Below are 57,671 nucleotides of genomic sequence, written 5' to 3' on the forward strand. Positions count from 1 at the left end.
AAGCGAACTTCTATATCTTAGCATTTCTACTAAGTTTTTGTCAATAACTTTTTTAAAATAAATATTGGAGCGGGTGATGAGAATCGAACTCACGACATCAGTTTGGAAGACTGAGGTTTTACCATTAAACTACACCCGCGATATGGCGCGCCCGGCAGGAGTCGAACCCACAACCTTCTGATCCGTAGTCAGACGCTCTATCCAATTGAGCTACGGGCGCATATTTTAATTTCATAAAAAATTTGGTGCGGCCGAGAGGACTTGAACCTCCACGGTGTTAACCACCACTAGGCCCTCAACCTAGCGCGTCTGCCATTCCGCCACGACCGCAATTCAATTTACGTGACAATACAAAAAAGAAATGGTGTGCCATGAAGGACTCGAACCTTCGACCCTCTGATTAAAAGTCAGATGCTCTACCAACTGAGCTAATAGCACGAAAATGGCTGGGGTACCTGGATTCGAACCAGGGCATGACGGAATCAAAATCCGTTGCCTTACCGCTTGGCTATACCCCAATAAATGGCGGTCCCGACCGGGATCGAACCGGCGATCTCCTGCGTGACAGGCAGGCATGTTAACCGCTACACCACGGGACCAGACAAAAATTATTTATTTCATTATAAAAATAAGTGGTGACCCGTACGGGATTCGAACCCGTGTTACCGCCGTGAAAGGGCGGTGTCTTAACCACTTGACCAACGGGCCAGTATGGCTCCGAAAGCAGGACTCGAACCTGCGACCTGCCGGTTAACAGCCGGATGCTCTACCAACTGAGCTATTTCGGAAAAATACGATCTATTGCGCAACATTATGTCGTCGACTTTTATTAGTATATAGAGCGTAATATGAATCGTCAACACTTTTTTCAGAAAAACGATATTAAAGTTTAAAAACGTGATAACATCAATGTTTTTACTCATTGTATAAATGATAATTGTTCGTTGCATTTTCCACAAACGTACTTTAAGATGACGTTCCTACAAAGAAGGCTCTTCACCATAACTCTGGGTTACTTTGCACGTTTTTTTCGTTTGACTGATTGTTTGACAATGACGAGGTGCACCAACGCCGTTCAGCAGTGATATGAACTACCCCCACTTAAACACTGACGTATTTTAAAGTGGGGGCTTCTTTCATAGTTTATTTTAACGCAAAAAGGAGGTCCGATTTTCAAACGATTCTCTATCGTTTAATTGTTTACCGGTGCGATCATCGTTAATGCGATGCGCCCTTTTTTCACATCGACACTATCGATCCATACTGTGACGATATCTCCTAATGAAATGACATCGAGCGGATGCTTTACATGTCCTTTTTTCAGCTTTGAAATGTGGACAAGCCCATCTTGCTTTACACCAATGTCGACAAAAGCGCCAAAATCTACAACGTTACGCACAGTGCCTTGCAGTTCCATACCAACTTTTAAATCTTCCATCTTAAGTACATCCGTTTTTAGTAGCGGCTGCGGGAACGCATCACGTGGGTCACGAGATGGTTTTTGTAACGTTGTCACGACATCAGCAATCGTCACTTCACCAATTTGTAACTTATCGCTTAGCACCTTTACGTCGAGCGCACCAATTTTCTCTTCCGCTTCAGCTGTACCTAGTTGCTTTTTATCTACTTGTGCATGCTGTAAAATTTGCTCAGCTAACGCGTAGCTTTCTGGATGAATCCCTGTGCTATCGAATGGATTTTTCGCTTCGGGTACGCGCAAGAAGCCAATTGCCTGCTCGTATGTTTTCGCACCGAGACGTGGAATTTTTTTCAGCTGCGCACGCGATGTGAACTTGCCGTTTTCGCTACGAGCAGCGACGATGTTTTCGGCAACTGTTTTCGATAAACCAGACACGTATTGTAACAATGACGCAGATGCCGTGTTAACGTCAACGCCGACTTGGTTTACAGCTGTTTCAACGATGAACGTTAATGACTCTGCTAGCTTCTTTTGTGATACGTCGTGCTGATATTGCCCAACGCCGACTGCTTTTGGCTCGATTTTCACAAGCTCTGATAGCGGATCTTGCAAACGACGGGCAATTGATACGGCGCTACGCTGCTCGACTTGTAAATTAGGAAACTCTGCGCGTGCAACATCTGAGGCTGAATAAACGGATGCGCCTGCCTCGTTAACAATGACGTACGCTACGTTTTTAATATCTCGTAAGCATTCGGCGATAAACTGCTCCGTTTCGCGTGATGCTGTACCGTTACCAATAGCAATAATTTCGATCGGATAGCGCTTTAACGTATGTAATACTGCTTCGACTGCCTCTTGCTGCTTGCCTTTTGATAAATGCGGATAAATAGTCGACACTTCAAGCATTTTTCCTGTTTCGTCAACGACTGCGAGCTTACAGCCAGTGCGGTATGCCGGGTCGACGCCGAGCACCATTTTGCCGCGCATCGGAGGCTGAAGTAGAAGGCTGCGCAAGTTTTCAGCAAAAATGTGAATCGCCTGTGTTTCTGCCTTTTCTGTTAGCTCGTTGCGAATTTCGCGCTCGATTGCTGGCTGAATGAGACGTTTATAGCTATCTTCAATCGCAAGTTGGATTTGCTGTGACGCTTCATTTTGTTCAGTTTTTAACCATTTTCTAACCATTGCATTCGTCGCGAGCTCAATCGGTAGGCGGATTGACACTTTTAAAATATCTTCCTTCTCACCACGGTTAATCGCGAGCGTACGATGTGGCACGATGCGGCTTACAGGTTCTTCGTATTCATAGTACATCTCAAATACTTGCTTTTCATCGAGCTCTTTATTTTTTACTGCCGTTACGATAATGCCTTGCTTGCGCGTTAATGTACGCAGTTGCTCACGAACGGACGGCTCATCAGCAAATCGCTCTGCTAAAATGTCACGTGTGCCTGCCAATGCATCGTCTATTGTTGGCACAAGCTCGTCGTTTACAAATGACTGTGCGAGCTTGTCGACCGAACCATTTGGCAGTTTGCTTAGCACATCAGCAAGTGGCTCAAGTCCTTTTTCCTTCGCAATGGTTGCTTTCGTGCGGCGCTTTTGCTTGTATGGACGATATAAATCCTCAACGCGTTGTAGCACAGTTGCTTGTGTAATTGCTGCTTCAAGCTCTGGTGTTAGCTTTTGTTGCTCACCTACAAGACGCAGCACTTCTGTTTTACGTTGCTCCAGCTGCTTGACATATTCGTAACGATCCTCGATTGCTTTAATTTGTACTTCGTCGAGTGAGCCCGTTGCTTCCTTACGATAACGCGCAATAAATGGTACGGTGTTGCTGTCGTTTAACAGTTCAATTACAGTAGCAACTTGCTTTTCACTACAATCAACTGTTTGTGCAATAAGCTGTACAATTTTTCGTTCTTCCATCCTACTTCATCCTCTCTTCTTTTCTATTAGTTTACCATGAACAAAAAAAGATAAAGCCGTGAACTGCACGACTTTATCTATAAACTGACGCCACTATCACTAGCAGCAATTGCATCTTGTAATTTTTTAATTGCTTTACGCTGAATACGCGATACATGCATTTGTGAAATACCTAGCCGCTCGCCCGCTTCTTTTTGACTCATTTGCTCTAAATATGTAAGTTGAATAATATTTTTTTCTCTTTCTGACAACACATTCATCGCATCTGCTACAATCATGCGGCGATTTGTCATTTCAAAACCGTCGTCTTCTCTGCCGATTACGTCAAATAACGTCACCGTACTACCGTCAGAGTCAGATTCAATTGAATGATCCATCGATAACGCTTGATAGCTGCGTCCCATTTCCATCGCCTCTAGCACTTCCTCGTCTTCCACTTCTAAATGACGAGCAATTTCACTAATCGATGGCGAGCGCTGTAATTCGGTCGTTAATAGCTCTACCGTTGCTTTAATGCGTGGACCGAGTTCCTTAATACGACGTGGCACATGCACATCCCACGTTTTGTCGCGTAAAAAACGCTTAATTTCACCGACGATTGTCGGTACAGCAAACGCCTCGAAGCTTCGACCAAAATCGGGATCAAAGCGACGAATCGCTCCAAGTAACCCTAGCATGCCAACTTGTACAATATCGTCGTAGTATGATTTACCACTTGAATATTTACGTGCAATCGACTCTACTAAATATTTATAATGTACAACTAAATTCGTTTGCGCTATATCACTTTGCGTCGCCTGGTAGTCTGCAATCCATTGCAATACTTCCTCCTTGGAAGAGTTTCTATGTGGTGATTCTTTCGACATTCTCTTCCACCTGCTCTCGCGTGACATACTTTGTCATGAAAACAGTAACTCCGCCCTCGTTGTTCACCTTCACTTCATCCATGAGCGTTTCCATTAAATATAAGCCTAAACCGCCTTCACGCAGAAAATCAATTTCTTCCTCTTCATGATACGGCCCAACTTTTTCTTTAATTTCCTCGAAGCTAAAGCTATTTCCATAATCCGCCACCATAATTTCCATGCGTGATTCATAAAGAGCGCAGCCGATGACAACATCGCCTTCATCCTTTTCATCATATGCATGCTGTACAACATTTGTTACTGCTTCACTTGATGCAATTTTTAAATCTTCAATATCATCATAAGAAAAACCAACACGTGCTGCTAAGCCAGAAATCGCTAAGCGGGCCACACTTACATATTGAGGTTTTGCTGGAATGCGTATTTCAATGTAGTCAAATGCCTTCATTGCTAAGTTCCACCCTCTTCTCATTCTCGATTTCCATTAAGTCACTTAAACCAGTAATTTCAAATAAACGACGTAAACGAGAAGATAGACCAACTAGTTTCACGCTCGCTTGCTCACGCTTTGCACGTTTATAAAAGCCGACGAATACTCCAAGCCCTGTACTGTCCATGTAATTTAATTTTGACAAATCAATTTCAACATATACGCCTTCTGCTAATTCCATGGCCTCTAGCTCTTCTTTTAACTGTGGAGCTGTAAATGTATCTAGCTCTCCCTCGATCATTCCTCGAATCACTTGCTCAGACTCTTGTACTTGAAAAATAATATTCATCGTAATTAGCCACCTCCATATTCAGTACATTATTCCCACTTTTATCTTACTTAAACGTACTAAACTAATTTTTTTTCAAAATGACAAGTGTGAAGTCATCACTTAGCTCAAAGTTTTGCATTTTCTCAAGCTGCTTAAATACTTCATCAACGATTTGCTGCGCACGCTCATGCTTATGTTCAGAAATGATCGATGTAATAATTGCCATCGCGTCCATTTCTAAATTTGTACGAATTTCGGTTACACCATCCGTCATCATAATAACTAAATCATTTTGCTGTAGCTGAACCTCGTGCTGCTCGTAGTTGCCATCTGGTAAAATGCCAAGCAATAACCCTTTCGCCACGAGCTCCTCATACGTTTGAGATGCAGCTTTGTAATGCAACGCCGGCTCATGCCCAGCGGAACCATAAGCGAATGTGGATGTCTCAACATCATAACGGCCGTAAAACATCGACACGAACATGCTGTCGTCTACGCTTTTTTCGACGATTCGGTTAATAACTTCTAACACGCGTTCTGGCTCGCTCTCTGAATAATCTAAGCTGTCCATGCCGTATTTTACCATCGACATGCAAAGCGCAGCTGGAATGCCCTTTCCGACAACGTCCGCTACCGCAATGCCAATATAACGATTTTTGTCGTCAATAAAATGAACATAGTCGCCGCTCATTTTGCGTGCGGGCACAGATATCATGCCAACGTCGACACCGTCAATTTTTGGCACATGCGATTTTAAAATCATATTTTGAATGTTTGTTGCGACTTGTAACTCTAGCTGCATTTCCTCCTGCTGCTGCAATAAGCTTTTATGCTCACTCAACGCTAAGCCATAATGAACCATCACCTCGATCAAAAAATCATACGCATGACGTAAAGATATTGGGAAATCATCAATAATTTCTTCTACTGCCGATTTATGAATGTGAATAACTTCTTCTGGCGCAATATTTTTTTGAAGCAGCTGGCGAATAAAATTTTGACCAATATATAAATTTCGTTCTGTTTGCTCTTCAATGTAATCTGCCAAAATTTTTGTATATTGCTTTTGAAGCTCATTCAAATGAAATATCACCCTTTCTTAAGTATTCAACCACTTTTCTGCACGAATAATTGTGCCTCTTCCAACGACCGAATCAACGTGAATCGTGTCCATTAGCCGCTTTACCCCTGGAAGTCCTGCACCTAAACCTCCTGACGTAGAGTATCCATCCTCCATTACTTGTCGAATATCTTGAATGCCCGGACCTTGATCTTTCGCAACGATAGCAATTCCTTTACGATCTCCGTCTCGTAAGCGCTCAATTTCGATTTCTCCAAGCTTTGCATATAAGTATATATTACGAGCGAGTTCACTTATTGCAGTCGTAATACGCGCTTGGTCTACTGTACCAAATCCTATTTCCTTCGCTTCATTACGCCCAAATTGTCGAACTGCAACAATATCCCACTCAGTAACAATTTCTACTGAGGATTTTTCGCTCATTATTTTCGCCCCATTCTATGTCGTAGTAATAATAAATCGTTCATCATTATAGATGCTGCCAAATAGCATTTTCACTAAAAGATAATACTTAATGATACCATATTTCCCTAATATGCTGTTCAATGTATTCTTTTCACTTGTATTTGTATTCATTGCCACAGTTATATCTATTTGATTAATTCCTATATTTAAGGTTATTTTACTACACTTTGTTAGTGAATGGAATTTAATAGAAAAGGAAATAGTTCTACTCTATTACTTTAACTTGTATTTAAAAACAAGCATGTTGATTAGCCGGCGAACTTACCGGAGCGTGTTGCGGCTCACTTTCCTGCCACTAAAATAAAGCGTTCATTTCCGTTTTGCTACTGAAAACGACCAATTCAGCTGTACAAAAATGGCGTATTAATAAACCTGACTATTTTATAACTGCTTGGAAGTCGTTCGTCACCACAAATTGCGATTGTTGCTTGAAACGACAGGCGGACTCTTGCGGGAACAGCAAATGTTTTAACTGCGTCGAATAATCGCCTTGAGACTACATGCCCGCGGAAAGCCCGTCTCGATATGGAAAGCAACCTCATGTTATGACAAAAAAACGCTATTTCATTTCTCGCCATCATGTATACTGAATTTTGGCGTTTTTAGGCACATCTTAGTTAATGAGATGATTGTAAAAAAAGCACCTGGGAGTGTTTCGTTCCACTGCCGGTGCCTTTATTTACAACATATATGTATTATAGTTTTACTAGCCCTACACTAATCTTTAGTGCTTCATCAACACGCTTCATCATTGTATCGTCTAAATGTGTGATGCGATCTGTTAATCGCGCCTTATCTACTGTACGCAATTGCTCAAGCAAAATTACCGAGTCTCGTTCTAACCCATACTTTTTCGCATCGATTTCGACGTGCGTTGGTAATTTCGCTTTTTGAATTTGCGCTGTGATGGCCGCGATAATAACAGTGGGACTAAAACGATTTCCGATATCATTTTGAATGATTAATACTGGTCTTGTACCACCTTGTTCGGAACCTACTACTGGTGATAAATCCGCAAAGAAAACGTCCCCACGTTTTACGTTATTAGCGTTCAATTTGTCATCCCCCGATTAAGAGACGCTCCACTACATGTTGTGCCTCGTGCTCTGCATAGCTGAACTCCTCTGCGATTTGCAAATTTAACTCGGCCATTTCAACATAGCCTTTCATCATTGCTTCGCGCAGTTCAAGACGTTCATCATCATGCAATTCACGCTCTGCTGGTAAGCCACTTAAGCGATAACGTTTCAAACGATTGTCATATTCCTTCGTTGCTTCTTCTAGTAGCATTTGCGATAAATCATCATATTGCAATTGTTTTGCATACATAAATAGCACCTCCAACAAGCCCATTTCTTAATCACTTCTTTCATTCATCATACCATCATGAAAACTAAATGAAAAGACTCGAATTATATTTTACAGATAATTCATGCAATTAAAGAACGTTCTTAAGAGAGTATTTATTTGTAGAAGCGAGGAATTCTATTCGTGAAATTACACGGTACTTCGTAATTAATCGTCTGTAATCGCGCCGCCCACTCATCAAGTGTTACTGCTTCATTTCCTTGCTTACCAATGAGCTGTACTGGTTCGCCTACTGGATATTTTTTTCGTAATAACACCATGCATTGATCCATGCAAATGCGTCCAACAATTGGCATTCGCTGCCCGTCAATTAATACTTCCTGACCACCTAACTTGCGAATCATTCCATCCGCATAACCAATCGGCAATGTGCCAATCCAACAGCTTTCTTCTGCAACGAATGTCGCGCCGTAGCCTACTGAATCACCTGCTTGAATTTCCTTTACGTGCACGAGCTCTGTTTGTAATGATAATGCCGGCTGTAATGCAAACGGCTCAATCGATGAAACGTAGCTTGAAGGCGTTAAACCGTAAAGTGAAATGCCATAGCGTACTGCATCAAACTGCACCGATTGATCCTTAATAAGTGCTGCCGCTGTGTTGGATGCGTGCACATATGGTGGTCGTGTCGTAAGCGCATTGACAAGTTCTATAAACAATTGCACTTGCTTCGTAAATAATGACGCATTTTCCTCGTCAGCTGTTGCAAAATGTGTGAAAATACCGTCAATCGTCATTGTCGGCTCGTTCACGATTGCTTGCTCAAGCGCCTTTAACTCATCTACCGTTCGAACACCGATGCGTCCCATTCCGCTATCGACTTTAATATGTAGCTTTAATGGCTGCATCATAGTATCGACGTAGCGCGCTGCTTGCTCTACCCACTCAGGAGAAAAAACCGTTAATGTAATGCGTTGCTCCGCTGCGTAAGGCGCAAAATGAACCGGTGTTGCACCTAGCACTAAAATGTCTGTATGCGGATAATGTTTACGTATATGTAATGCTTCATCTGCTGTTGCAACTGCGAGCATCGTCGCACCTGCTTCAAGCGCCGCACCCGCGACTGCTACATCTCCATGACCGTACGCATTTGCTTTTACTACTGCAATAATGCGTGTTGTCGGCTGAATATGCGCCTTTAAGTTACGGACATTTTGACGAATTGCCTCTAAATCAATGATTGCCTTTGTTGGTCGAAAGTACTGTTCTACTGTCATCAATATAACCTCTTTTTCACATACTTAAACGTGTAAGTAGTTTTTAATTTTAACGTTGCACCACCGATTCCTGCACAGCGTTTTCATTATTTTACCTCACTCTACACAATGATGCATTAAAATAACTTGCGCAGCGGCGTACTGCTCACTATGTGTAATCGATACGAAGCCGCTGCTACGCTCACCTTTAAAATAAAGCATCGGTGCCCCTAAATCATCTGGCAACACCTCGATGTCCGTAAATTCGCAGCCCGCGCGAATGCCTGTGCCGTTTGCTTTTGCATATGCTTCCTTTGCCGCAAATCGCCCTGCTAAAAACTCGATTTTGCGATGTGCCGATAACGTATCGTACAGCGCTTGCTCACGCGCCGTTAAAATACGAGCGATAAACTTCGGTGTGCGCGCTGCAATTTTTTCGATGCGGGCAAGCTCAGTAATATCTAAGCCAATTCCTTTAATCATATAGCTCCTCCTTTCCAAGCGCATCTCGAAAACGTTATACTATAAGAAAGAAATCGAGGTGGACATTTTGTTTAATCGTAGAGAAAATTTAAAGCAATATATAAAGCTATATCCTGTCGTTGCAACGCTGCTGTTTTTAAATATTGTCGTGCATGCATTGACGTATGTGCCAAATGTCGGCAACACTATTTTTAACTTCGGTGCCGGCGCAAACTTTTTAATTGCAGACGGTGAATATTGGCGGCTCATTACATCAATTTTTTTACACGGTGGCTTTTTGCACTTATTGTTTAACTGCTTTTCGCTGTACGTATTCGCCCCTGAGATGGAGCGTATTTTAGGTAAAGCGCGCTTCATTACATTGTATGCGATCGCCGGTCTTTTCGGAAACGTCGCAACGTATGTCTTTTTAGATTTACGTACGGTCAGTGTCGGTGCATCTGGTGCAATTTTTGGCGTATTCGGCGCATATGCAGCACTTGTATATTACACGCGTAAAACGATGCCAGCACTTCGCCAAATTATTTTACCGATCATCGTCATTAGTATTGTCATGACATTTTTACAACCAGGCGTAAACGTAGCAGCACATATTGGCGGTATCATTGTCGGCTTCTTGATCGGCTTAGCATACTTGCATCCAAAGCGCATACTCGCATGGCGTCAAAAAAAATAGTAAAAGAGGTGAGCGACATTTTCGCTCACCTCTTTTTTATTGCTCTATTTCATCACGTCGCTCGCGTTCAAACCAGCTCAATAATTCGTCGGCATGTTGCGATTCAATATGCATCGCTGTCGAACTAGAGCCACCAAATCCTGACATGACTGTGACACCGACTGACGCAACGTCGCGACGCTGTTCAAAATAGCTTTGGCGCGCTTCCATCGATTGAATGCGATTTTTGTGCACAATAAATGTCGTTCTACTTAAAAAGCGAGAGCGAATCGTCAGCTGCGAATCATCAATCGCAAACGCCGCGCTACGCCATTGCCAACGACCGAGCAGCATAAATGCCACAATAAGCAAGATCGAAAATAGCCCGTATGGATAAAAGAAATAGCTAAGTGCCGCAATAATTGGCACGACGTACACTAAATCGAAGCGGTAAAAAAATGGAATCGCGCGCTTCGGTGAACTTGTCATCGGCGTGTCGATCGTATACTGCGGCAGCACATGCGCTAGCTTTCCAGCAATTTCGTTACGCTTAATGAGCGGAAATAAATTCATTTTCGATGCAATTTTATTGTCGTCGTCACCGCCTGATGCACTTTCAACTAAAACGGTCGCATAGCCAAACGGTTGACGCAGCGGATTTTCAACGATGCGAATGCCTTGTATGCGTGACAGCGGAATCGTCGTACGCTTTTTTTCGAGCAGCCCGCGCGTAATGATCATTTTGCCATCTTGCTCCACTACTTTGAAATTGTAGTAATTAACGAACGTCATTAACACTGAAATGAGCCACGTAATAATAAACGCCGCCGCAATGACTGACGCAAGGAGCGCAAAGCCGATGCTCACAACGCTCGAAATTTCTTTGTAAATTTTTTCATATGGAATGTACGCGCTCACCTGTGAAAAAATGGCTAAAATACCAGCAAGCACGACACCGACACCACCAGACGTTGATGCAAGTAAAATTAAATCTTTTTTGTCCATCGCATGAATAACATGTTCTCGTACAACAGTTTCTTCTGCTACGATTTCCATCCCTTGCTCATCGACAATGACTGCTTGCAATCGTTTTTTCGCTTCCTTCATTTCACGCTCGATGCGGTTCGCTTGCTCACGCGTAATGGCTGTTAGTGAAATTTCTGCCTCCGTCGAGTTACCTGCCGTTTCAATGTCGACCGCAACAAGCTTAAACATGCGATGAAAAATACCTTCTTTATAGTTTAAGCTTTGAATGCGCTCAAACGGTACGTATCGTTTTTTCTTCACGAACAAGCCATACTCAACGCGCAGCTCGTCGTCTTCAAACCAATACATGTACGTGCGCCACTTCACAACCCCGATATATAACACAAAAATGAGCGCCACCCCTAAAAACAATTTCGGAATTAAGCTCGGCCAAAAATCAGGGTCGTTCGGGTTAATGACGATGCCACCACTCGTAATAATGATGATGATAAACGGCAGTAGCAACTCCTTTAGCCCTTTAAAAAAGTTAATCAGTGCAGATACAGGATGCAGTCGATATTTAAACATCTTCTTCCGCCACCCTTGCTAGCAGCGAAATACGTTGGCGTAGCTCATCTGCTTCCTTTGTAATAAGCGCTGGAATTTCGTGCGTCGTTGCGGCTGTTGAAATCGAAATGTTCGCTAAGTCATAACGCTTTAAAATCGGACCTTGTGCGACGTCAACGTGCTGTACGCGCACCATCGGAATTAACGTACGTTTAATGACGAACAAGCCGTGCTGCACCTCGATTTCTTGCTCACGTACTTCATAGCGCCAACGTTCCCAGCGCAGCTTCGGAAATAAGTAAATGCTAAAAATAGCGGATAACATCGGCAAGCCGAACCAAATAATATGTAACCACGGTGACCAATCAAACATTTTTGTCAAAATTGCCATTACTAAGCCGACTAACAAAAGTATAGCTGTTTGAATCGAGCCGTACACACGCCAAACGGTTAATGCTTTACGTGCGATTTGAAATGCAGGTGGATTTCTCATAAATTCACGTCCTCTCTAAGCTTAGTATACGATGTTTCAGCACGTTTTGTTTCATGATGTACGTTTCAATGAAGTTCAAACTGAATAATCGGCTAAACGCACATTGCGACTCGCTTTCCTAGGGCTCGGCGGCGAACACGATGTTGGTCATGAAGGTGGTGCCATACGGACGTGGCGCTCATCACCTTCCTCAAGCCTTCGCACCGCTCATGCTTCGCGGTTTACGGGGTCTTGAGGCACGAGCTGTTCCCCAAGGAGTCTCACCGCGTGCGTCCGCCATGAACATAGCACTTCATTTCAGAAAATTGTTCAAAAAAGATTCAATGGAATAACGTTAACTAGCGTGACACAAAAATCTCATACTACGCTCACGTAAAGCCTACCTCACACATCCATCATAGAGCATAAAAAAAGGGCTGTGCGAAAGCCATTTGACTTTCACACAACCCTTGATATTGAAAATTATTCGCTACGCTCGCGACGACGACGGCCTGCGCCACCATCGTTACGACGATCTCCGCGTGGTGCTGAGCTTGAAGGTGCACCTGCACGGTCGTTACGGCGTTCTCCACCGCGACCTGCACCGCCGCCATCACGACGACGATCTCCGCTGCGACCTGCTGGACGACGATCGCCACCGCGACCACCTGATGAACGGCCACCGTTACCACCACGACCTCCGCCACCTTGACGATCACGACGCATTGGTAATGGACGCTCTTCTGTAATTGATACAGCTGTTGCATCTGGCTCGTTTGTTACTAGTTTTAACGCTGCAGCTACTAATGCAACTGGATCGTTGTCTGCTAATAATTGCTCAGCAAGTACTTTGTAGCTAGATAAATCTGCTTCGTGTACGTGCGATAATAATGTGTCCATTGCTTCTTGTTGTTTACCAACAAGCGCTTCTTCTTTTGAAGGTGGACGTAAAGGTGTCATACGTTTTTTCGTTGTTTCTTCAACGATGCGTAAGTAACCCATTTCACGTGGTGTTACGAATGTTACAGCTAAACCTGATTTACCAGCACGGCCAGTACGTCCAATACGGTGAACGTATGATTCTGGATCTTGTGGAATATCGAAGTTGTATACGTGTGTTACACCAGAAATATCTAAACCACGAGCTGCTACGTCTGTCGCAACAAGAATTTGGATTTTGTTTTCTTTGAACTGACGTAATACTGACATACGTTTCGCTTGAGAAAGGTCTCCGTGAATACCTTCTGCAGAGTGACCACGTTGCGTTAATGCTTGAGATAACTCGTCAACACGGCGTTTTGTACGACCGAAAATGATAGCTAACTCTGGCTTTTGAACGTCGATTAAGTTTGATAAAATATCAAATTTCTCACGCTCAGTTGATTTTACGAAGAACTGCTCAATGTTTTCCATTGTTAATTCTTTCGCTTGAATTTTTACGATTTCAGGATTTTTCATGAATGTCTCTGCAATTTTACGGATTGCTGGAGGCATTGTCGCTGAAAATAGTAATGTTTGGCGCTCTTCTGGAACGTTTTCTAAGATGGCATTAATGTCATCAATGAAGCCCATGTTTAACATTTCGTCCGCTTCGTCTAATACAAGCGTTTGTACATCTTCTAATTTTAACGTACGACGGTTAATATGATCTTGAATACGACCTGGAGTACCTACGATGATTTGAGGTTTATTTTTTAATGCGCGGATTTGACGACCAATTTCTTGACCACCGTACACTGATAATAATTTCACACGTTTATCGTAACCAATTTTGTATAGCTCCTCTGAAACTTGGATTGCTAATTCACGAGTTGGTGCGATTACTAATGCTTGGACATTAGGGTTTTTCGGGTCAATTTTTTCGATTAATGGAATACCGAACGCTGCAGTTTTACCTGTACCTGTTTGCGCTTGACCTAATACGTCACGGCCTGCCATTGCGAATTGAATTGTACCTTCTTGGATTGGTGTTGCTTCCTCGAATCCCATACGCTTTACTGAGCGGATTGTAGATTCACTAATGTTTAATTCTGAAAAATTTGTCAAACTTCTCAATCTCCTTTTTTCCTTTAAGTTGACAAATGGTTACATTTTCAGATGAATTGTCGGCAAACTTCGAGCCTGTATGTGGAACGTTTCCGTTACGTAAAAATTCTCTGTCTAAAAAACGCAGAGCCGTCTTATATGAAAGGGAAAGCCCGGTCTTTGCCGGACGGTTTAATTCTTACTTACTTAAGTTTCGTTACTAAAATAAGCATGAAACCGTATGTTCAAAAAAAAGCACCCTTCAATCAAAATGAACTGAAGAGTCTTCGCACAAAATGTATCCATTGCTTTTATTAGAATAGCACGCTTTAGAATACGTTGCAACGATAATGATTCGTTCTAGCCGCTTTCTTAATGTTCAGATATATCCAACTATTGTAAAAAACGATACACCTCATGGAACCATGCCTCACAATCGGAGCTGTAACAAATGTGATGCTTTCCTTTTTCCGAAACGTATAACCGCTTCTCACTGCACTGTAACGTTTCGTACAATAACATCGCCGTCTTTTTCGGCACGATGCCATCAAGTGCCCCTTGTACGATGAATGTCGGCGTCGTCACCGTCCGATAAAATGGCTTTACGACTGCGACGAGCTTCATAAATTCAAACGTCGAGCGAATCGGCACGTCGCGTAGCTTTGAGGCGTAGCGAATAAATACTTCATTTTCTTTTAGCGTGCGTCGGTAAAAATGGCCAGCTAAGTCGCGCAAATCCGCTACGAGCTGCACAGGGCTAACGTATTTTAACGCCGCACTTAGTAGCACGAGCTTTTCAATACGGTAGCGTTTTGCTAAATAAAGCGCAATGAGCCCACCCATTGAAAAGCCGACGACGATAATGCGATCGACACGCTTTGCTAAGTCGCGATACGCAAGCTCGGCCGTCATAAGCCATTCTTTATGCGTATGTCCGCGCATCGACAGCTTCTCGCCGTGTCCTGGCAATGTCGGTGTAACGATTTCCCAGTCGGTATGTTGCTCCAAGTAGTTTGCAAATGGTGCGACTTCGTACGGACCGCCGCTAAAGCCATGTATGCATAGTACGCCTGTCTTCATCCACATTTTCTCCCTTCTCATCTTCAATGTTGCTCTCCACGCCGAGGCACGCTTTCTGCAAACATTCCCCTCTCGTTACGAGCAATTTAAACAAACCGATGTAACATATACCGTGCCATCTACAGAAGGTGTTCACTACGTTCATACGACATGTTTCACGTCAGCTATTAATATATATAGACTTTTCATCACAACACTAAGTTCCATATACTTATCACCCGTGTTGATTAGCACATTCAACTGGCAGTTCGCGTATTGCGGCTCGCTTTCCTGGGGCTCGGCTCAAGCCTCCGCACCGCTCCTACGTCGCGGCTTACGGGGTCTTGAGGCACGAGCTTTTCCCCAAGGAGTCTCGCCGCACGCTCCCATGCCACTACAATGCTGCATTCATGTCAGTTTTGCTACTGAAAACAACAGATTCAGCTTTATAAAAATGGCTAATCAACAGACCTGTATACTTATAGAAAAAAGCTGTGCGAAAGCCTCGTTTGACTTTCAGCACAGCTGTTATTGTTATTTATTGAAACGCTTCAATGACGCGCTCTAGCTTCATACCGCGGCTTGCTTTTACAAGAACGACGCTATTTTTTCCTGCTTGCTCACGAATGCGCTCGATCATTGGTGCGACGTCCTCGCTATGCAACACGCGCTCACCAAGTGTCGGCAATAATGCATCATACAATGCTTTCATCCGTGGACCGTATAAGCATACACCTGCTACTTTGTCCGCTTCGATGCTTTCGGCAATCGATGCGTGGAATGTTAGCTCATCGTCGCCAAGTTCGAGCATATCGCCAAGCACGAGCCATTTTTCATCGCGCAGCGTCGTCGTTTTCATAAAGTCAATCGCTGCCTTCATCGATGTCGGTGCGGCATTGTACGCATCGTTAATGAACAACGTATGCGCCGTATCGATTAGCTGCATGCGCATATCCGTTAGCACGACTTGCGCAAGACTCGCACGAATTTGTTCATCTGTTAAACGTAAATGATTCGCAATGAGCATTGTGCTAAGCGTATTTTTCACTTGATGCTTACCGAGCACTGAGATGAAATACTCACCGTTTACGACACCGCTCGCCTCAAACTGACTGCCGTTATCGACTGTCGTAATGTTCGATGCTGTTTGAGCATGAGCGCCGTCAAAGCCAAAGCTTACGTATTCGATGTCGTCGCGGCTTGCACTTGCTACAAGCTCGGCAAGAAGTGGCTCGTCACCGTCGTAAAACAGCTTGCCACCAGGAAGGAGCCCATCGACAATTTCAAACTTCGCCTTTGCGATGCCTGCGCGTGAACCTAAATCTTGCATATGCGCCTCACCAATGTTTGTAATGACTGCTAAATGCGGGCGTGCAAGCTTCGTTAAAAATTCAATTTCGCCAAAGCCGCTCATGCCCATTTCGAGCACCGCAATTTCTGTATCTTCATCAAGACGTAAAATCGTAATCGGTAAGCCTAGCTGATTATTAAAGTTACCGATCGTTTTTTGTACTTTATAAAACGGTGCAAGTGCGCCCGCTAAAATGTCCTTTGATGACGTTTTGCCGTTTGAGCCGGTAATGCCGATAAACGTTGCGTTATGCTCGGCACGGTATGCACGCGCCATTTGTTGCAGCGCTTCTTCTGCATCGTCGACGAAAATTAACGGTACGTTTGCTGGTGGGTTCGGCTCATCTTTTAACCAAAGTGACGCCACTGCCCCTTGCTCGAACGCTTTTTCAACGAAGCGGTGACCGTTCGTTTGCTCACCACGAAATGGAATGAATAAATCGCCTTGCTCAATCGTTCGTGTATCGATCGACACGCCTGTTACTACGACGTCACCGAACGATTGATTTTCAATGTTTAGCCATGCTGCTAATTGCTGAACTGTCTTTTTCACGAGTAAACCCTCACTTAGTTTTGCGTATATTGCAGTTGTTGTTTTTCTGTATGACGCTCAATCGCTAGCTCAATTAAACGGTCAATTAACGCTGTGTACGATACACCCGATTGTTGCCACATTAACGGGAACATGCTAAACGGCGTGAAGCCTGGCATCGTGTTCACTTCGTTAATGAAAATGTCATTGTTTGCTGTTACGAAAAAGTCTGCACGTACAAGCCCTGAGCAATCGAGCACTTTAAACGCTTTAATCGCCATTTCCTCAAGCTGTGCGTACATATCAGCGTCAATGTTCGCTGGAATTTGCAGCACCGTGTTGCCATCTTTATATTTTGAATCGTAATCGTAAAAGTCTGTTACTGGAATGATTTCACCGGCAACCGATACTTTCGGGTCGTTATAGCCGAGCACACCTGTTTCGATTTCACGTGCAACGACACCTTGTTCTACGACAATTTTACGGTCGAATTGTAACGCGTAATTTACCGCTTCAGTAAGCTCTTGTACGTTTGATGCTTTGCTAATGCCGACGCTTGAACCTAAGTTTGCTGGTTTAACGAACATCGGCCAACCGAGCTTTTGTTCACACGCTTCCACGATTTGTCCTTCGTTGCGCTCCCAATCGGCACGTAAAAAGTTTTCATATGGCACTTGTGGCAGTCCGGCAATTTCAAATAGTTGCTTCATGACAACTTTATCCATACCTGCTGAAGAAGCAAGCACACCGTTACCTACGTACGGAATGTTTAACACTTCTAATAAGCCTTGTACTGTACCGTCTTCACCGTTCGTTCCGTGAAGAAGCGGCATGACAACATCATATTTCACATCGCCCGTTAAGAAAGAAGAAATATCATTTGGTTTTTCTTCTCCGTCAAATTGTAGCTGTTCAATTGATGCTACTGGTGCTGTTAAAATATCGCCTTTACGCCATTGTCCTTGTGACGTAATAAAAATCGGATGCACTTCATAGCGATCAAAGTCTAACGCTCCAATCACTGCACGTGCTGTTGATAATGATACTTCGTGCTCGGCAGACTTACCGCCATATAATAGCCCGACAATTGTTTTCATGAAAAGACCTCCAAAAATTAAGTACCTTTAGTTTATCACTAATCGCTCTATTGTATCGAAAAAATTCCGTAGTATATTCGTCTGTCCATTAATCGCTACATACGTATTTTCACTTAATCGCCGGTATTTTTCAACACAAAAAAGGGATGCACAGTAGCCACGTTGACTTTTCGTACATCCTTTCGCTTTGTTCTATGAATCAATCGGAATGATGGCGTCCGCTTGCTCCTTTAATAGCTCGCGAATTTCAAACCAAATTTCATCTGGATAATCGTAGCGATCCCCTAATACGCGGCACTCTAGCCCATAAGATTTAGAACTTTGTTTAACGAGTGACAGCAGCACGCCCTCGGTTGCACTTGCTCGATGCTGCTTTAATTCATTTGCGTTCAACATCGGCAGCACCGTTTTTAATTTACGGCGCCAAAAGCCATTTGTTCCTTCTCGCTCGGCAATTTGCTGATTCAACACGGAGGCAACGACCTTCTCCGCATCATCTAGCTGACGAAAAAATACTTTCGTCAATCGTTCAGACGGCGAGGAATACACGACGAAGCGGTTGTTTAATTTATAAAAAAAAGGCGAAATAATCGGCTCTCTTTTATGTGCCAAGTACAACAGCTCAGACTGCTCCTTCGGTGTAAGTAAATCTAACGAACGCTCAAACTGAAAATCAATAAAGCAAATATCCTCCTTGCGCTCGGCGACCTGCTTCTTGAATTTCAACAGCTCTGTTTTCGGCACGTAGTCAAAATATGTATGCGCATTGTATGCAGAGCCTTCAAAGGGACACTTCAAAAGTAAAAGATGATGGTGTTGTTCAATCGATGTGATAAATTGTGAAATAGATAGCTCACTAAATATAACGAACTTGCCGATTTCATCCATATGCATATACAAATGATATAAATAATCCTCTGAGGCTCTCATTTTTTTCACCACATCCACTCACCCTTTCTATCTTGTTTATTATAAAACTTCGAACCTTAAAATTGAAACAATTTCACCTGTCATTCGTCCTAATTTTCAGCAACATTTATTTTTGCCTTTCGCTAATTTATTGCGGCACAAAATATCCACGTCACGTACTTTTGCGTTATAATAGGCAATGTTGTATACTCATACATTTAAATTTATGATATAGGTGGCTTTCAAAATTGGAAACTAATCGTCATTTCGCGCAGCGTTTCGACTGGACGCTTGCAATTATTATTTTCATTTTCATGTGTATTAGTTTAACCGCCATTTCGTCAGCACAAACATCTGGACAATATTCGGCAAACTATGTCATTTTACAGCTTCGCGGCTACATTATCGGTGCGTTTATTGTCGCATTTGTCATGTTCTTTGAGCCAAGCCAATACAAAAAGTTCACATGGTATTTGTACGGCTTCGGTGTGTTTTTACTTTTCATGCTGTTCGTCATTCCAAAAGGTGGCTTCGCTGTTGAAATTAACGGCGCAAAAAGCTGGTTCAAAACACCGATTGGGAACATTCAGCCAGCCGAATTTATGAAAACATTTTATATTTTAGGGCTCGCTTGGATCATTAGTAAACATCATGAATTATCACCAAATCGAACATTCAAATCAGATTTAATACTGCTTGCCAAAATGCTCGGTGTACTTATCGTTCCGCTGTTTTTCATTATGAAACAGCCAGACTTAGGCTCAGCACTTGTGTTTTTAGCCATTACCGGCGCACTTATCGTCATCGCTGGCGTTACGTGGAAAATTATTTTACCAGTGTTTCTCGGCGCTTCCGGCATCGGTGCAGCACTGCTTTGGATGGCGCTGTACAATCAAGACTTCATCCAAAATACACTCGGCTTTGATCCGTATCAGCTTGCGCGTATTTACTCGTGGCTCGACCCGTATTCCTATGCCGCTTCTGAAGGGTATCATTTAATTACGTCGCTCAATGCGATCGGCTCTGGTGAAATTTTCGGTAAAGGGTACGGTGGGCGTGAAGTGTACGTTGCAGAAAACCATACCGACTTCATTTTCTCTGTAATTGGCGAGGAATGGGGCTTTATCGGTGCAAGCTTCGTCATTTGTATGTATTTTTTACTCGTGTATCACTTAACGAAAATTGCAATCGAGATGCAAGATTCGTTTTGCACGTACGTTTGTGCAGGGGTCATTGCGATGATTACGTTCCACGTCATCGAAAACATCGGCATGACGATTCAACTGCTCCCAATTACAGGTATTCCATTGCCGCTCATTAGTTACGGCGGTAGTTCGATGATGGGGATTTCACTCGCACTCGGGCTCATTTTCAGTATGAAGTTCCATCACCGTTCATACATGTTTGGGGAAAAAGAGCAGTAACTATAAAAACGGACAGAGATGCGATATCTCCGTCCGTTTTTTCAATATAAAAGGTCGATTGCGTAAAGGATTTTCAATAAAATCACTTACGCAATCGACCTTATTCCACCGCAAATTACGCTTGTGTGGATGACGTTTGAGCTGGAGGTGCTAACACTTTTAATAACTCCAGTCGTGATTTCGTCATGCTTGCTGTAACACCGAGCTTCGTTAAATTAGCAATAATTTTTCTTACATCTACTTCTTTCGTCATCTAAATCCACCTCACAATTGTATGTGTACATTTACTATTACGTTTTAGTCATAATAAAAGTTCCATTATCCTTAGATGTCTGACAAGTAATCTATCGTTATCATACCACGTTTTTATACTTTTGAATCATTAATTTTGAAAACATTAAAAAAAGTCAAGCAATGTCATCACCATTTTGACAAACTTATTCTTTTCATGACATATTTACGTAATTTCAAATGAACACGTCTTAGTTCTGTCTAAAACCAGGTCTGTTGATTAGCTATTTTTATACAGCTGAATTGCTTGTTTTTAGTAGCAAGACGGAGATGAACGCTGCATTTTTGTGACATGGAGCGGGTGGCGAGACTCCTTGGGGAATAGCTCGTGCCTCAAGACCCCGTAAGCCTCGACATAGGAGAGGCGCGGAGGCTTGAGCCGAGCCCCAGGAAAGCGAGCCACCATACGCGAAATGCCAGTTTAATGGCTAATCAACACGCTTGGTCTAAAACGATTTTATAACTGCTTGGAACTTGTTCGTCACGACAAATTGGGATTGACGCATACAAGTTGCTTAAAACGACAGGCGGACTCCAGTGGGAAAAGCTCGCGTCGAAAGACCCCACAAACACGAGGAACGAGTGTTGAGGAGGCTTGAGGAAGGCGGTGAGCGCCACTACACGAGCCACCGCCTTCATGACCAACATCGTGTTCGCCGCCGAGCCCACGGAAAGCCTGCCTCGACGTCGAAAGCAACCCGATGTGATGACAAAGAACGCGATTTCGTTCCTCGCTATTATGTATACGGAATTCTGAAGTTTTTACACACGTCCTTGTATTGACAACAATTGGATATGTTTTACAACAATCGAAACGTGGAATACAACTACTATGTACGTCGATTACGAATTGGAGGATATTTATGGGCATGACGAAAGACTTTGAGCTACCTAAAGACTTGACACCATTTAGAGAAATATTACAACAAACACTAGTGCCTACTTCACATATTACACTTTCTAATACACCAACTACTTTATATAACAGTAAATTCGGCGGCGATCCGTATTTGCCAAAAAATCGCCACTTACCAAAGGATAGCCAAGGAAGAGAAATGCGATTACTTGCACAAATTAATTTCAGTGAACTGTCGCTACCGCAGTTTCCAAAGAAAGGCCTTTTACAGTTTTTCATTCCACATACGGTGAATTTTAACGATGAGGAAAGCCACGAAGATATTTGGCAGCACCATTTTAAAATTCGTTATTACAGCGAGCTACGTCCGTACGATGAACTTGCTTCGGTCGTGCACACTACAAACGAGAATAAGCATTTTCCGCTACAGGAAGAGAAGCGACTCCATTTTAAGCAAACGGATGAAATTGTATCGATTATGGATTACCGCTTCCATACGATTTCCGATACACCACTGTCGCTATTGTTTAACGACGACGGCATTAATTTGTACGATATTTACATGAAGCATTTTTTAGGTCAAGGGCATAAAATCGGCGGCTACCCGTACTTCACGAAACAGGACCCACGCGAGCGTTATGCTTTTTTGCGAAAATACGATGTGCTACTTCTGCAAGTAGAGTCAGATGATGAAAACGGCATTATGTGGGGAGACTGTGGCGTTGCAAATTTTTTTATCAATAGCATTAACTTAGCAAACGGCGACTTTTCCGATATTTTGTATCATTGGGATCACTATTAAAGCAGTGAGGTGTATCGTTTTCACATGATGCCCCTCCTGCTTTTTTGCATGCTCATTTGTATACATAAGCTTTCACTTTCTTTTCCTTAAAGCTTTTGTATATACTAGCTACAGAAATCACTTGTTGAAGAAGGTGAACATTATTTTCGATTTTGCTGAGCTTAGTTTTTCAGGATTTTTAATTATTGGTATTAATATTTTATTTGCATTGACGGTTATTTTTTTAGAACGTCGTGATGCAACATCTACATGGGCATGGATTTTAGTGCTATTTTTCATGCCAGTCATCGGCTTCGTGCTATATTTATTGCTCGGTCGGCCGCTGCGCCAAAAACATTTATTTCGCTGGGATGGACGAAAAGATATTGGCATCGACAAACTTATCCATTATCAAATGGACGCGATTGCGAACGATACGTTTCAATACCGCAACCCACAAATTGAAAAATACGATGAAATGATTTTCATGCAGCTGCGTAACAACGATGCCGTTTTAACGCAAGACAACTCCGTACAAGTGTTTCATGACGGTGTCGATAAGTTTGAACAGCTCGTGCGTGACATCGAGCAAGCGCGCGATCACATCCACGTGCAGTATTATATTTTTAAGCTCGACCAACTCGGGCAACGCATTTACCGTGCGCTACTCAAAAAAGCAAGCCAAGGTGTAAAAGTGCGCATTTTATACGATGAAATGGGTTCGCGTACGACGAAGCGGCGACATTTTAATGAGCTTATAGCAGCAGGTGGCGAAGTTGAAGTATTTTTCCCATCTATTTTGCCGCTTATTAACCCGCGCATGAACTACCGTAATCACCGAAAAATTGTCGTCATTGACGGCAAGATTGGCTACATTGGTGGTTTTAATGTCGGCGATGAATATTTAGGCTTAAAAAGCAAGTTTGGCTATTGGCGCGATACGCATTTACGTCTGCAAGGAAGCGCGATGCATCCGCTGCAAACACGCTTTATTTTAGATTGGAATCAGGCGACGAGCACAAATACAATTCATTATGCAAGCCGTTACTTCCCAATCATTCCGCGCCAAGGCACAGTAAGCATGCAAATTGTATCAAGCGGCCCTGATTCAAACTTTGAGCAAATTAAAAATGGCTACTTAAAAATGATTTCGATGGCGAAACGATACATATACATTCAGTCACCGTACTTTATTCCAGATCAAAGCTTTATGGACGCGATTCGCATTGCGTGTTTAAGCGGCATCGATGTACGCATTATGATTCCGAACAAGCCTGACCATATGTTTGTATACTGGGCAACTTACTCGTATGTCGGGCAGCTGCTTGAAGCAGGAGCGAAAATATTCCATTACGATCGTGGCTTCATTCATGCGAAAATGATTGTCATTGACGACGAGGTGTGCACAGTTGGCACTGCGAATATCGATTTGCGCAGTTTCCGCTTAAACTTTGAAGTGAACGCATTTATTTACGATCGCACTATATCACATCATTTAGCAGAATTGTTTGAAAGCGATATGCTCGACTGCTCAGAACTAACAATTGAGCGCTACCACAATCGTACGCTGCTCATAAAAATGAAAGAATCCGTCTCACGCTTGCTGTCACCGATTTTGTAAAACGACGAACGAAATGAATTTAATACAAAATAAAGCGTTATCGGGAAAATGCATTCCTAATAACGCTTTTTATTTTTCGACTAACGATTTTCCTTCGTTAATGAGCCGACTTTTAACGTCTCGTCACCTGTCGCTTCGACATCACTTGACGTTACTGCAACGCCTAAATATTCCTCCAACGTCACATTTTGCTTTTTAATTTTCGCTGCGACATCTTTGCCAACGTAGCGGAAATGCCACGACTCATACATGAAGCCTGTAATATGTTCCTTGCCTTTTGGATAGCGTAAAATAAAGCCATATTCATGCGCATTATCGACGAGCCATTTCCCTGCTGTCGTTTCACCAAATGCATCGGTTAACCACAATTCTTCTTTTCCAATTTCACCAATATCAAACGCCAGTCCTGTTTGATGCTCTGAATACCCTGGACGTGCGCTATAACGATCTGCTGCTTCTTGACCGTCACGTGCTACGTAATTTGTATACAACGTCTCCTGGTACGAATATGAGCGGAATCCGCTAAATGCTGTTAAGCGAATATTTTGCTCTTTTGCTGCCTGAATCATTTCATCTACCGCTTGTTGTGCGACTGGGTCGACGCCAGGCTCATATGAAGCAGGTAATGGATGCTGCTTGTTCGCGAGTAAAATGCCGTCGATGTACGTCGGTGTCGTCGCTGCTGCTTGCCCCTCGATATACTGTCTTGCATCAGTTACATTCGTTTGTACTTCCTGCTGTTCTACATCTGTGTGCGGCAGCTCTTCTGTTTCCTCGTCCGTTACCGGTGCGTTCACTTCAGGTACTTCCACCGTTTCGGTATTTGCTTCATTTGGCGCTTGTGCCGTCGTTTCTTCTGTCGTTGCGGATTGCTGCGTCGTCACGTCCTCTTTTCCACTTGTTACTGTATAATAAATGCCCCCAACTAGTGCTAGCGCTAGTGCTGTTGATGCACCGATGACCGCATTTGTTTTCATTTTTCGTTTTTGCCGTGTCATACTTAACCCTTCTTTCTCATTCACTGTTTTTATTTTACCATTACGAACAATACATTTCGATTATATCGATTACACATATACAAAACACAAAAAGACTGCTCGGCACATTCACCTCGCAGCCTTTTCGTGACAATTTGTTATTTACGCATGGTCATACATATGCTCATTCATATCGAAACGATAAAATTTATGATGCAGCTCATCTCTGAAATGCTTCGGTGTCACACCTGTATATTTTTTAAAAATGCGTGTGAAGTAGCTTTGATTACAAAAATGGAACTGTGTTGAAATCGACGTAATACTTTTATTCGTGTGGCGTAAATAGTACTGTGACTCTTCTACTCGGCGCACGTTCAAGTATTCAACTAACGTAATGCCAACATGCTCACGGAAAATGCGAGATAGGTGACTTGTGCTAATTTGAAAATTCGCAGCGATGCTTTCCACCGTTAAATTTTGCTCAAGCTCATCATTTATGTACATAATCACCTTATTTACCGTCTGGTGCTTAAACATCGGCTGTTTGCGATCTGCAATAAAGTTGACAAAGAAGTCGATTAAATCATCCGCAAATTGTAAAAACTCTGCATCGCGCATTTGGTTATCAATCATATCGTCACATGCTACGCTAAAGGCAAATGCTTTTTTAGCTGGCACTTGATTATCAAGCAGCTTCCTCGCCACGATTGAAGATAACGTTTTAAAATACGAACGGACTACTTTAATTACTTTCTTTCCAAAACGGACTGTTAGTAAATCAATAATACTGTGCAATGACTTTTTCGCCTTTGCAGCTTCTAAATGATAAATTTCAAAAATCAATTTTGTTTCTAACGCAAAAAAGTCTTCCATTCCTTCATAGTCGTTCATGCTATCAATTTCTTGAAAATAACGTTTAGAAATTGCTTCTGCCATCGAATGTTGGTGTAGTTGCATAGACCCACTCCCCGTCTTTTTGTAAACTTTTTGAATATTTTCAATGTAAGCTCTCCAAAGTAATCGTAATCAAACATGAAGAAAAATGCACTAACAATATTACATTTTATAAAATTATTTAAATCTTTTTGCCTAAAAATTGTACGTTTTCCTTGCTTTAAAAAGACCCCTTAACCAATCTTGCTATTATTATAGCGAATTTTACCATAAATTATACATTTTCTTCAATATTTTTTAAAAACTTTGTTGATTCTTTTTTCATATTTTTCTACACAGCTATAATAACTTTTGTTACAATACTCTATCAATCGATCTCAATTATTAGAAAAAAGCTGTCAAAGATGGTATAGTCCGAATATATGGAAAAATTGCACGAATTCTATCATATAAAAACTGTTTACATTTTTGTAAAGCGCAAATTTTTCTAATTTATTCTCGAATATGCACTAATATTTTCAGAGATTATGTAGTAAAATAGTGTATTATTAATAATTATTAACTAATGAGGTGTTAAGAAGTGGATCCGAAACAAATCGAAGAAATCATGGATGTCATTAAAGAATTTTTCCCAGACAATACATCTATCGCTATTTCTGATACTAATTCATACTTATATTATCAACCGAGTAAAAAAGTTGACTTAAAAATTAAAGCTGGCGATCCGATCAAAGAAGGTTCAGCAGCACACAAAGCGTTAACTTATGGACAAAAAATTAGCACGTACATTGAGCCTGATGTATTTGGCGTACCTTACTATGGTATGAGTATTCCGTTAATCGAAGAAGGCGAAACAAAAGGTGCTATTACAGCTGTGTTCCCTCAAAAGCCGTCTCCATTCTTAACGAATTACATTACGATTAAGATTGACGACTGCTGGTATCCGATCAAACATGACCAAGTGATTTACTTAGAAACACAATTACGTAAAACATTTGTAAAAACAATGAACCGCGAAGGCTATCATCGTCTAAACTTAAGTGATCTCGAGCTATTTTTAGCGCCTGACTCATTTATTCGATGCCACCGTTCATACATCGTTAACATCGACTATATTGAAGAAATTCAACCAGATTCACATTCAACATTCCTATTAATTATGAAAGACGGCACACGCATTCCAGTTTCTCAACGTTATGCAAGCTACTTCCGTCGTTCATTAGGATTCTAACTGTAAGTAACCGGATTCGCACAGTCGAGTCCGGTTTTTTTCGTGAAAGCGTGTCATAACGTACATTACCAGTTAGAAACCTACCAAAATATCCCTTTAAACATACGAAAAATCGCGTTTTAAAGAAAGCGTTTCCACGAATATATTCTCGAAAAAACAAATATATTCTACTAAAATGCATGTAAAACCATTTTTCATGTTTTATTTGAAGAAAATGTGACAATTACGTGTTAGACTAACGTTATTCCGGTCAATAGTGGCCGTATATTAAAAAACTGAAAATTACAAATTCGCATTTTGCGGTTTGTTTTTACGCCTTTATTCATGAATAAGGGACATATTTTATATAATTAGGGGGAGGATTTTCAAATGACTAATTTTGAAAACCGTATTGGCGTTAAATCTTTATTAGACAAAGTTGTAACAGCAGACGAAGCAGCAAAGCTTATTTCTGATGGCGACGTAGTAGGTATGTCTGGTTTCACTCGTGCAGGTGACGCGAAAGTTGTACCAATGGCTTTAGCTGAGCGCGCGAAAAACGAGAAATTCCAAATCGACGTTTACACTGGTGCTTCATTAGGTCCAGAAGTTGACAAATATTTAGCAGAAGCTGGCGTTATCCGCAAACGTGGACCATTCCAAGCAGACGCTGGTATTCGTAACATGATTAACGCTGGTCAAGTAACATACGTTGATGCTCACCTTTCTCACAATGCTGAGTTAGTACGTCAAGGTATTATCGGCCCAATCAAATATGCAATTTTAGAAGCAGTAGCAATTACGGAAGATGGCATGATCGTTCCAACAACTTCTGTTGGTAACTCAAACATTTTCGCTGAGTATGCTGAAAATATCATTATCGAGTTAAACATTTCTCACCCAGAAACATTAATCGGTATTCACGATATTTACACGCCAGCTGAGCAAGGTAAACGTGGTCCAATTCCAATGACAAATCCTGAGCAACGTATCGGTACAATCGGTATTAAAGTTGACCCAGCTAAAATTAAAGCAATCGTTATTTCTGAAGAGCCGGACGCTCCTTCAATGATCGTTCCTCCAGATGAAGAAACACAAACAATGGCAAACATTTTATTAGACTTCTTCCGCGATGAAATTAAAGCAGGTCGTTTAACAAATGAATTAATGCCATTACAATCTGGTGTAGGTTCTGTAGCAAATGCTGTATTAGACGGCTTCGCTGATTCAGAATTCGAAAACTTAGTAGTAGCTTCTGAAGTATTACAAGATGCAGTATTTAACTTAATTGACGCTGGTAAAGTTCGCTTTGCAGCTGCTGCTTCTATTACACTTACTAAAGAGTTACAAGAAAAAGTTTACGGTAACTTAGAAAACTACGCGGACAAAATTTGCTTACGTCCACAAGAAATTTCTAACCACCCTGAATTAATCCGTCGTTTAGGTTTAATCTCAATCAACACTGCACTTGAGTTAGACATTTACGGTAACGTTAACTCTACACACGTTTCAGGTACAAAAATGATGAACGGTATCGGCGGTTCTGGTGACTTCGCTCGTAACGCTCGTTTAGGTATTTTTGTAACGAAATCATACGCTAAAGGCGGCGCAATCTCTTCAATCGTACCAATGGTGTCTCACGTAGACCACACTGAGCACGATGTAGACATTATCGTAACTGAACAAGGTTTAGCTGATTTACGTGGCTTAGCACCAAAAGAGCGTGCTGCGGCAATTATCGAAAACTGTGCACACCCTGATTACAAAGAGCAATTATGGGATTACTACAACCGTGCTGTAGAAGCAACTGGTAATGCACAAACTCCTCACATTTTAAGTGAAGCATTATCTTGGCACGTAAGCCTTGCTGAAAACAAAACGATGAAAAAAGAATTAGCTAAATAATTTTTTCATACAAATAGCCTCGATGCAATTTTGCATCGAGGCTTCTTTTATAATGACTACTCTTTTACATATCTGTATGGCGTGTATGATTCGTTTCATCTGTATTTGTTGGCTCGTTGAAATATTGTGATGGATTTTGTGGTCCTTCGTTGTTCATGCGTGCTTCACTAAACTTTGAAGCATTGCCTGTATCACTATCTTCAATCGGCAAATCAGTCACCGTTGTGTCTGCTGCTGGAGTCGTTGATTTAAACTGCGCTGCTACATCTTGCACTTTTTCTTTTAACGTTGTGCCTTCAGATGAGTTGAATTGCTGTGCTGCGCCTTTACCTTGCTCCATTAAGCCGTTTAATTTTGTTTTTGATTGGTTTAACATGTCCATCGCCTTATCGCGGTTTTCAGGTTTCTTTAAATATTGTGCTGCACCTACTGCTAATCCTGCTAAAACGACACCTAAACCTTTTTTATCGATTGCCATAATGTTCATTCCTCCCAAAAATAAAATAACTATATAGACGGTGAATATATTTTAGCGTTTTGTTAGTAGGCTCTCCACATCGAGGCAGGCTTCCCGCGAGCTCGGAGGCAAACACGATGTTTGTCAGGAAGATGATGACTCGTGTAGTGGCGTTTATCACCTTCCTCAAGCAACCTGTATGCGTCAATCCCAATTTGTCGTGACGAACAAGTTCCAGCCGGTTATAAAATCGTTTTTAGACAGAACCTACTATTTCGTTTTAAATGTTAATCACCGTCTATATACATATATTTATCATTCTAGTTCTACATATTCCCGACACGTTTTTCTTTAAACATAATTGTAACAATTTGTCCTATTTTCCTTCTGTTCAAATGCGAAGGGACATAGGTACAATAAATATATAGGCTACAATTACGTAAAACATTACTAGCAGTTTGACGACGCTTGCATGGAGATGATATTGAATGAACCAAACGTTATACGAGGATTTGATTCGTGTAGCCAAATACTTAGGAAGTGCGTTTGCGATTACAGTCTTTACGTTAGCTATTTTAAAAACTTTATAAAAACAGCCTGTGCGGAAAAATTCCACACAGGCTGTTTTATTTATAATACTTGTACGTCTTTGTAATCATCGTAACGATCAAACGCTGTTACAACGTATGAACATACTGCTTTCATTTTATAATTGTGCTCGCGTGCGTATTTTGCCGCTTCGTCTAGTAGCTTTTTCGCTACTCCTTGACCGCGTAGCTCGTTTGATACGTACGTGTGATCCATGACCATCGTACCGTCGCGTAACACCCACGTAATTTCCCCTAACATACGACTATCTTGATGATACTCAATTGCTTGCTCATCTGCTCGAACTGAAAACATATGTGATTGCCTCCCTTTGAATTATCCTCTTTATACCCCTATTGTAAAGCAAGTTATCCACATGTGCATAACTTTTATTTCAAGACAAGCGTGTTAATTGTCAGGAGCATATTACGGCTCGCTTTCCTGCCACTAATATACAGCATTGATTTACGGTTGGTTGCTAAAAACGATAAATTTCACTGTATAAAAATCACGAATTAAACCAACCTGACACAGTATCCATTAAGTTTTTAAAGAACGTTTTCACACTTTCCCAGAAGCCTTCGTTCTCGCTAATGAACGTGCCGAATTTTTCCTCGATGTCTTTGCTTAAGTCGCTTAACTGCTGTGACCATTGATCAAAGTCGATATTTAAGTTTGAAATGCGATCCATTAAGTCGGTCAATAGCTGACGGTCTGCTTCTGATAATTCAATTTGGAACTTCGATAGCTGCTCCGATACGATTTGCTCAACGTCCTCGCGCGTCGCCGGGTTCAGTTCAGCAATTTGCTGTTTAATTGATGTTAATAATTCCGCTACGACTGCATCATCAATACCAGCGTTTTCAGTAATTTGTGTCGCAATTGATAATTCGTCGTTAGCAACGTCTGTACGCTCGATATCAAGTTTCTCACCCGTAGATACCTCATATGCTTTATAAATGCCTACAAGCGCTGAATGACCTGTTACAGGGTTCGGTGCAGCAACTTCGACTAATGCGTTTTTAATGCCGGCTGTTAACATTGCTGACGCATAAACTTCTGACGTAATTTGCGTTATGTTTGACGGTGTCACGATATCGATTACAAGTCCTTCTCCTTCGTTACGCTGCGTAATTTTTGCTGATGAGAACATGCGGGCGTTCGGGTTGCCGTCCTTAATGTATTTCACTAAATCTTGACCAGATACTGTAATTTCTTCAACTGCACTAGAACTCGTAATTTCAAGTGCATTTTTCACCGTTTCTTTTTGCTCAGCCGTTAAGTTTGCCCCGTATACAACGATTGGTACGCCAAGCTTTTCGTCAATTACGCCTGTGTTGGCACTCGCTGCAGTCATCATCGAAAATGTTAAAGCGACTGCTGTTATTGTTGTCATTACTTTTTTCATATTAAACTCCCCTATCGTAGAAACGTTCTCGTCACAAAGCTGATGATGCGTTGTTCGCTTCATGCGGCTCGCTTTCCCGGGGCCCGGCTCAAGCCTCCTCGTCGCTCGTACCTCACGACTGCGGGGTCTTGATGCTCGGGCTTTTCCCCGTGGAGTCTCGCCGCTTCGCTTCCAACATTTACTGCATCACACACTTTATCTACATCATCATATGCATTGTAGTTATTAACTATTTTTCCTTAAATGTATACGTTCGTAAACATGAAAAGTTCCATTTCGCAAAAAAATGGTAGAGGTCTGCATATCGCTTCCTCTACCATGTATGATTAAACGATTTCTGTCCAACCGTCTTTTTGTGTAATTTTACGCTCTTTCATTAACGTACCTAGCGCGCGTTTGAACGATGCTTTACTCATATTAAACATATCTTTAATTTCATCTGGTGATGATTTGTCGCCAAATGGCATGCGTCCGCCAACATCTTGTAAATACGCTAACACTTGCTCTGCATCGTCGCTTAAACGCTCGTGCTTACGCGGTAAAAGAGAGCCGTTCATTGAGCCATCTTCTTTTACGTCGATAATGCGCACGCTAATGTCTTGCCCTAAACGCGGCTCTGCTTTTCGCTCTGTTTCGTGTACGAAAATACGGAACGGCTGCTCAACACCTAGTAAGAACGTGCCGACTGGTAATAGACGGTACGGGCGAGCGATAATATTTTTGTTAAATTGGTCTTCGAGTGCGCCCTCGTAAAGATCCGCTACTTTTTCTTCTGTAATTAAACGACCGTAAAGGCTACCGTTACGATCTGGCTTTAACGTAATGTATAAGTGGTCACCAGCTTGCGGCCATAATTCCTCAAGCTTCGGTAAATCTTCTGCACGTACAAGCACCTCGCGTGACGTACCGATATCAACGTATGCACCTTCGTGTTTTACTGCACGTAATACACGTGCCCATCCGTATTGTTCCTTGCGAATTGTTGGAATCGCTGTCGTTGCGTGTAATTCACCGCGACGATCTGTATATAAAAACACTTCGACTTTTTCACCGACTGTTAATGGTTCAAGCACTTCCGATGCGTTTAATGAAATTTCCTTTGCACCGTTTGTTAAAAGCCACTTTGACCCTTCTTCTTTTACGACCGTTAAGCTGACAACGTCGCCAGCAGTTAATTCTATCATGTATATCCTCCTAGAGATGATTTGTTTTTAATTGTTGTAGCTGATGAAGTATATCTGGATTTTCTTCCATCACTTGCACTAAATCAGCAATGCGATCAATCGAATCCCAGCTTAAGTGATGTTCAATTCCTTCGACGTCATTGTATATTAATTGCTCGTTCACGCCAATTAAGCGCAAAAACTGCTCTAGTAGCTCATGACGCTGCACAAGTCGTTTACCGAGCTTTTGCCCTTTAGGTGTTAACGCTAAACCGCGATATTTTTCATAAATGAGATAGCCATCTTTATCTAATTTTTGCACCATTTTCGTAACGGAAGACGGAAGAACAGCCAAAGCTTCAGCAATGTCAGATACACGAGCATAGCCTTTTTGTTCAATCAATAAATAAATTTGTTCAATATGATCTTCCATGCTTGGTGTTGGCATGTCGTCCCCTCGCTTTCGCTTTCGCATTCTTATGTCTTTAGTTTACTACAATAGCTAAAAAAAAGTGTAGGCAATGTCGTTATTTGTATCTTTCTTGTCATAATGTCTCAAAACATATGTGAATTAGCGATGCGCTAACTCAACTCCATATAAAAAGGAATGCCCACAATAATGTGAGACACTCCTTGACCTATTTATTTATGCTTCGGTTGACGAGCAACGATATGAATCGCTCGGATAATTTCTCGGTTAATCATTTCAACATTTTCAGGTGTATTTAATTCTTTAAACGCTTCGTCTCGCATTTTCGGGTTGGATACATATTTCGGTGGCAATGCATTTAACGTTAATGCATTTACGTCCATCTCACAAATAGTACAGTTACAAAAAGCCTGATACTCTGGGCCACGTAACATAAAACTAACTAATCCGCGTACGATTTCCTCTGTTACATTAATTAAAATTACATCGGATTGTGTCATTGTAATCGTTCCTATTCATCCTAAATTTCCAACAAAAGAGTTTCTACTTTTGCTTTCATCGTACTTCATTTTAACGATTAACTAGTACGAACGCAAGAAACTTTACTTTTGAACGCGCATTAATCGTAATGAATTTAGCACAACGAGCAATGTCGCGCCGATATCAGCGAAAATCGCAATCCATAGCGTTAGCCAACCTGGTACGACGAGCAAAATGGCAAGCATCTTTAAACCGAGCGCGAAGGCGATATTTTGTTGGATGATCGTTAACGTTTTACGGCTTAAACGAATTGTATACGGCAGCTTCGTTAAATCGTCCGACATAAGTGCAATGTCTGCCGTCTCTAGCGCTGTATCTGTTCCCGCTCCGCCCATCGCAATACCGATATTTGCCGCAGCAAGTGCAGGGGCATCGTTCACACCATCACCGACCATCGCCACTTGCCCGAACTTGTCTTGCAGCATTTTAATTTCTGCTAGCTTTTGTTCTGGCAGTAAGCTTGCGCGCACATTCGTCACGCCTAAGCGCTTCGCCATCGCATTCGCTGTACGTTCCCCGTCACCAGTTAACATAATCGTTTCCTTCACACCGTTTGCTTTTAGCTGTTGTAAAATAGCAGCACTTTCTTCGCGCACCTCGTCAGCTACTGCGATAAGCCCTAATAATATATCGCCTTCCACAACTGCGACAAGCGACTTTCCTTCTTCTTCATACACACGTGCTTGCGCAATGACTTCTGGCTGCACGTCCATCATCGCACAAACAGATGAAAGACTACCGACGTACACTTCGTTGCCATTTACAATCCCTTTTGCACCTTTACCTGTAACAGACTGGAACTGCTCGACGCTCGGAATGTGCAGCTCCTTCACGAACGCATAATGTAAAATGGCACGTGCGAGTGGGTGCTGCGATTTCGTTTCGACTGCTCCGGCAACTTGCAATAAGCGCTCCTCATCGTGCGTATATAAATTCGTTACAGCAGGCATTCCTTTTGTGAGCGTGCCTGTTTTATCAAACGCCATCGCCTCAACGTGTGCGAGTGCCTCTAAATATACGCCGCCTTTAATGAGTACACCTTGCTTCGCCGCATTGCCAATCGCCGTTACGATCGCAACAGGTGTTGAAATAACGAGCGCGCACGGACAACCTACGACGAGTACTGCAAGCCCTTGGTAAATCCAATGTGACCAGTCACCTGTAAATAGCGGTGGTACGACTGCAACGAGCAGCGCAATGAACATAATAATCGGCGTATAAATTTTCGCAAAGCGGTCGACAAACTTTTGTGACGGCGCCTTTTCTTGCTGTGCTTCTTCAACTAAATGAATAATTTTTGCAATCGTCGTGTCATTCACATGCTTTGTAACACGTACTTCCATTGCCCCTTCTTCATTGAGCGTGCCGGCAAATACCGCATCACCGACTTGCTTTAGCACCGGCATCGCCTCACCTGTAATCGACGCCTCGTTTACAGTCGATTGCCCCGACACAACAATACCGTCCATCGCAATTTTTGAACCCGGCTTAATAATAATGACGTCCCCGACTGCAAGCTGCTCTGTTTCGACTTCCACTTCATGTGCATGATCGCCGTGTGCGACTTTTTTCAGTGCTGTCGCCGGTGCAATATCCATTAGCTGACGAATAGACTGGCGTGCTTTGTTCATCGAGTACGCCTCAAGCGCCTCACTAACCGCAAATAAAAATACGACGATTGCCGCTTCTTGCCACTCACCGATAATGGCTGCACCGATAATCGCAATTGTCATGAGCGTTTTCATATCAAACTGTAGCTTTATTAAATTTTGGAAGCCGACTTTAAAAATGTCGATGCCACCAAAAAGAATCGCTGCTCCGAAAATCCAAGGCGCTATTTGTGGCGCAATGCTCGTCATGCTGTAGCCGATTGCGACAAATAATAGTGCAACAACGGCGAGCTTATTTTCACGACGTTTCCAAAACGGCGTCGTCACCTCGATGCTGCGAGACGTTGCTGGTACGACTTTAATGTTATCAAATGCCCCTGCTTCCTCTAGCTCCTCGATCGTCGCTGAGCCTGTCACCGTTAGTTTCGCTGCGCCGAAATTAATTTTTACGTCCTCGACATTTGGCAAGCTTGCGACGTTTTTTTCAAACTTTGCCGCACAGTTTGCACACGATAAATTTTGTAGACGGTATTGCTCTGTTGCCATAAGTCTCACTCCTTCGAATGCGTATACGCGACGTCAATCATTTGGCGTACATGCTCATCTGCAAGCGCGTAATAAATTTGCTTCCCTTCACGTTCTGAAACCGCTAAACCGTGCTCGCGCAAATAGCGTAAATGGTGCGATGCGGTCGCGTTTGAGCTGCCGATAATCGCGGCGACGTCACAAACGCAAAGCTTTGGCGCAAGCGTTAGTGCAAACGCGATTTTTAAGCGTGTTTCATCGGCGAGTGCTTTGAAAATTTGTAGCGTTTTTGTTAGTTCTGGTAGTTGTTGCTGCACGTGTTGTACAACGTCCTCATGCTGTTCGACAATGTCACATACGTCTTTCATTCGCTCACCTCATTCAAATGATCGTTTGAATGTATTGTACACTGTTTCGCAACAATATTCAAATGATTGTTTGAATGAAAAAATGCTTAAAGTTGCTTTTCATGTCGAGGCAAGCTTTCCGTGGACTCGGAGGCGAATACGACGTTGGTCATGAAGGTGTTGCTACATGGACATAGCTTCTACCGCCTTCCTCAAGCAACATTTATGTGTCGCATCGAACTCGCAAGGATCAGTTAATATGCAACAAATGATGTCGCCATAGTATATCGAGCCATTCGTAATAAAATAAAAAATGCTACAGAGAATCATCTCCGTAGCATACTATCAAGCATATACGCAACGAGCATCGCAACGGCACTGTAGCTAAGCATGCGCACAACGTACAATGCCGCTTCTTTTTTACTCGTTTTCGCTAGCTGTACAGCGTCTAGCGTAAATGTCGAAAACGTCGTATACGCTCCGAAAAAGCCAATTGCGATCAGCAGCTGTTGCCAATCAGTCGTCATATATGGCATAAAGAGGACGAGCAAAAAGCTGCCACTCACATTAACAAATAACGTCGCCCGCTCTTTTTTCGCAAAAACATTAAACATTAAAAACCGCGCAATGGCTCCAAAAAAACCACCGATACATACGTATAAAAGCTCCATCATCGCTTACCGACCACCGTTCCTCCAATTGCCGCTACGATGCAACAAAACGTCATCACTACGACGTACATGAAGCCGCGCAATATAGACTGCTGAAACAGCACAAATGCATCGTACGTCACGCTTGAAAACGTCGTAAATGAGCCAAGCATACCAGTCATAACAAATAAACGAATAACTTGCTCATTGCGCTTTCCGCTTACCCGTTCATGCAAATACGCTAAACAAAAGCTGCCGACGATGTTCGCAACGAAAAGTGCCGCTCCTGAAAACGACGCGATGCATACGTAACGAAGAGCGACACCGCATGCGCCACCACATCCGACAACGAGCGCCGCAACTACTCGATGACTAAGCCGATTGGACAATGGTCGCTCCCTAACATATGTGCATCAATCGTTGCGTGCTGTACGCGTGGCATAATGCGCTCCGATGCGATGAAATAGTCGATGCGCCATCCAATGTTTCGCTCGCGTACTTTCGCCATGTACGACCACCATGTATAATGGTCGATTGCATCTGGATGCAGCGCGCGGAACGTATCGACGAAGCCTGCTGCGAGTAAATTCGTCATCGCCGCTCGCTCCTCGGTTGTAACACCTGAATTGCCTTTATTTGATTTTGCATTTTTCAAATCGATGTCGGTATGCGCGACATTTAAATCACCGCAATAAATGACCGGTTTTTGCGCGTCGAGCTGCTTTAAATAAACTGCAAGCTTTTCCTCCCACGCTAATCGAAACGGCAGCCTTGCTAAGTCGCGCTGTGCGTTTGGCGTGTACACATTGACTAAAAAGAAGTCCGCATATTCGAGCGTAATAATGCGTCCTTCTGCTTCTGTTTCGTCGTCGCCAACACCGTAGCGCACTGACATCGGCGTATGCTTCGTGAAAATCGCTGTTCCCGAGTAGCCTTTTTTCTCGGCATAATTCCAATATTGCTCGTAGCCGTCTAGCTGCAAATCAACTTGACCGGCTTGGCATTTCGTTTCTTGCACGCAAAAAAAGTCTGCATCGACTGCGTGAAAATAGTCGACAAAGCCTTTCGTAATGCATGCACGAATGCCGTTAACGTTCCATGATACAAACTTCATATGTTGTTTCCTTTCCAACGAACAGATGCCATTTGAATGCAGCTGCACCCAAATGGCATGTTGTTTTGAACAAATTTTATACGACTTGATTAAAGCTTTGCAACTGGCAGTGCGCGATTTTACGGCTCGCTTTCCTAGGGCTCGGCTCAAGCCTCCTCACCGCTAGCGGTTGCGGGGTCTTGAGTCACGAGCTATTCGCACGCGCTCTGCCATGACAATACCGCATTGATTTTAGTTTTACAGTTAAAAACAAGCAACTCCACTTTAATCACCGTGCTTCGATCGCCAGCACGTAAAATTAATTTTCGTTCATCGCTAGCTCATCACCAACGATTTTTACTTCCATTTCAAGCTCGATGTCGAATTTTTCTTTTACGACTTGCTGCACCATTTGAATCGTCGCAATGTAATCTGATGCTGATGCGTTCCCTTTATTGACGATAAACCCAGCATGCTTCGTTGACACTTCCGCACCGCCGACACCTTTACCTTGTAAGTCGCTATCTTGAATAAGCTTACCTGCGAAATGCCCTGGTGGACGCTTGAACACGCTACCTGCTGACGGGTATTCGAGTGGTTGCTTCGACTCGCGCTGGTGCGTTAAGTCCGCAATTTTCGCATCGATTTGTGCTTGATCACCGCGCTGTAAGTCGAACTCCGCTGATAATACGTAATAGCCCTCTGTCGCGATAATGCTTTTACGGTAGCCTAGCTGTAGCTCGTCTTTTGATAACACGAGCAGCTCACCTTGCTTCGTTAACACCGTCACTTGGCGCGTTACGTCTGCCATCTCGCCGCCGTACGCACCTGCATTCATCGCCATCGCTCCGCCAATTGAGCCTGGAATGCCACAAGAAAACTCTAAGCCTGTTAACGTGCTTGCCGCTGCTGCTTTTGATACGTCTTTTAGCAATGCACCTGCACCAGCGTATACGTGCGTGTCCGTAATTTCAATCGTATTTAAATGAGCGAATGTCACGACGATGCCGCGCATACCGCCATCGCGTACGACCATATTCGAGCCGTTGCCGAGCATGAGCAGTGGAATGTTGTTGTCATATGCGTAACGCACGACGTATGTTGCTTGCTCCTCGTTTTCAGGCAATACGAAAACGTCTGCCGCGCCGCCTAGCTTCGTCATCGTATAGTTGCGTAACGGTTCATCTATTTTAATGTTTGTCACAGGAATTTTTTGTGCTAAATGTGCTGCCCACTGTTGCTTTGTCATGATTTCCCTTCCTATCCTCTCATTACAGCCAGTTTTTTGACCAGTTTTCAATTTCACGAATGGCGCCGCTTAATGCGAGCCCTTTGTCCGTCAATGTATATTCTACACGAACAGGCACTTCTGAGTACACTGTTCGCAGCACGATACCTTCTTTTTCTAGCTCCTTCAAACGCTCCGATAATAAGCGTCCGCTAATCGGTAGCGCAGATTCAATCGCATTAAAGCGCTGCGGTCCGTCTAGCAGCTGATACAAAATGAGCGCCGTCCAACGCTTGCCGATCATCTCCATCGCCTTTGCGAGCCTCGGACATAAAGCTGTTTCTGTCATCGTTTCTCACCTCTACTTTAGTATTGTACGCGCACAAACGCCAAAAGTTAATAAGTTATTTATATACACATAGTTACGTTTAGTAACCATTATAAATAGCGTATCATTTATTGTAAACGAAAAAAGAAGCATCCACGTATGAATGCTTCTTTAAAAATTTTGAAATTATGCGTTTACTGTTAAGTTTTGTGCTACTTCTTTTACTTTTTCTAAGCCAGCAGCGATGATCGCTTGTGCATCATTTTTAGAAGATGCGTGACCTTCGATGATCACTTCACCGATTTTTTCCATGCCATATACGCCGCCAATTACATTGTTAATATAATTTACTGACATTTCAGTTGCCGCCATTTGTGGTGTTGAGTAAATGCCGCCACGTGCGTTTAACACAACGTATTTTTTGTCAGTCATTAAGCTAATTAATTCACCTTGCTCACCATATTTAAATGAATATCCAGCGCCGTATGTGTAATCGATGAACGATTGTAACGCAGCTGGGATCGTTAAGTTCCATAATGGGAATGCAAATACAACTACATCTGCAGCTGTTAACGCTTCACGAGATTTGTTGAACGCTTCTAAAGAGCGTGCTTCGCGAGTTGTTAATTGTTCGCCGTTTTGTGCTTTACCGAAAGCGTTAAATAATTCTTGACCGAAGTATTCTAAGTTTTCTTCAAATACGTCGAAAGTTGTTACGTTTAATGCTTCGTTCGTTGCAGCTGCTTCGATAAATGCGTTGTACATAGATGTTGATACGCCGTCTGGACGGTTGTTTGCTTTTACTACTAATACGTTTGTCATAATGATAGTTGCTCCTCTGTTTGCAATTGTTTATTTAAGCATGTTGATTAGCTTTCAACTAGCAGTACGCATACTGCCACAACAATACAGCTTAGATTTCGGTTTTATCGTTAAAAACAGCGATTCAGCCGTAAAATGATGGCTAATCAACAAACCTATTGTTAATTAAAAATTTTGTATGTGTTCAAATATCTCGAATCTGAGATATAAGAATTATGATAATATAGTTCTCAAAAAAATGCTACTATTTTGTTTTAAGACTTTAGGCTGAAATTATGAAGAGCTTTTTTACGGACGCTTTTGTTCGATGTTACAGTTTCTCGTTCGTATCGTTCCGTTAGAAGTCACCGTTCCACAATTGCGCTTTGCTATTTACTGCATGAAATTGAATACGTGCTCTAACTCCTTTAGTGTGCCATCGAGATCGTAGCACAAAGACGTTGCTCGAAACAAAAAGGCGGACTCCAGCGTGAAATTACAAGCTCACGCCACGCAGAAATCCTGCCTCGACGTGAAGAGCAACATAAAAAGCAGAAGAAACATATCGTCTCCTCTGCTTTCGTACAATTATTTTAATCCGTCTGTTAATACAGGCACGATTTGTTTTTTACGAGATACAACGCCTGGTAATGCGATGCGTCCGTCTACGATTTCAGCACCGAATGCTTTCGCTGCTGCTTCTGCTTGTGCACCAACTGCTACAGCTGTTGAATCGTTGTTTAAAATGTCTGTTACAACGAAGAAGAATAAGTCTAAGTTATTGTCAGCTACGTCTTTCGTAAGTAACGCAACTAACTCTTCTTGGCGACCTAATACGTCCTCGATATCTACTGCATTTACTTGTGCAACTGTTGCTTTATACGCGCCAAACTCGAAGCCTTTTGCGTCTAAAGATAATAAGTCTTCAAGTGATTTGTCTGAAAGGTCAGCACCTGCTTTTAACATTGCTAAGCCGTATTCTGCAGCGTCAACACCAGCGATTTTCGCTAGCTCTTCGCCTGCTTGTACGTCTTGGTCTGTGCATGTAGGTGATTTGAATAATAATGTATCTGAAACGATAGCAGAAAGCATTAAGCCCGCGATGTTTGCTGGCACTTCTACGCCGTTTTCTTTATAAAGTTTATTTAAAATTGTCGCTGTACAACCAACTGGCTCTGCGCGGAAATATAGTGGGTCAGACGTTTGGAAGTTTGCGATACGATGGTGATCGATTACTTCTAAAACGCGTGCTTCTTCAATACCTTTTGCAGATTGTTGGAATTCGTTATGGTCTACTAAAATTACTTCAGCGCCTGCTTCTACACCTTCTACTAAACGTGGTGCTTCAAAGCCGAATTTTTCTAAAGCGAATGCTGTTTCGTTGTTCACTTCGCCTAAACGAACTGCTTCTACGTCAGCGCCTAATTGCTGCTTTAAGTGCGCGTATACTAATGCAGATGTAATCGTATCTGTATCTGGATTTTGGTGTCCGAAAACTAAAACTTTACTCATGACAAAAAATTCCTCCTAGTAAGTTAATATACTTTCTATTCTATCATATTGTTGCATGCGCAAACACGACAACTTTCGTCAATATCGCATGTTTCATTCGCAAATAATGCTCTTTCCACCACTTTCTTCTTGATGCTTTTACTGAATGTATCACTCCACTATGCACAATTTCTCATTCGCGCATATTATTTACGTGCGATATGCGTTTTTTATACTTAAAGAAGTGAATTATCATTGCTTTTTACTAAATTTTTATTTTTCTCATAATGATACATACGTATGAACGAAATTCATGATTTTTTCAAGAATATTGCGTACATACGACAAAAGCGTTATTACTTGTCAATATTTAGCCAAAAATTCGTCGAAAAATGTCGAAATCTATAGTTTCAATTATTTCGTTACATGCTATAAATATGATATTATAAAACTCGTGTGTATTATTAGTGAGGAGAAGATGAATAAAATGTCAAAAAAGATGGAGAAAAAGTACATCCCGTTAGCTACTTTCTTCCAATCTGCAACGCAAAATGAAGTTACTTTAACTTTCGAGTCATTAGAAAATATTATGGGTCAGGCACTACCGAATGCGGCCTATTTAAATATGAGCTGGTGGAAAAAAACGAAGCCACCGTTAACACATTTCTTAGCTTGGACAAATGCAGATTATTATGTAGTAGATGTAAAATTAGGGAGTAGCATTACGTTTTCACGTTTAAATCCGTTTGAACATAATGAAACAGACGACTATAAAAATACAAATGCATTCGTGATTCGCTCGATTGAAACAGAGGATGCAAGACCTTATATTAATCTTTTAGAAGAGATTTATAATGAAACCGATTACTTACCGTATGCATCAGAAACGCGCCAATTAACTGTTCAAGGTGTGCGCAAAATGATGGGCGAATGGCGCAAAGCGAAAAATAGCACAGTGCTGCTATGCATTTTCAACGGACAATTCGCTGGCTACTTAGCGCTAACAGGTGACAATGCAAGTCGCCGCCAGCACGTAGCACACATTGAAATTGGTGTAAAAGAATCATTCCAAAAGCAAGGTGTGGCCACTTCACTGTTACAAACAGCAGAACAATGGGCACTTGACCGCAACATTACGCGCTTAGAACTATCGGTATGTTCACAAGATAAAGCAAGCCAACAATTTTTCGCAAAACATGAATTTATTGTAGAAGGTACACGCCATCAATCAATGTTCGTAAACGATACGTTTGTGGACGAATTATTTATAAGCAAATTATTAAAATAACAAAAAAGAGTAAAGCTGCGGCTTTACTCTTTTTTGTTATTAATGCAACGTGTTAACAAGACGTAAAGCCGGACGCTCTTGGCTCACACCTTCACGTTGAAATTGTTCATATTTGCGTCTGTTTTGTGCGATTGTACATTCTAACAACGTATGTAAAAACGTAAATACGACAGGCGTCATATTGAAAATTGATTTTTGCTTCGTTCCCATTGCGAATAAATGTGTCGTTGATGAGCGAAGTGGTGTCATCGCTGTATCAGCAACTGTAATGACTTTCACACCTTTACGTTCCGCTCCGTCGATAAACTTTACAAAATCAGCAGTTGGCTTTTCTAATGCAACAACGAGCATGACGCTATTTTGATCGAACTCCTGCGCCTCTTGCACGTACGTATGTGGGTCATCTAAATGCGTTACATTTGGATGCAGCTGCTGAAGCGTACCAACGAGCCAGCTTGCAATCGGAGTCGTTGATACAGTCGACATAATGTAAATATGCTGCGCCTCATCGATCGCTTTTGCTGCCCCATTTAATTGCTCGTCATCAATCAATTGAATCGTATCGATAATTGCTTTTGCGTCTTGATTCATTAAATTGCTCGCGTTTTTCTCGATGCTTTTTACTTTTGCATTCGAACCGTATGCGCGTGCTTTCGTTGGCTCAGACTGTAACAAATATTCTTTCATTAGCATTTGTAGCTCTGTATAGCCACCTAAATCAATCGCGTAGCAAAAACGAATGACTGTTGATTCACTTACACCAGCTTGTCTACCTACTTCTGCCGCAACGTGCTGGGCTACTGCGCGCGGGTTATCTAAAACGTATTGTGCCACTTTTCGTTGACCTTTTGAAAGTCGATGAAAACGTTTTCTCACTTCTTCATAAATCGTCATGCAAAACAACCTTTCTTCATCAAAATAATCATCTATAGAATGCCAAAAATCCAAAACAATGCGGTTTAAAGGAACAAGCTAGGATGATTAATGATTGTGAAAACGTAGCTTGCTTCTTTATTATTACGTGTACATGTACGTATTTTTAGTTACATTAACATTTTTAAAGTTTGAAAACAATGACTTTTCAGAAAAAACTTTATCCAACTAAATTAATGAGCTTTTTTCGTACATATTATTTAATATTCAAACAAATTCGAATAAAAAAATAACAGGGAGGAAGTTATAAATCCTCCCTTATTATCAATCTAATTCGATCTGTTTCGTTTCTTTTCCGAAAAATAATACTGCTGCAGCTCCGATTAAAATCGCTACACAGAATACGCCGAAAATGACGCTAATGTCATAGCCTTTCGTTAACATTGAACCTACTAAAAGCGGACCAAAAATACCACCGATTCGTCCGATCGCCGCTGCTGTGCCTGCACCTGTTCCGCGGTTAACTGCTGGGTATTGCTCTGGCGTATATGCATAAAGCGCACCCCACGCACCTAAGTTAAAGAATGATAATGCCATCCCTGCACCGACGAGCATAACAACTGTTTCCGCATTACCGAATATGTACGCACTCGCTGCTGTACCGATTAAATACGTAACGAGTACGAATTTGCGTCCGAACTTCTCAATGAACCATGCTGCTGTGAAATAACCTGGCAGCTGGGCAAGCGTCATAATAAGCACATATTTAAAACTCGTAATTAAATCGAACCCTTTACCTGTCATGACACTTGGTAACCATAAAAACATACCGTAGTACGAAAATACGACCGCAAACCATAGCACCCATAGCACGAGCGTTTGCTTGCGATACGGTTTAGCAAGTAAATCGCGCATGTTTTGGAAGACCGAGCGTTTTTTCGCTGTTGCTTTTGCTGCAAATTGCGGCGAATCCGGTAGCTTCATGCGAATGTATAGCGCGTAAAATGCTGGAATTGCCGTTAACACTAATGCGACGCGCCAACCGTAATCTGGAATGACGAAGTATGAAATGAGTGCACCGAGCAACCAACCTGCTGCCCAAAAGCTCTCAAGCAATACGACGACACGCCCGCGTTCTTTTGCAGGCACGCTTTCGGATACGAGCGTTGAAGCGACTGGCAGTTCTCCACCAAGCCCCATGCCGACGAAGAAACGCAAAATTAAAAATGCGGCGAGCGTCGTCGTTAATGCGGATAAACCACTTGCGACCGAAAATAGCACGAGCGTCCACATGAAAATTTGTTTGCGTCCGACTTTGTCTGCGAGAATGCCGAACAGCAGTGCACCGACTGCCATCCCGATTGAGTTCACACTTCCAATCCAGCCCATCTCTTGCGACGATAAGTTCCAATCGACTGCAAGCGCGGCGATCACGAATGATAAAATGCCGACATCCATCGCATCAAACATCCAGCCAACACCAGCGACGCCAAGCAGCTTATTGCGCGAAAGTGGCGCGGTCGATTCTTTTGTAGTTGTCATGTTGAGTTTCCACCTGTCTTTACACTTGAATTTACAATCTAATATATACTTTTTACATCGCGTTAACAACTAGCTGAGAGTGTTTTAAGAAGAATTTGTAACGTTTCCTATTTATAAAGCGTTTTCAAAGCAGAAATTTCACGTAATATGTTTCATTGTTTTGACAATTTTGTTTTTTCTATTGAATGCTTTCGTTTTTTGCGTTAGAATGTCTTTTATACAAAAACAACTGTTCTCGTCATACGAACAAAAAGGAGTTAACACCGTTATGTGGAAAGGCTTAATCGAAGAATATAAATCGTTTTTACCCGTTACAGAAAACACACCGGCACTTACATTAAATGAAGGTAACACGCCACTTGTTCATTTAGTAAACTTATCGAAAAAGCTTGGTATCGAGCTTTACGGTAAAATCGAAGGCGCTAACCCAACTGGATCATTCAAAGACCGCGGCATGGTTTTCGCTGTCGCAAAAGCAATTGAAGACGGCGCAAAATGCGTAATTTGTGCATCTACAGGTAACACATCTGCTGCAGCTGCTGCATACGCAACACGCGCAGGCATTAGCTCAATCGTTGTTATTCCTAAAGGTAAAGTAGCGCTTGGTAAATTAGCACAAGCGACAATGTACGGCGCACAAATTATCGAAATCGATGGCAACTTTGACGATGCATTAAACATCGTACGTCGAGTTTCTGAAACGACACCAGTAGCACTTGTAAACTCAGTAAACCCGTACCGCTTAGAAGGTCAAAAAACAGCGGCGTTTGAAATTGTTGATTCTTTAGGTGCAGCACCAGATTACTTATGTATTCCAGTTGGTAACGCTGGTAACATTTCAGCATATTGGAAAGGCTTCAAAGAATACAATGAAGCAAAACAAACAGGCTTACCGAAAATGTTCGGCTTCGAGGCAGAAGGTGCAGCAGCGATCGTACAAGGCGCACCAATCGCAAACCCAGAAACAATCGCAACAGCAATCCGTATCGGTAACCCTGCAAGCTGGTCATTAGCAGAAGCAGCTCGCGACGAATCAGGCGGTATTATCGATTCTGTAACTGACGAAGAAATCATCGCAGCATACAAATTAATCGCTGGCACAGAAGGTATTTTCGTAGAGCCAGGTTCAGCAGCTTCTTTAGCTGGTGTTATTAAATCAGTAGAAAGCGGCAAAATTGCACAAGGCAGCAAAGTCGTAACAATCTTCACAGGTAACGGTTTAAAAGATCCAGATACAGCAATGGGCGTTTCTACAGTAGAAGTCGTATCTCTTAAAAACGACGAGGACGAAATTCGCACATACATTGAGGGTACACTATAATGTCATGGCGTATTGTTGTACCTGGTAGTACAGCAAACTTAGGGCCAGGCTTCGATTCTATCGGGCTTGGTCTTTCCCTGTACTTACAGTTAGATGTCACACCGCAAGACACGTGGGAAATCGTTCACCTTTCTGAGCATTTGCCACAAAACATCGTCATTGAAGAGCATTTAATTTACTGTATCGCTAAGCAAGTAGCTGATCAATATAACAAACCATTACCGAGCTGTAAAATTGAAATGTCATCGGAGCTTCCGTTTGCACGCGGCTTAGGCAGCAGTGCCGCAGCAATCGTAGCTGGCATTGAAGTCGCAAACCTTTTATGCGACTTAAACTTAACGACGCAAGACCGCTTAAACATTTCATCACAAATTGAAGGGCACCCAGACAACGCAACAGCTTCTGTTTTAGGTGGCTTAACGATTTCGTCGATGACAAAAGACGGCATTGTTGATACGTTACACGTAAATAACGTCGACGCATCATTTGTCGTATTTATTCCGAACGTAGAATTAAAAACGTCTGAAGCACGCGGTGTATTACCAGAGCAGTTTGACCGCCCGTACGCAGTAGAAGCGAGTGCAAACGCAAACATGCTTGCCGCTTCACTTATGGCACGCGACTTCAAGCGTGTCGGTCATTACATGGAGCAAGACCGCTTCCACGAGCCGTACCGCGCAAAGCTTATTCCGAACTACGCGGACATTCGCACGGCAGCAAAAGAAGCCGGCGCATACGGTACAGCATTAAGCGGTGCTGGTCCGACGATGATTTCCATTATTCCAACATCGATTGAAGAGAGCTTTGTCGAAGCGATGAAACAACGCTTCCCAAGCTATGACATCGTGCTAACGAAAGCAGATGAGCAAGGCGTACAAGTAACATCAATCGCCGCTGTATAAGCACTAACCCACCATCTCAAACTTGAGGCGGTGGGTTTTTTTATTCCATTACACAAAAGCTCATTCAAAACGTAATCCAACTGCACCATGAAAGACAGCGATTCATTTTCACATTTATTCAACATACGTACGTCACCTTCCGACTTCCACAATTCAACCAAAATTCTCATTTTCGCTAAATTAATATAATTTTAAACTCGTTTATTCGTTTTTTATGTAGGGAATAGTTATAATATGAAAGTAACTTCATCAGTAAAGGGGAGATTTTATGAAAATCGCAATTATTGGTGCTACAGGCCGAGTAGGAAAAGATATTGTGCGCGAGGCATTAATGCGTGAACATGAGGTCGTAGCGATTGTACGAAACCGTTCGAAGCTACCATCCGATGTAGAAGCAAATATTACCGTTGTCGAGCGTCAAATTTTAGATTTAACACCACATGACTTTATCGGTGTCGATGTTGTCATTAATGCATTCGGTGCAGCGCAAGGCGAAGAGCATTTGTACGTAGAGTTTGGTAAACATTTCATCACCCTGCTAGAAGGCACAAATACGCATTTAATCACTGTTGCGGGAGCAGGTAATTTATTTGTCGATAGCGATAAAAAGCGTCGATTACTCGAAGAAGAGCGCTTTCCGAAAATTTATTTACAAACAGCACTCAACCAATTACAAAATTTACAGGACTTACGCAACTCAAACGTAAAATGGACGTTCATTAGCTCGTCCGAAATTTTAGATCCGTCTGGGCCACGTACAGGGCATTATATAAAAGGAAAAGACCACGTGCTATACAATTCACAGCTAAACAGCTACGTTAGCTATGCCGATTTTGCAGTAGCCGTTGTCGACATTGCTGAAAAGAATGACCATATTCAAGAGCGCATTACGGTCGCATCAGAAAACATTACGAGCGCATCGTAGCATACAAAAATAGTCTATCCAATATCAATAAGAGAATATATGTTGATGGTCGCGCTGTTGGCTCGCGTTCCTGGGGCTCGGCGGCGAACACGATGTTGGTCATGAAGGTGGTACCACATGGACGTGGCGCTCACCACCTTCCTCAAGCCTCCGCACCGCTCCTACGTCGCGGTTTACGGGGTCTTGAGGCACGAGCTTTTCCCCAAGGAGTCTCGCCATGCGCGTCCATCAACCGCCTCATGCTACAAATAAAGGGGTTGTGTTAACGTCCATTCGACTTTTAACACAACCCCTTTTGCTTATCTTTTCTTCTTTTTTTCAAGTTGTACTTTTATTACATACAAACAAACGTACAACCACGCTGCCGCAAGCATCCACCCCGCCAATACGTCGGTGAAATAATGACGGCTTTCAACGACGCGTGACAAGCCGACGAGCATCGCTATCACAATGCCAATGACCCACATAGCAATGATGCGTTTCGTTGTCTTTTTGCCGTGCGTCAGTAAAAACAGCACCGTCGCAATCCATAATAAACTTGCCATCGTATGCCCAGACGGAAAACTGTAGCTAGTTAACTGATCCACAATATTCGGTCTAGGACGCTCGACAATGTGTTTAACTGCTTGGTTAATACCGTAACCGCCAAACACCATTAAAAACGCAAACAACGCCTCTGAACGCTTTTTACGCCATAGTAAATAGCCGACAATGACAACACCTAATGCGACGACAAATACCGTCTCTCCTAAATAATGAAATAGCCCGATGATGTGCTGCCCAACAAGCACGTTCGAAGCCGCTTCATCTAATCGCTGCATGACGCTCGTATTGTACGTAAGCAGCACGATACAAAAAAATAGGACATACATACACGCTGATGTGAGCAATCGTTTATTCATGTAACCCCTCCTCAAAATAAATAAAAAAGGCTGCGCTACAAGCCATTTTGACTTGTTGCACAGCCTTTGTCGACTGAATTATTTTAATTCGTTTAAAATTTCGTCTAATTTTGCTGTTTCAGTTGTTACACCGTTAGCAGAGAAGTACCAGTTTACACCATCAAGGTAAACGATTTTGCCTTCTTTATAAGCGCGCGTTTGTTTAATGATGTCGTTTTCGATGTCAGCTTTAATTGCTTCTACATCTGAAACTGTACGGTCAACTACTAATAATACTTCTGGGTCTACAGAAAGGATTGACTCATAAGAGAAGTCCGAACCGTGAGAAGAAGCTTCGATATCTTCCGTTACTGGCGTGAAGCCGAAGTCATTGTAAGCGTATGCGAAACGAGATTCTGGGCCGTTATCGAAACCAGAAATTTTCTTGTCGTTGTACATCGCGATTAAAGCATTTTCATAGCCTTTTGCTTTTTCGTTTACAGCATCAACTTTTGCTTGTAAGCCCGCTTTTAACTCTTCAGCTTTTTCTTGCTTGCCAAAAATTTCAGCAGCTAAGTCTACTGTTTCGTAAACACCTTCGAAGTATTTTTCGTTGTCAGAACCGATGAACACTACGTTCGGTGTAATTTCTTTTAACTCTTCATAGAATGTGCTTTGACGACCAGAGATGAAAATAATGTCTGGCTCAGCAGCTGCTACTGCTTCGAAGTTGATCTCTTTTAAAGAACCAACGTCTGCAATTGCATCAGATGGCGCGTACTTATCTTTTAAGTGCGCTGGAATGTTACCAGAACCACCATTTGCTGCTACACCGACAATTCCTTCAACACCTAAAGCATCAAGTGTATCTAAGAAACCGTAGTCGAATGAAATAATACGTTTTGGTTCTTCTTCTAAAACAACATCTTCAAACACTAGTGATGCGCCGTCTTCTGTTTCACGACCAGGTGTTAAAGATTTTACTGTTAATGGGAACGCAGAATTTTCTTCAGTTGCTTCTGTTTCCGTTGCAGCTGTTTCTTCTGTTTCCTCTGCAGTTGTTGTTTCCTCTTCTTCAGCACCACACGCAGCAAGCATTAAAGTTAATGCAGCAGTTGCAGTTAAAAAACGCCATTTCTTCATTGTAATTTCTCCTCCTACATTGTCTCACTCATTCTATGAGAGTGATTATCGTTTTCAATTAACTACTCGTAATTCTATCGGAGCATTTACACTTTGTCAACATTGTTTTTTCAAAAAATTCACACAAAGTTGTCGAAATGCTCGATAGAACGTCTTTTATTATTTATTCGTGTGAATTGAAGTAAACGCAAATGCGGCAACCATCCTGCTCTTGAACAGGAATGTGCATGTCATAAACTTCCTTCAACGATTCTGAAGTAATAATTTCGTTTGTCGGGCCATCTTTCACGAGGCGACCATCTTTTAACGCGACGATACGATCTGAATAAACAGATGCGAAGTTAATATCATGTAATACGATAATAACCGTCTTCCCTAGCTCATCTACAAGCTTGCGCAAAATTTTCATAATTTGCACAGAATGCTTCATGTCTAAGTTGTTCAACGGCTCATCAAGTAAAATGTACTCTGTATCTTGTGCAATAACCATCGAGATGAACGCGCGCTGCTTTTGACCGCCTGATAATTCATCTAAATATTTGTACTGCATATCCGTTAAGTTCATATACTCGATTGCTTCATCGATTTTCTTTTCGTCCTCTGCCGTTAAACGACCTTTTGAATATGGGTAACGCCCAAATGACACAAGCTCACGAATTGTTAAGCGCACGTTAATATAGTTTGCCTGCTTTAAAATGGCAACGCGCTTTGCGAACTCGCTGGATTTAATTTTTTTCACGTCGCTGCTATCAAGTAACACTTCACCTGTATCTGAATCTAACAGGCGGCTTACCATCGACAGTAACGTTGATTTACCCGCACCATTTGGCCCAATGAAGGACGTAATTGTACGCGGCTCAATTGTCACAGACACATCTTCTACAACAGGTTTTTTCGCAAAAAATTTAGAAATCCCTTTAATTTCGATCATCCTGCTGACCTACTTTCTTTCAGTAATAAGTAAATGAAGTACAGTCCACCGATAAAGTTGATGATTACACTAATTGTCGTATTTAAATCGAATACGTGTAACACGAGGAACTGTCCACCGACAAGGGCAATAATACTAATTAAGCTCGCACCGAGAATTAATACAGAATGCTTGTACGTCGCTAAAAACTGATACGACAAGTTCGCAACAATTAACCCTAAAAATGTAATTGGTCCAACAAGTGCTGTTGACGTTGCGAGTAAAATAGATGATAACACGAGTACGTTCAATACACGCTTATCATAGTTAACACCTAAGTTTAACGATACGTCTCGACCTAAGCTCATGACGTCTAAATCTTTCATCATCGTCGCACCCCAAATGAATGCAACGACTAAAATGATCGCGGCGAATAATAATAAATCACCATTGACGTTATTGAAGCTCGCAAATAAGCGCGTTTCTAAGCTTAAATATTCGACTGGGTCGATAATAACTTGTAAAAATGTTACGAAGCTTCCGAGCAACGTTCCAATTACCATCCCTGCAAGAAGGAGTAAATAAATCGGATATTTATCTGCACGGAATAAGAAGCGATACAATAATAGCGCAAATAATACCATCGCAATTAATGACACACCGAAGTTTAAATAACGGCTTACAACGAAAATGGACGCTGAACCTAAGAAGAAGAAAATAACGGTTTGCACTACTTCATACATCGAGTCAACCCCGATAATCGAAGGTGTTAAAATTCGGTTACGCGTTACTGTTTGGAACATTACGGTCGCGTATGCAATCGCTATACCTGTAACAATCATCGCTAATACGCGAATGACACGCTTTGGAAATGCATAGCTAAAGCCACCTTGAATGTTGTAAAACAAGAAGCCCGCAATCGATAAAAGCGCAAGTACGACTAATACCGCGATTTTAATGAGGTTCGTTTTTTTCACATTACTTTGCATATGCTTTCCCCCTAAATAACATAACTAAGAAGATGGCACTACCGATTACGGCAACCGTCGTATTGACTGGAATTTCGTACGGATGCACAACTAAACGGCTGAAAATATCACATGCAAGTAGGAACACAACCCCTAATGCGACTGTATGCGGAATCGTTTTGCGTAAATTATCTCCTAAGTAAAGCGATACGATATTCGGTACGATTAACCCTAAAAACGGAATAACACCGACTGTTAATACGACCGTCGTTGAAATAATCGCCACTAGCACTAAACCGATATTTAATACCGTTTTATAGCTTAACCCTAAGTTTTTTGCAAAGTCTTCACCCATGCCTGCTACTGTAAATTTATTCGCGAAAATGTATGCAATAATGATCGCTGGCACGGCTACGTATAACAGCTCATAACGACCCGATACGACAAGTGTAAAGCTTCCCATAAAGAACGCTGTTACGTTTTGCATAAGGTCTGACTCGTAGGCGAAGAATGTCGTTACCGAAGAAATGATATTACCGAACATAATCCCGATCAGCGGTACGAAAATAACATCCTTAAACTTAATGCGATCGAGTAAATGCATGAAAATAAATGTCCCTGCTAACGCGAATGCAAATCCGAAGAAAATTTGCTGCATGTACGTTACTTGTGTAAAGAACACCATTGAAATTACAATACCTAGCTTTGCTGCATCTAACGTTCCTGCTGTTGTAGGCGATACGAATTTATTGCGGCTTAACGACTGCATAATTAAACCAGCAATACTCATACCTGCACCGGCTAAAATAATTGCCATTAAACGCGGAAGACGGCTCGCTAAGAAAATTTGCATCTCTTGCGACTCCCAGTCTAATAAATCGCTCGGCTTAATGTTAATAGCCCCTACGAACAGAGAAATGAATGACAAAATGACAGCTGCTACAACTAGCATCCATAGTCTCATTTCCTAAACCTCATTTATTCTATTTTTTATTTTCACAATGAAAATGATTATCATTGTATGTAAAGCCCATTATATACCCTTTTTTATTTGTTATTCAACCTTTGCTACTAATTGAGAATAAGTGAAATACTCACTTAAAGACTAATTAAACGTTTAAAACATAATAAAACGAACACGTTACAGTTTTAACGATAGTAAAATACTGTATAAAAAAATTTCATATTCAAAATATTCAATAATTATTATAAAGTGACAAGTTCGTCAGTAAAAATTATTATAAAAAAGCCAAGTGTGTTGATTAGCCATTTAACTGGCAGTTCGCGTCTTGAGGCACGAGCTGTTCCCCAAGGAGTCTCGCCGCACGCTCCATGCCACTACAATACTGCCTTCATCTCATTTTTGCTGCTGAAAACAACCGATTCAGCTGTATACAAGTAGCTAATCAACAGACCTGAAAAATTATTATAAAAAAGCATATGAATGGATTCTCACTCATATGCTGCTATATAACCAACGATTGCTAGTCAGCTCTTCACGTCAAGGCACGGTTTCCGCCAGCGTCTGTAGTCTCACGCTCATGCGTCTGCGATTACTCGAGGCAAAAAGAATTTTCCCTTTTCCCGCTAGAGTCCGCCTCTTATTTTAGTTACATAATGCATCGCTTCGCTATCGTCACTTGCTCTAAGTATGCTTCATCAATATGAAAGCCTCGCCCAGCACTTGTCGGTACGTTAATATGCGCGTCTTGTGAAGCAATGATCGGTGTTACGATGTCGCGCTCCCAGTAACGATCTGCACTTGCAATATCAGCGGCGTATATGAAGTTCGGTAAGCTTGCGAGTGCGAGTGCATGGCTTCGCCCAATGCCTGCTTCAAGCATACCGCCGCACCATACGCCGATGCCATGTTGCTCACAATAATCGTGAATGCGTATTGCCTCCGTAAAACCTCCGACGCGCGCAAGCTTAATGTTGACGATTTGACAGCTGCCTAGCTTCACGGCACGCTTCATATCATCGAGCGAGCAAATGCTTTCGTCTAAACAAATCGGCGTTTGAATATGTCGTTGCAACGCTGCATGGTCGACAACGTCATCGTGTGCAAGTGGTTGTTCAATCATGAGAAGGTTGAATGCATCGAGTGCTTTTAGCTGCTCGATATCGTCAAGCGTATACGCACTGTTCGCATCTGCCATGAGCGAAATGTCTGGGAAATGACGTCGAATCGTCTCCAACAATTCGACGTCGTGCTGCGGTGTAATTTTCACTTTAATGCGGCGATACCCTTCATCGAGCGCTCTCTGAATGCGTGCTACGAGCTGTTCCTCAGACGGCTGCAGTCCAATTGCGACGCCAACTTCAACTGCAGACTGCGTGCCACCGATTAGTTGAGCGAGCGGCTTCTTTTGTAGCTGGGCATATAAATCCCACACTGCCGTTTCGATTGCCGCCTTTGCCATGTAGTTACGTCGCACTGGTTGAAACAAATTGTGCACATATGATGGATGGTCGATCGTTTTATGCAGCACGGCAGGAATCAATACCGTTTCTAATATGTGCGTCATCGTTTCGACTGTTTCCTCGGTGTAATACGGGCGCTCAAATGCTAGCCCTTCGCCGTAGCCAATCGTGCCGTCATCATTATGTACTTCGACGACTAAAAATACTTTTTTGGAAATCGTATCGACGCCGCTTTTAAATGGTGTTTTTAACATCATCGCTACGTGTCGTACGATCACTTGTTGAATGAACATATTGAAGCGCTCCTTTTCTGTTATGTATAGTTTCTACTATATTATATTTTTTCGATTTTGCTCTTTACTATTGAAAAAATGCTCGTACGTAGACGCGCTACGCACAAGCATTGTATCAATTATTTAACATCGTCTTTGTTCATTATTCACCGATGACATATTGTTTATATTTATTGTAATCAGCATCTGTTACTTCAACGTTCAGCAGCGTGCCATTTTCTTCATACGACGTCGAGTGAATCGATGCATGCATATTCAAATATGAAACGATGTCGCCACGGTCATACGGAATGAGCATGTCGCACGTTACGTAATTAGAGAAAATTTCTTTGCGAATCATGTCAATTAGCTCATCTAGCCCTGCCGTTTCCTTTGCCGACATCCAAATGTTATCGCCGCTTATAACCGGGTACTCTAAATTCGCTTTATCCGATTTATTGTATACGTAAATCGTCGGTACACCTTCAACACCTATTGCCTTTAACGTTTCTTCCGTTACTTGCATCATGAAACGATATTCCTCATTCGATACATCAACTACGTGCAGCAGTAAATCCGCATCACGTGCCTCTTCTAATGTCGAGCGGAAAGCTTTCACTAAATGGTGAGGTAATTTGCTGACGAAGCCAACCGTATCTGTTAATAAAAAGCGCTTATTATCTTCCAATTCGATTTGACGTACACTCGTCTCTAACGTGGCAAATAGCATATCTTTTTCAAACACTTGCTTATCATCTGCTTGTCCGATTTTGCGCAACATTTCGTTCATAATTGTCGATTTCCCTGCATTCGTATAGCCAACGATCGACACGACTGGAATTTCATTTTTTTTACGCTGCTTACGCTGTGTTTCTCGCTGCTCTTTCACGTCCTCTAAGTCGCGACGCAGCTTCGCAATTTGATCCTCAATTTTACGGCGGTCTAGTTCCAGCTTCGTTTCCCCTGCACCGCGGTTACTAAAGCTTCCTCCTGCGCTACCACCTTGACGAGAAAGCGATGCGTGGAGCCCGACTAAGCGCGGTAGCATGTATTGTAATTGCGCTAGCTCGACTTGCATTTGCGCTTCTTTCGTTTTTGCACGACGACCGAAAATATCTAATATAAGCATCGTACGGTCGATTACTTTACAATCTAAATCGCGCTCTAAGTTACGAATTTGCGAAGGTGATAATTCGTCATTGAAAATAACTAAGTTTGCGCCTGTTTCGTCATATAGCGCCTTTACTTCATCAATTTTACCTGTGCCGACATAATGTGACGCTGTAACACGCTCTAAGTTTTGTGTAATGACGCCTGCAATTTCTACCTCGATTGCACCCGCTAAATCCGCTAGCTCCTCCATCGAATAGTCAAAATGCTCTGCGTTGCGTAAATTGACGCCTACGAGCACTGCGCGTTCAATGCGTTTTTCAATGTCTTTTAATGTTTGCATAAATACCTCCACGTACGTGATTAATTATTAAATTATAACACATGCACATACGTTCCTACATGATTGCACAATCGCTACACGGTTTTATGTTACACTTAACGTTCCATTCCAAAATCGATGCTTGCTAAAGGTTCTGAAATGTAGGCCGCGACTTCGAGATGAATTAAAAAAAAATTCCAAGAGGTAAAGCAAAAAAATTTGGAAAGACATAATTTACGTTCATCGCCGTAAGCTAAGTTTGACACATAAAGGTTGCTTGAAACGAGAGGCGGACTAGCGCGAGCTTTGAGACACCGCAGTCCGACGAGGAGGCTTGAGGAAGGTCATAAATGATACTCACCTTCATGACAAACATCGTGTTCGCCGCCGAGCCCGAGGAATTGATCTACCTCGAGTAACCGCAGAGGCAAAGCGAGCCGCCATACGCGAACTGCCGATGGAATGGCTCATCAACACGCTTGATTTTATATAAAGAGATAGAAGAACGTTTGAAGGAATTGTTAATCGAACAATCGATTACGCATAGATTTCAAATTGGAAAAAGTCACAAAAAACTTAATCTTTCTTCTTTAGAAAAATTGCATCATAATAATAATTGGACTTTTACAAGAACTTCGGCTTATGCCGACTGAAATTCCTCCCCACTTAAAAACAAAAGTTCAGTTCAAGTTTTTTGAAGTAGGGGAATCGTGGTTCATCACCGTAAGCTGGGGTTGACGTATAAAAGTTGCTTGAAACGAGAGGCGGACTCCAGCGGGAAAAGCGCGAGCCTCAAGACCCCGCAGTCGTGAGGCACGAACGACGAGGAGGCTTGAGGAAGGTGATAAACGCCACTACACGAGTCATCACCTTCATGACAAACATCGTGTTCGCCTCCGCGCCCGCGGAAAGCCTGCCTCGACGTGAAAAGCAACCCCAAGTTATGGTGAAGAGCCGGAATCGTTTCAGAA

General features: G+C 42.2%; 54 protein-coding genes and 8 tRNA genes. 10 read left to right on the top strand and 52 right to left on the bottom strand.

Features of this window, described 5'->3' with window-relative positions:
- Positions 1–65: 65 nt before the first annotated feature.
- The 18 genes from A6K76_RS00560 to acpS form a co-directional block, all read right to left on the bottom strand.
- A tRNA-Gly gene (locus A6K76_RS00560) sits at positions 66–139 on the bottom strand.
- A gap of 4 nt (positions 140–143) precedes the next feature.
- Positions 144–220: transfer RNA gene (locus tag A6K76_RS00565), tRNA-Arg, on the bottom strand.
- A gap of 23 nt (positions 221–243) precedes the next feature.
- Positions 244–330 (bottom strand) — tRNA-Leu (locus A6K76_RS00570).
- A gap of 32 nt (positions 331–362) precedes the next feature.
- Positions 363–438 (bottom strand) — tRNA-Lys (locus A6K76_RS00575).
- 5 nt (positions 439–443) lie between these two features.
- Positions 444–518: transfer RNA gene (locus tag A6K76_RS00580), tRNA-Gln, on the bottom strand.
- A gap of 5 nt (positions 519–523) precedes the next feature.
- Positions 524–599, bottom strand: a tRNA-Asp gene (locus A6K76_RS00585).
- Positions 600–633: 34 nt separating this feature from the next.
- A tRNA-Glu gene (locus A6K76_RS00590) sits at positions 634–708 on the bottom strand.
- A gap of 4 nt (positions 709–712) precedes the next feature.
- Positions 713–788, bottom strand: a tRNA-Asn gene (locus A6K76_RS00595).
- A 404-nt stretch (positions 789–1,192) separates the two neighbouring features.
- Positions 1,193–3,349: a Tex family protein gene (locus A6K76_RS00600; RefSeq protein ID WP_066461092.1), complete on the bottom strand. Its 2,157-nt coding sequence runs from the start codon at positions 3,347–3,349 to the stop codon at positions 1,193–1,195.
- 77 nt (positions 3,350–3,426) lie between these two features.
- A complete protein-coding gene (gene sigB, locus A6K76_RS00605) occupies positions 3,427–4,215 on the bottom strand; it encodes an RNA polymerase sigma factor SigB (RefSeq protein WP_066461093.1) in 789 nt (262 codons plus the stop codon).
- The gene (gene rsbW / locus A6K76_RS00610; RefSeq protein WP_066461095.1) at positions 4,193–4,663 is read right to left on the bottom strand and encodes an anti-sigma B factor RsbW; all 471 of its coding nucleotides are present in this window, start codon (positions 4,661–4,663) and stop codon (positions 4,193–4,195) included. Before rsbW ends, sigB begins: the two co-directional genes overlap by 23 nt.
- A complete protein-coding gene (locus A6K76_RS00615) occupies positions 4,650–4,994 on the bottom strand; it encodes an STAS domain-containing protein (RefSeq protein WP_066461097.1) in 345 nt (114 codons plus the stop codon). Before A6K76_RS00615 ends, rsbW begins: the two co-directional genes overlap by 14 nt.
- A 64-nt stretch (positions 4,995–5,058) precedes the next feature.
- Positions 5,059–6,057, bottom strand: coding sequence for a PP2C family protein-serine/threonine phosphatase (locus tag A6K76_RS00620; protein ID WP_066461098.1), 999 nt, complete (start codon positions 6,055–6,057; stop codon positions 5,059–5,061).
- An 18-nt stretch (positions 6,058–6,075) separates the two neighbouring features.
- Entirely contained in the window at positions 6,076–6,480 is a 405-nt protein-coding gene (locus tag A6K76_RS00625) for an anti-sigma regulatory factor (protein ID WP_066461099.1), read from the bottom strand.
- A 737-nt stretch (positions 6,481–7,217) separates the two neighbouring features.
- A complete protein-coding gene (locus A6K76_RS00630) occupies positions 7,218–7,577 on the bottom strand; it encodes a type II toxin-antitoxin system PemK/MazF family toxin (RefSeq protein ID WP_066461100.1) in 360 nt (119 codons plus the stop codon).
- A 4-nt stretch (positions 7,578–7,581) separates the two neighbouring features.
- Positions 7,582–7,851 (bottom strand): hypothetical protein, encoded by a 270-nt coding sequence (locus A6K76_RS00635; protein WP_083995159.1) that lies wholly within the window; start codon positions 7,849–7,851, stop codon positions 7,582–7,584.
- A gap of 134 nt (positions 7,852–7,985) precedes the next feature.
- Positions 7,986–9,107 (bottom strand): alanine racemase, encoded by a 1,122-nt coding sequence (gene alr, locus A6K76_RS00640; RefSeq protein ID WP_066461105.1) that lies wholly within the window; start codon positions 9,105–9,107, stop codon positions 7,986–7,988.
- A 96-nt stretch (positions 9,108–9,203) separates the two neighbouring features.
- Positions 9,204–9,569: a holo-ACP synthase gene (acpS, locus tag A6K76_RS00645; protein WP_066461106.1), complete on the bottom strand. Its 366-nt coding sequence runs from the start codon at positions 9,567–9,569 to the stop codon at positions 9,204–9,206.
- A gap of 67 nt (positions 9,570–9,636) precedes the next feature.
- Between acpS and A6K76_RS00650 the strand changes: the two genes are divergently transcribed.
- On the top strand, positions 9,637–10,245 hold the full coding sequence (locus A6K76_RS00650) for a rhomboid family intramembrane serine protease (protein ID WP_066461107.1): 609 nt from the start codon (positions 9,637–9,639) through the stop codon (positions 10,243–10,245).
- Positions 10,246–10,281: 36 nt separating this feature from the next.
- Here the strand turns inward: A6K76_RS00650 and A6K76_RS00655 are convergent, their stop codons facing one another.
- From A6K76_RS00655 to A6K76_RS00685, 7 genes are all read right to left on the bottom strand, one after another.
- Complete coding sequence (locus tag A6K76_RS00655) at positions 10,282–11,778, bottom strand: PH domain-containing protein (protein ID WP_066461108.1); 1,497 nt, start codon at positions 11,776–11,778, stop codon at positions 10,282–10,284.
- The gene (locus A6K76_RS00660) at positions 11,771–12,250 is read right to left on the bottom strand and encodes a PH domain-containing protein (RefSeq protein WP_066461109.1); all 480 of its coding nucleotides are present in this window, start codon (positions 12,248–12,250) and stop codon (positions 11,771–11,773) included. Before A6K76_RS00660 ends, A6K76_RS00655 begins: the two co-directional genes overlap by 8 nt.
- Before the next feature lie 462 nt (positions 12,251–12,712).
- Positions 12,713–14,275: a degradosome RNA helicase CshA gene (cshA, locus tag A6K76_RS00665; RefSeq protein ID WP_066461110.1), complete on the bottom strand. Its 1,563-nt coding sequence runs from the start codon at positions 14,273–14,275 to the stop codon at positions 12,713–12,715.
- A 372-nt stretch (positions 14,276–14,647) separates the two neighbouring features.
- Entirely contained in the window at positions 14,648–15,334 is a 687-nt protein-coding gene (locus A6K76_RS00670) for an alpha/beta hydrolase (protein ID WP_066461112.1), read from the bottom strand.
- A 517-nt stretch (positions 15,335–15,851) separates the two neighbouring features.
- Positions 15,852–17,216 carry a UDP-N-acetylmuramoyl-tripeptide--D-alanyl-D-alanine ligase gene (locus A6K76_RS00675; protein WP_066461113.1) on the bottom strand — a complete coding sequence of 455 codons (1,365 nt, stop codon included), beginning with the start codon at positions 17,214–17,216 and terminating at the stop codon, positions 15,852–15,854.
- 14 nt (positions 17,217–17,230) lie between these two features.
- Entirely contained in the window at positions 17,231–18,292 is a 1,062-nt protein-coding gene (locus A6K76_RS00680; protein ID WP_066461114.1) for a D-alanine--D-alanine ligase, read from the bottom strand.
- Between the two features lie 192 nt (positions 18,293–18,484).
- The gene (locus tag A6K76_RS00685; RefSeq protein ID WP_139108621.1) at positions 18,485–19,231 is read right to left on the bottom strand and encodes a hypothetical protein; all 747 of its coding nucleotides are present in this window, start codon (positions 19,229–19,231) and stop codon (positions 18,485–18,487) included.
- Between the two features lie 218 nt (positions 19,232–19,449).
- Between A6K76_RS00685 and A6K76_RS00690 the strand changes: the two genes are divergently transcribed.
- Positions 19,450–20,625: an FtsW/RodA/SpoVE family cell cycle protein gene (locus A6K76_RS00690; protein WP_066461117.1), complete on the top strand. Its 1,176-nt coding sequence runs from the start codon at positions 19,450–19,452 to the stop codon at positions 20,623–20,625.
- Between the two features lie 115 nt (positions 20,626–20,740).
- Here the strand turns inward: A6K76_RS00690 and A6K76_RS16695 are convergent, their stop codons facing one another.
- On the bottom strand, positions 20,741–20,878 hold the full coding sequence (locus tag A6K76_RS16695; RefSeq protein ID WP_169817970.1) for an Lmo0850 family protein: 138 nt from the start codon (positions 20,876–20,878) through the stop codon (positions 20,741–20,743).
- Positions 20,879–21,779: 901 nt separating this feature from the next.
- Between A6K76_RS16695 and A6K76_RS00695 the strand changes: the two genes are divergently transcribed.
- Positions 21,780–22,574 carry a YwqG family protein gene (locus tag A6K76_RS00695; RefSeq protein WP_066461119.1) on the top strand — a complete coding sequence of 265 codons (795 nt, stop codon included), beginning with the start codon at positions 21,780–21,782 and terminating at the stop codon, positions 22,572–22,574.
- A gap of 142 nt (positions 22,575–22,716) precedes the next feature.
- Positions 22,717–24,174: a cardiolipin synthase gene (gene cls, locus A6K76_RS00700; protein ID WP_139108622.1), complete on the top strand. Its 1,458-nt coding sequence runs from the start codon at positions 22,717–22,719 to the stop codon at positions 24,172–24,174.
- Between the two features lie 80 nt (positions 24,175–24,254).
- Here the strand turns inward: cls and A6K76_RS16390 are convergent, their stop codons facing one another.
- Both A6K76_RS16390 and A6K76_RS00710 read right to left on the bottom strand, forming a co-directional pair.
- Positions 24,255–25,172 (bottom strand): D-alanyl-D-alanine carboxypeptidase family protein, encoded by a 918-nt coding sequence (locus A6K76_RS16390; RefSeq protein ID WP_083995161.1) that lies wholly within the window; start codon positions 25,170–25,172, stop codon positions 24,255–24,257.
- 141 nt (positions 25,173–25,313) lie between these two features.
- Positions 25,314–26,108 carry a helix-turn-helix transcriptional regulator gene (locus A6K76_RS00710; protein ID WP_066461123.1) on the bottom strand — a complete coding sequence of 265 codons (795 nt, stop codon included), beginning with the start codon at positions 26,106–26,108 and terminating at the stop codon, positions 25,314–25,316.
- A 517-nt stretch (positions 26,109–26,625) separates the two neighbouring features.
- Here A6K76_RS00710 and A6K76_RS00715 point away from each other — a divergent pair.
- Entirely contained in the window at positions 26,626–27,276 is a 651-nt protein-coding gene (locus A6K76_RS00715; RefSeq protein ID WP_066461130.1) for a LytTR family DNA-binding domain-containing protein, read from the top strand.
- Between the two features lie 369 nt (positions 27,277–27,645).
- Positions 27,646–29,160 (top strand): succinyl-CoA:acetate CoA-transferase ScpC, encoded by a 1,515-nt coding sequence (gene scpC / locus A6K76_RS00720; protein ID WP_066461132.1) that lies wholly within the window; start codon positions 27,646–27,648, stop codon positions 29,158–29,160.
- A gap of 64 nt (positions 29,161–29,224) precedes the next feature.
- Here the strand turns inward: scpC and A6K76_RS00725 are convergent, their stop codons facing one another.
- The 15 genes from A6K76_RS00725 to A6K76_RS00795 form a co-directional block, all read right to left on the bottom strand.
- Positions 29,225–29,638 (bottom strand): hypothetical protein, encoded by a 414-nt coding sequence (locus tag A6K76_RS00725; protein WP_066461134.1) that lies wholly within the window; start codon positions 29,636–29,638, stop codon positions 29,225–29,227.
- 609 nt (positions 29,639–30,247) lie between these two features.
- Complete coding sequence (locus tag A6K76_RS00730; protein ID WP_066461136.1) at positions 30,248–30,520, bottom strand: GNAT family N-acetyltransferase; 273 nt, start codon at positions 30,518–30,520, stop codon at positions 30,248–30,250.
- A gap of 193 nt (positions 30,521–30,713) precedes the next feature.
- A complete protein-coding gene (locus tag A6K76_RS00735) occupies positions 30,714–31,613 on the bottom strand; it encodes a DUF1002 domain-containing protein (protein WP_066461226.1) in 900 nt (299 codons plus the stop codon).
- A gap of 326 nt (positions 31,614–31,939) precedes the next feature.
- Positions 31,940–32,797, bottom strand: coding sequence for a CvfB family protein (locus A6K76_RS00740; RefSeq protein WP_066461139.1), 858 nt, complete (start codon positions 32,795–32,797; stop codon positions 31,940–31,942).
- 10 nt (positions 32,798–32,807) lie between these two features.
- On the bottom strand, positions 32,808–33,224 hold the full coding sequence (gene mntR / locus A6K76_RS00745; protein WP_066461141.1) for a transcriptional regulator MntR: 417 nt from the start codon (positions 33,222–33,224) through the stop codon (positions 32,808–32,810).
- Positions 33,225–33,418: 194 nt separating this feature from the next.
- Entirely contained in the window at positions 33,419–33,706 is a 288-nt protein-coding gene (locus tag A6K76_RS00750) for a late competence development ComFB family protein (RefSeq protein WP_066461143.1), read from the bottom strand.
- 102 nt (positions 33,707–33,808) lie between these two features.
- A complete protein-coding gene (locus tag A6K76_RS00755) occupies positions 33,809–35,902 on the bottom strand; it encodes a heavy metal translocating P-type ATPase (protein ID WP_066461145.1) in 2,094 nt (697 codons plus the stop codon).
- Between the two features lie 5 nt (positions 35,903–35,907).
- The gene (locus A6K76_RS00760; RefSeq protein WP_066461146.1) at positions 35,908–36,249 is read right to left on the bottom strand and encodes an ArsR/SmtB family transcription factor; all 342 of its coding nucleotides are present in this window, start codon (positions 36,247–36,249) and stop codon (positions 35,908–35,910) included.
- Positions 36,250–36,554: 305 nt separating this feature from the next.
- Positions 36,555–36,902 (bottom strand): fluoride efflux transporter FluC, encoded by a 348-nt coding sequence (locus tag A6K76_RS00765; RefSeq protein ID WP_245671927.1) that lies wholly within the window; start codon positions 36,900–36,902, stop codon positions 36,555–36,557.
- Positions 36,899–37,267: a fluoride efflux transporter FluC gene (locus A6K76_RS00770; RefSeq protein WP_066461150.1), complete on the bottom strand. Its 369-nt coding sequence runs from the start codon at positions 37,265–37,267 to the stop codon at positions 36,899–36,901. The genes A6K76_RS00765 and A6K76_RS00770 overlap by 4 nt, the downstream gene beginning before the upstream one ends.
- Positions 37,240–37,992 (bottom strand): exodeoxyribonuclease III, encoded by a 753-nt coding sequence (locus A6K76_RS00775; RefSeq protein WP_066461152.1) that lies wholly within the window; start codon positions 37,990–37,992, stop codon positions 37,240–37,242. The genes A6K76_RS00770 and A6K76_RS00775 overlap by 28 nt, the downstream gene beginning before the upstream one ends.
- 298 nt (positions 37,993–38,290) lie before the next feature.
- The gene (gene murB, locus A6K76_RS00780) at positions 38,291–39,220 is read right to left on the bottom strand and encodes a UDP-N-acetylmuramate dehydrogenase (protein ID WP_066461153.1); all 930 of its coding nucleotides are present in this window, start codon (positions 39,218–39,220) and stop codon (positions 38,291–38,293) included.
- A 22-nt stretch (positions 39,221–39,242) separates the two neighbouring features.
- Positions 39,243–39,548, bottom strand: coding sequence for a winged helix-turn-helix transcriptional regulator (locus tag A6K76_RS00785; RefSeq protein ID WP_066461154.1), 306 nt, complete (start codon positions 39,546–39,548; stop codon positions 39,243–39,245).
- A 165-nt stretch (positions 39,549–39,713) separates the two neighbouring features.
- On the bottom strand, positions 39,714–40,349 hold the full coding sequence (locus A6K76_RS00790; RefSeq protein WP_066461155.1) for an FMN-dependent NADH-azoreductase: 636 nt from the start codon (positions 40,347–40,349) through the stop codon (positions 39,714–39,716).
- Positions 40,350–40,916: 567 nt separating this feature from the next.
- Complete coding sequence (locus tag A6K76_RS00795; RefSeq protein WP_066461159.1) at positions 40,917–41,840, bottom strand: manganese-dependent inorganic pyrophosphatase; 924 nt, start codon at positions 41,838–41,840, stop codon at positions 40,917–40,919.
- A gap of 466 nt (positions 41,841–42,306) precedes the next feature.
- Here A6K76_RS00795 and A6K76_RS00800 point away from each other — a divergent pair, with 466 nt between their 5' ends.
- Complete coding sequence (locus tag A6K76_RS00800; protein WP_066461161.1) at positions 42,307–43,107, top strand: GNAT family N-acetyltransferase; 801 nt, start codon at positions 42,307–42,309, stop codon at positions 43,105–43,107.
- 39 nt (positions 43,108–43,146) lie between these two features.
- Here the strand turns inward: A6K76_RS00800 and A6K76_RS00805 are convergent, their stop codons facing one another.
- Positions 43,147–44,001 carry a MurR/RpiR family transcriptional regulator gene (locus A6K76_RS00805; protein WP_066461163.1) on the bottom strand — a complete coding sequence of 285 codons (855 nt, stop codon included), beginning with the start codon at positions 43,999–44,001 and terminating at the stop codon, positions 43,147–43,149.
- Positions 44,002–44,304: 303 nt separating this feature from the next.
- Positions 44,305–45,522: an MFS transporter gene (locus A6K76_RS00810; RefSeq protein WP_066461164.1), complete on the bottom strand. Its 1,218-nt coding sequence runs from the start codon at positions 45,520–45,522 to the stop codon at positions 44,305–44,307.
- A 268-nt stretch (positions 45,523–45,790) separates the two neighbouring features.
- Between A6K76_RS00810 and thrC the strand changes: the two genes are divergently transcribed.
- From thrC to A6K76_RS00825, 3 genes are all read left to right on the top strand, one after another.
- The gene (thrC, locus tag A6K76_RS00815; protein ID WP_066461165.1) at positions 45,791–46,843 is read left to right on the top strand and encodes a threonine synthase; all 1,053 of its coding nucleotides are present in this window, start codon (positions 45,791–45,793) and stop codon (positions 46,841–46,843) included.
- The gene (gene thrB / locus A6K76_RS00820) at positions 46,843–47,745 is read left to right on the top strand and encodes a homoserine kinase (RefSeq protein ID WP_066461166.1); all 903 of its coding nucleotides are present in this window, start codon (positions 46,843–46,845) and stop codon (positions 47,743–47,745) included. The genes thrC and thrB overlap by 1 nt, the downstream gene beginning before the upstream one ends.
- A 268-nt stretch (positions 47,746–48,013) precedes the next feature.
- The gene (locus tag A6K76_RS00825; protein WP_066461167.1) at positions 48,014–48,670 is read left to right on the top strand and encodes an NAD(P)-dependent oxidoreductase; all 657 of its coding nucleotides are present in this window, start codon (positions 48,014–48,016) and stop codon (positions 48,668–48,670) included.
- 299 nt (positions 48,671–48,969) lie between these two features.
- Here the strand turns inward: A6K76_RS00825 and A6K76_RS00830 are convergent, their stop codons facing one another.
- The 7 genes from A6K76_RS00830 to hflX form a co-directional block, all read right to left on the bottom strand.
- Positions 48,970–49,572, bottom strand: a complete 603-nt coding sequence (locus A6K76_RS00830; RefSeq protein ID WP_066461169.1) for a phosphatase PAP2 family protein — start codon at positions 49,570–49,572, stop codon at positions 48,970–48,972.
- Positions 49,573–49,650: 78 nt separating this feature from the next.
- Positions 49,651–50,694, bottom strand: coding sequence for a siderophore ABC transporter substrate-binding protein (locus A6K76_RS00835; RefSeq protein WP_066461171.1), 1,044 nt, complete (start codon positions 50,692–50,694; stop codon positions 49,651–49,653).
- A 163-nt stretch (positions 50,695–50,857) separates the two neighbouring features.
- Positions 50,858–51,625 (bottom strand): iron ABC transporter ATP-binding protein, encoded by a 768-nt coding sequence (locus A6K76_RS00840; RefSeq protein WP_066461176.1) that lies wholly within the window; start codon positions 51,623–51,625, stop codon positions 50,858–50,860.
- A complete protein-coding gene (locus A6K76_RS00845) occupies positions 51,622–52,593 on the bottom strand; it encodes an iron chelate uptake ABC transporter family permease subunit (RefSeq protein ID WP_066461178.1) in 972 nt (323 codons plus the stop codon). The genes A6K76_RS00840 and A6K76_RS00845 overlap by 4 nt, the downstream gene beginning before the upstream one ends.
- Positions 52,583–53,536: an ABC transporter permease gene (locus A6K76_RS00850; RefSeq protein ID WP_066461180.1), complete on the bottom strand. Its 954-nt coding sequence runs from the start codon at positions 53,534–53,536 to the stop codon at positions 52,583–52,585. The genes A6K76_RS00845 and A6K76_RS00850 overlap by 11 nt, the downstream gene beginning before the upstream one ends.
- Positions 53,537–54,182: 646 nt before the next feature.
- Positions 54,183–55,289 (bottom strand): o-succinylbenzoate synthase, encoded by a 1,107-nt coding sequence (gene menC, locus A6K76_RS00855; protein ID WP_066461181.1) that lies wholly within the window; start codon positions 55,287–55,289, stop codon positions 54,183–54,185.
- 142 nt (positions 55,290–55,431) lie between these two features.
- Positions 55,432–56,721, bottom strand: coding sequence for a GTPase HflX (gene hflX, locus A6K76_RS00860; RefSeq protein ID WP_066461182.1), 1,290 nt, complete (start codon positions 56,719–56,721; stop codon positions 55,432–55,434).
- Between the last annotated feature and the right edge of the window lie 950 nt (positions 56,722–57,671).

Source organism: Caryophanon latum (assembly GCF_001700325.1).
GTDB lineage: Bacteria > Bacillota > Bacilli > Bacillales_A > Planococcaceae > Caryophanon > Caryophanon latum.

What these genes read in the sequence shown, in the direction of transcription:
- A6K76_RS00795 (WP_066461159.1), bottom strand. Translation starts at nt 41,840, where the DNA reads ATGAGTAAAGTTTTAGTTTTCGGACACCAAAATCCAGATACAGATACG.
- A6K76_RS00750 (WP_066461143.1), bottom strand. Translation starts at nt 33,706, where the DNA reads ATGACACAATCCGATGTAATTTTAATTAATGTAACAGAGGAAATCGTA.
- A6K76_RS00800 (WP_066461161.1), top strand. Translation starts at nt 42,307, where the DNA reads ATGTCAAAAAAGATGGAGAAAAAGTACATCCCGTTAGCTACTTTCTTC.
- A6K76_RS00760 (WP_066461146.1), bottom strand. Translation starts at nt 36,249, where the DNA reads ATGAAAGACGTATGTGACATTGTCGAACAGCATGAGGACGTTGTACAA.
- A6K76_RS00825 (WP_066461167.1), top strand. Translation starts at nt 48,014, where the DNA reads ATGAAAATCGCAATTATTGGTGCTACAGGCCGAGTAGGAAAAGATATT.
- alr (WP_066461105.1), bottom strand. Translation starts at nt 9,107, where the DNA reads ATGACAGTAGAACAGTACTTTCGACCAACAAAGGCAATCATTGATTTA.
- sigB (WP_066461093.1), bottom strand. Translation starts at nt 4,215, where the DNA reads ATGTCGAAAGAATCACCACATAGAAACTCTTCCAAGGAGGAAGTATTG.
- acpS (WP_066461106.1), bottom strand. Translation starts at nt 9,569, where the DNA reads ATGATTAAAGGAATTGGCTTAGATATTACTGAGCTTGCCCGCATCGAA.
- A6K76_RS00785 (WP_066461154.1), bottom strand. Translation starts at nt 39,548, where the DNA reads ATGACAGAAACAGCTTTATGTCCGAGGCTCGCAAAGGCGATGGAGATG.
- A6K76_RS00805 (WP_066461163.1), bottom strand. Translation starts at nt 44,001, where the DNA reads ATGACGATTTATGAAGAAGTGAGAAAACGTTTTCATCGACTTTCAAAA.
- A6K76_RS00845 (WP_066461178.1), bottom strand. Translation starts at nt 52,593, where the DNA reads ATGCAAAGTAATGTGAAAAAAACGAACCTCATTAAAATCGCGGTATTA.
- A6K76_RS00840 (WP_066461176.1), bottom strand. Translation starts at nt 51,625, where the DNA reads ATGATCGAAATTAAAGGGATTTCTAAATTTTTTGCGAAAAAACCTGTT.
- scpC (WP_066461132.1), top strand. Translation starts at nt 27,646, where the DNA reads ATGACTAATTTTGAAAACCGTATTGGCGTTAAATCTTTATTAGACAAA.
- thrC (WP_066461165.1), top strand. Translation starts at nt 45,791, where the DNA reads ATGTGGAAAGGCTTAATCGAAGAATATAAATCGTTTTTACCCGTTACA.
- A6K76_RS00835 (WP_066461171.1), bottom strand. Translation starts at nt 50,694, where the DNA reads ATGAAGAAATGGCGTTTTTTAACTGCAACTGCTGCATTAACTTTAATG.
- A6K76_RS00735 (WP_066461226.1), bottom strand. Translation starts at nt 31,613, where the DNA reads ATGAAAAAAGTAATGACAACAATAACAGCAGTCGCTTTAACATTTTCG.
- A6K76_RS00775 (WP_066461152.1), bottom strand. Translation starts at nt 37,992, where the DNA reads ATGAAGTTTGTATCATGGAACGTTAACGGCATTCGTGCATGCATTACG.
- mntR (WP_066461141.1), bottom strand. Translation starts at nt 33,224, where the DNA reads ATGCCAACACCAAGCATGGAAGATCATATTGAACAAATTTATTTATTG.
- A6K76_RS00790 (WP_066461155.1), bottom strand. Translation starts at nt 40,349, where the DNA reads ATGACAAACGTATTAGTAGTAAAAGCAAACAACCGTCCAGACGGCGTA.
- A6K76_RS00625 (WP_066461099.1), bottom strand. Translation starts at nt 6,480, where the DNA reads ATGAGCGAAAAATCCTCAGTAGAAATTGTTACTGAGTGGGATATTGTT.
- A6K76_RS00830 (WP_066461169.1), bottom strand. Translation starts at nt 49,572, where the DNA reads ATGAATAAACGATTGCTCACATCAGCGTGTATGTATGTCCTATTTTTT.
- A6K76_RS00635 (WP_083995159.1), bottom strand. Translation starts at nt 7,851, where the DNA reads ATGTATGCAAAACAATTGCAATATGATGATTTATCGCAAATGCTACTA.
- A6K76_RS00680 (WP_066461114.1), bottom strand. Translation starts at nt 18,292, where the DNA reads ATGAAAACAATTGTCGGGCTATTATATGGCGGTAAGTCTGCCGAGCAC.
- A6K76_RS00730 (WP_066461136.1), bottom strand. Translation starts at nt 30,520, where the DNA reads ATGTTTTCAGTTCGAGCAGATGAGCAAGCAATTGAGTATCATCAAGAT.
- A6K76_RS00670 (WP_066461112.1), bottom strand. Translation starts at nt 15,334, where the DNA reads ATGAAGACAGGCGTACTATGCATACATGGCTTTAGCGGCGGTCCGTAC.
- A6K76_RS00765 (WP_245671927.1), bottom strand. Translation starts at nt 36,902, where the DNA reads ATGATGGAGCTTTTATACGTATGTATCGGTGGTTTTTTTGGAGCCATT.
- menC (WP_066461181.1), bottom strand. Translation starts at nt 55,289, where the DNA reads ATGTTCATTCAACAAGTGATCGTACGACACGTAGCGATGATGTTAAAA.
- rsbW (WP_066461095.1), bottom strand. Translation starts at nt 4,663, where the DNA reads ATGAAGGCATTTGACTACATTGAAATACGCATTCCAGCAAAACCTCAA.
- A6K76_RS16695 (WP_169817970.1), bottom strand. Translation starts at nt 20,878, where the DNA reads ATGACGAAAGAAGTAGATGTAAGAAAAATTATTGCTAATTTAACGAAG.
- A6K76_RS00600 (WP_066461092.1), bottom strand. Translation starts at nt 3,349, where the DNA reads ATGGAAGAACGAAAAATTGTACAGCTTATTGCACAAACAGTTGATTGT.
- A6K76_RS16390 (WP_083995161.1), bottom strand. Translation starts at nt 25,172, where the DNA reads ATGACACGGCAAAAACGAAAAATGAAAACAAATGCGGTCATCGGTGCA.
- A6K76_RS00710 (WP_066461123.1), bottom strand. Translation starts at nt 26,108, where the DNA reads ATGCAACTACACCAACATTCGATGGCAGAAGCAATTTCTAAACGTTAT.
- A6K76_RS00655 (WP_066461108.1), bottom strand. Translation starts at nt 11,778, where the DNA reads ATGTTTAAATATCGACTGCATCCTGTATCTGCACTGATTAACTTTTTT.
- murB (WP_066461153.1), bottom strand. Translation starts at nt 39,220, where the DNA reads ATGACAAAGCAACAGTGGGCAGCACATTTAGCACAAAAAATTCCTGTG.
- A6K76_RS00615 (WP_066461097.1), bottom strand. Translation starts at nt 4,994, where the DNA reads ATGAATATTATTTTTCAAGTACAAGAGTCTGAGCAAGTGATTCGAGGA.
- A6K76_RS00850 (WP_066461180.1), bottom strand. Translation starts at nt 53,536, where the DNA reads ATGAGACTATGGATGCTAGTTGTAGCAGCTGTCATTTTGTCATTCATT.
- A6K76_RS00755 (WP_066461145.1), bottom strand. Translation starts at nt 35,902, where the DNA reads ATGGCAACAGAGCAATACCGTCTACAAAATTTATCGTGTGCAAACTGT.
- hflX (WP_066461182.1), bottom strand. Translation starts at nt 56,721, where the DNA reads ATGCAAACATTAAAAGACATTGAAAAACGCATTGAACGCGCAGTGCTC.
- A6K76_RS00660 (WP_066461109.1), bottom strand. Translation starts at nt 12,250, where the DNA reads ATGAGAAATCCACCTGCATTTCAAATCGCACGTAAAGCATTAACCGTT.
- A6K76_RS00810 (WP_066461164.1), bottom strand. Translation starts at nt 45,522, where the DNA reads ATGACAACTACAAAAGAATCGACCGCGCCACTTTCGCGCAATAAGCTG.
- A6K76_RS00740 (WP_066461139.1), bottom strand. Translation starts at nt 32,797, where the DNA reads ATGATAGAATTAACTGCTGGCGACGTTGTCAGCTTAACGGTCGTAAAA.
- A6K76_RS00695 (WP_066461119.1), top strand. Translation starts at nt 21,780, where the DNA reads ATGGGCATGACGAAAGACTTTGAGCTACCTAAAGACTTGACACCATTT.
- thrB (WP_066461166.1), top strand. Translation starts at nt 46,843, where the DNA reads ATGTCATGGCGTATTGTTGTACCTGGTAGTACAGCAAACTTAGGGCCA.
- A6K76_RS00725 (WP_066461134.1), bottom strand. Translation starts at nt 29,638, where the DNA reads ATGGCAATCGATAAAAAAGGTTTAGGTGTCGTTTTAGCAGGATTAGCA.